The 57,671-nt window shown below is 54.6% G+C and carries 54 protein-coding genes (1 of these 54 running past the window's edge); 39 read left to right on the plus strand and 15 right to left on the minus strand.

The features are described from left to right. The 16 genes from rfbH to BMZ66_RS11775 form a co-directional block, all read left to right on the plus strand. A partial coding sequence (rfbH, locus tag BMZ66_RS11700) for a lipopolysaccharide biosynthesis protein RfbH (protein ID WP_143080168.1) occupies positions 1-1,256 on the plus strand: 1,256 nt, incomplete at its 5' end. 178 nt (positions 1,257-1,434) lie between these two features. Then, positions 1,435-2,400 carry a glycosyltransferase family 2 protein gene (locus BMZ66_RS11705; protein WP_177204700.1) on the plus strand — a complete coding sequence of 322 codons (966 nt, stop codon included), beginning with the start codon at positions 1,435-1,437 and terminating at the stop codon, positions 2,398-2,400. Positions 2,401-2,546: 146 nt separating this feature from the next. Then, positions 2,547-3,389 carry a DUF5672 family protein gene (locus BMZ66_RS11710; RefSeq protein ID WP_143080169.1) on the plus strand — a complete coding sequence of 281 codons (843 nt, stop codon included), beginning with the start codon at positions 2,547-2,549 and terminating at the stop codon, positions 3,387-3,389. A 197-nt stretch (positions 3,390-3,586) separates the two neighbouring features. Then, the gene (locus tag BMZ66_RS11715) at positions 3,587-4,393 is read left to right on the plus strand and encodes a glycosyltransferase family 2 protein (protein WP_092673113.1); all 807 of its coding nucleotides are present in this window, start codon (positions 3,587-3,589) and stop codon (positions 4,391-4,393) included. A gap of 20 nt (positions 4,394-4,413) precedes the next feature. Continuing rightward, positions 4,414-5,364, plus strand: coding sequence for a glycosyltransferase family 2 protein (locus tag BMZ66_RS11720; RefSeq protein ID WP_092673117.1), 951 nt, complete (start codon positions 4,414-4,416; stop codon positions 5,362-5,364). A gap of 112 nt (positions 5,365-5,476) precedes the next feature. Continuing rightward, positions 5,477-6,406 (plus strand): glycosyltransferase family 2 protein, encoded by a 930-nt coding sequence (locus BMZ66_RS11725; RefSeq protein WP_092673120.1) that lies wholly within the window; start codon positions 5,477-5,479, stop codon positions 6,404-6,406. A gap of 83 nt (positions 6,407-6,489) precedes the next feature. Beyond that, a complete protein-coding gene (locus BMZ66_RS11730; protein WP_177204701.1) occupies positions 6,490-7,578 on the plus strand; it encodes a glycosyltransferase family 10 domain-containing protein in 1,089 nt (362 codons plus the stop codon). 99 nt (positions 7,579-7,677) lie between these two features. After that, positions 7,678-8,790, plus strand: a complete 1,113-nt coding sequence (gmd, locus tag BMZ66_RS11735) for a GDP-mannose 4,6-dehydratase (protein ID WP_092673126.1) — start codon at positions 7,678-7,680, stop codon at positions 8,788-8,790. Positions 8,791-8,874: 84 nt separating this feature from the next. Continuing rightward, positions 8,875-10,185: a lipopolysaccharide biosynthesis protein gene (locus BMZ66_RS11740; protein ID WP_092673129.1), complete on the plus strand. Its 1,311-nt coding sequence runs from the start codon at positions 8,875-8,877 to the stop codon at positions 10,183-10,185. Positions 10,186-10,511: 326 nt separating this feature from the next. Then, positions 10,512-11,408, plus strand: a complete 897-nt coding sequence (locus tag BMZ66_RS11745; protein ID WP_177204702.1) for a glycosyltransferase family 2 protein — start codon at positions 10,512-10,514, stop codon at positions 11,406-11,408. 69 nt (positions 11,409-11,477) lie between these two features. After that, complete coding sequence (locus BMZ66_RS11750; protein WP_092673136.1) at positions 11,478-12,692, plus strand: glycosyltransferase; 1,215 nt, start codon at positions 11,478-11,480, stop codon at positions 12,690-12,692. Positions 12,693-13,006: 314 nt separating this feature from the next. After that, positions 13,007-14,128, plus strand: coding sequence for an NAD-dependent epimerase/dehydratase family protein (locus BMZ66_RS11755; RefSeq protein WP_092673139.1), 1,122 nt, complete (start codon positions 13,007-13,009; stop codon positions 14,126-14,128). Between the two features lie 2 nt (positions 14,129-14,130). Continuing rightward, positions 14,131-15,381 (plus strand): glycosyltransferase, encoded by a 1,251-nt coding sequence (locus BMZ66_RS11760; protein WP_092673142.1) that lies wholly within the window; start codon positions 14,131-14,133, stop codon positions 15,379-15,381. A gap of 591 nt (positions 15,382-15,972) precedes the next feature. Beyond that, the gene (locus tag BMZ66_RS11765) at positions 15,973-16,239 is read left to right on the plus strand and encodes a hypothetical protein (RefSeq protein ID WP_092673145.1); all 267 of its coding nucleotides are present in this window, start codon (positions 15,973-15,975) and stop codon (positions 16,237-16,239) included. 171 nt (positions 16,240-16,410) lie between these two features. Then, positions 16,411-17,430, plus strand: coding sequence for a polysaccharide deacetylase family protein (locus BMZ66_RS11770; RefSeq protein ID WP_092673148.1), 1,020 nt, complete (start codon positions 16,411-16,413; stop codon positions 17,428-17,430). 16 nt (positions 17,431-17,446) lie between these two features. Continuing rightward, positions 17,447-18,214: a formyl transferase gene (locus BMZ66_RS11775; protein WP_092673151.1), complete on the plus strand. Its 768-nt coding sequence runs from the start codon at positions 17,447-17,449 to the stop codon at positions 18,212-18,214. 21 nt (positions 18,215-18,235) lie between these two features. On the opposite strand, the gene BMZ66_RS11780 is transcribed toward BMZ66_RS11775, so the two are convergent. Further along, entirely contained in the window at positions 18,236-19,591 is a 1,356-nt protein-coding gene (locus tag BMZ66_RS11780; protein WP_092673155.1) for a hypothetical protein, read from the minus strand. A 1-nt stretch (position 19,592) separates the two neighbouring features. Beyond that, positions 19,593-20,846, minus strand: coding sequence for a tetratricopeptide repeat protein (locus BMZ66_RS11785; RefSeq protein WP_092673158.1), 1,254 nt, complete (start codon positions 20,844-20,846; stop codon positions 19,593-19,595). Positions 20,847-20,960: 114 nt separating this feature from the next. Here BMZ66_RS11785 and BMZ66_RS11790 point away from each other — a divergent pair, with 114 nt between their 5' ends. From BMZ66_RS11790 to dnaJ, 7 genes are all read left to right on the plus strand, one after another. After that, positions 20,961-21,875 carry a M20/M25/M40 family metallo-hydrolase gene (locus BMZ66_RS11790; RefSeq protein ID WP_092673161.1) on the plus strand — a complete coding sequence of 305 codons (915 nt, stop codon included), beginning with the start codon at positions 20,961-20,963 and terminating at the stop codon, positions 21,873-21,875. A gap of 70 nt (positions 21,876-21,945) precedes the next feature. Next, the gene (locus BMZ66_RS11795) at positions 21,946-24,210 is read left to right on the plus strand and encodes a sodium-translocating pyrophosphatase (protein WP_092673164.1); all 2,265 of its coding nucleotides are present in this window, start codon (positions 21,946-21,948) and stop codon (positions 24,208-24,210) included. Between the two features lie 238 nt (positions 24,211-24,448). Beyond that, positions 24,449-24,988 (plus strand): phosphoribosyltransferase, encoded by a 540-nt coding sequence (locus BMZ66_RS11800; protein ID WP_092673167.1) that lies wholly within the window; start codon positions 24,449-24,451, stop codon positions 24,986-24,988. A 73-nt stretch (positions 24,989-25,061) separates the two neighbouring features. Beyond that, positions 25,062-25,688, plus strand: coding sequence for an adenylate kinase (locus BMZ66_RS11805; RefSeq protein WP_092673170.1), 627 nt, complete (start codon positions 25,062-25,064; stop codon positions 25,686-25,688). 160 nt (positions 25,689-25,848) lie between these two features. Beyond that, complete coding sequence (obgE, locus tag BMZ66_RS11810) at positions 25,849-26,895, plus strand: GTPase ObgE (RefSeq protein ID WP_092673173.1); 1,047 nt, start codon at positions 25,849-25,851, stop codon at positions 26,893-26,895. Between the two features lie 235 nt (positions 26,896-27,130). After that, positions 27,131-27,709, plus strand: coding sequence for a nucleotide exchange factor GrpE (locus tag BMZ66_RS11815; RefSeq protein WP_092673176.1), 579 nt, complete (start codon positions 27,131-27,133; stop codon positions 27,707-27,709). A gap of 41 nt (positions 27,710-27,750) precedes the next feature. Beyond that, complete coding sequence (gene dnaJ, locus BMZ66_RS11820) at positions 27,751-28,890, plus strand: molecular chaperone DnaJ (RefSeq protein ID WP_092673179.1); 1,140 nt, start codon at positions 27,751-27,753, stop codon at positions 28,888-28,890. Between the two features lie 148 nt (positions 28,891-29,038). On the opposite strand, the gene BMZ66_RS11825 is transcribed toward dnaJ, so the two are convergent. Together BMZ66_RS11825 and BMZ66_RS11830 are read right to left on the minus strand one after the other, a co-directional pair. Further along, positions 29,039-29,938 (minus strand): TraB/GumN family protein, encoded by a 900-nt coding sequence (locus BMZ66_RS11825; protein ID WP_092673182.1) that lies wholly within the window; start codon positions 29,936-29,938, stop codon positions 29,039-29,041. Between the two features lie 43 nt (positions 29,939-29,981). Continuing rightward, the gene (locus tag BMZ66_RS11830; protein WP_092673186.1) at positions 29,982-30,278 is read right to left on the minus strand and encodes a hypothetical protein; all 297 of its coding nucleotides are present in this window, start codon (positions 30,276-30,278) and stop codon (positions 29,982-29,984) included. Positions 30,279-30,441: 163 nt separating this feature from the next. Here BMZ66_RS11830 and BMZ66_RS11835 point away from each other — a divergent pair, with 163 nt between their 5' ends. The 6 genes from BMZ66_RS11835 (at position 30,442) to BMZ66_RS11860 (ending at position 35,759) form a co-directional block, all read left to right on the plus strand. Then, the gene (locus BMZ66_RS11835) at positions 30,442-30,951 is read left to right on the plus strand and encodes an RNA polymerase sigma factor (RefSeq protein WP_092673189.1); all 510 of its coding nucleotides are present in this window, start codon (positions 30,442-30,444) and stop codon (positions 30,949-30,951) included. Between the two features lie 12 nt (positions 30,952-30,963). Next, entirely contained in the window at positions 30,964-31,584 is a 621-nt protein-coding gene (locus BMZ66_RS11840) for a hypothetical protein (RefSeq protein ID WP_092673192.1), read from the plus strand. A gap of 65 nt (positions 31,585-31,649) precedes the next feature. Continuing rightward, a complete protein-coding gene (locus BMZ66_RS11845) occupies positions 31,650-32,588 on the plus strand; it encodes an ABC transporter ATP-binding protein (protein ID WP_092673195.1) in 939 nt (312 codons plus the stop codon). Positions 32,589-32,739: 151 nt separating this feature from the next. Then, positions 32,740-34,134, plus strand: coding sequence for an ABC transporter permease (locus tag BMZ66_RS11850; RefSeq protein WP_092673199.1), 1,395 nt, complete (start codon positions 32,740-32,742; stop codon positions 34,132-34,134). Between the two features lie 87 nt (positions 34,135-34,221). Then, positions 34,222-35,100: a ChaN family lipoprotein gene (locus tag BMZ66_RS11855; RefSeq protein WP_092674702.1), complete on the plus strand. Its 879-nt coding sequence runs from the start codon at positions 34,222-34,224 to the stop codon at positions 35,098-35,100. Between the two features lie 23 nt (positions 35,101-35,123). Further along, complete coding sequence (locus BMZ66_RS11860; protein WP_092673202.1) at positions 35,124-35,759, plus strand: hypothetical protein; 636 nt, start codon at positions 35,124-35,126, stop codon at positions 35,757-35,759. 48 nt (positions 35,760-35,807) lie between these two features. Here BMZ66_RS11860 and BMZ66_RS11865 read toward each other — a convergent pair whose 3' ends face one another. After that, the gene (locus BMZ66_RS11865; RefSeq protein WP_092673205.1) at positions 35,808-36,689 is read right to left on the minus strand and encodes a hypothetical protein; all 882 of its coding nucleotides are present in this window, start codon (positions 36,687-36,689) and stop codon (positions 35,808-35,810) included. Positions 36,690-36,827: 138 nt separating this feature from the next. On the opposite strand from BMZ66_RS11865, the gene BMZ66_RS11870 reads away from it, so the two are divergent. Both BMZ66_RS11870 and BMZ66_RS11875 read left to right on the plus strand, forming a co-directional pair. Beyond that, positions 36,828-37,259, plus strand: coding sequence for a GNAT family N-acetyltransferase (locus BMZ66_RS11870; protein ID WP_092673208.1), 432 nt, complete (start codon positions 36,828-36,830; stop codon positions 37,257-37,259). An 8-nt stretch (positions 37,260-37,267) separates the two neighbouring features. Then, positions 37,268-37,942, plus strand: coding sequence for a DUF4844 domain-containing protein (locus BMZ66_RS11875; protein ID WP_143080171.1), 675 nt, complete (start codon positions 37,268-37,270; stop codon positions 37,940-37,942). A 44-nt stretch (positions 37,943-37,986) separates the two neighbouring features. Here BMZ66_RS11875 and BMZ66_RS11880 read toward each other — a convergent pair whose 3' ends face one another. Further along, entirely contained in the window at positions 37,987-39,345 is a 1,359-nt protein-coding gene (locus tag BMZ66_RS11880) for a DUF389 domain-containing protein (RefSeq protein WP_092673214.1), read from the minus strand. 54 nt (positions 39,346-39,399) lie between these two features. Then, positions 39,400-39,810, minus strand: coding sequence for a hypothetical protein (locus tag BMZ66_RS11885; protein ID WP_143080172.1), 411 nt, complete (start codon positions 39,808-39,810; stop codon positions 39,400-39,402). A 339-nt stretch (positions 39,811-40,149) separates the two neighbouring features. Here BMZ66_RS11885 and BMZ66_RS25120 point away from each other — a divergent pair, with 339 nt between their 5' ends. Beyond that, the gene (locus BMZ66_RS25120; protein ID WP_143080173.1) at positions 40,150-40,422 is read left to right on the plus strand and encodes a hypothetical protein; all 273 of its coding nucleotides are present in this window, start codon (positions 40,150-40,152) and stop codon (positions 40,420-40,422) included. Between the two features lie 65 nt (positions 40,423-40,487). Continuing rightward, entirely contained in the window at positions 40,488-40,772 is a 285-nt protein-coding gene (locus tag BMZ66_RS11890) for a hypothetical protein (protein WP_092673220.1), read from the plus strand. A 165-nt stretch (positions 40,773-40,937) separates the two neighbouring features. On the opposite strand, the gene BMZ66_RS11895 is transcribed toward BMZ66_RS11890, so the two are convergent. Together BMZ66_RS11895 and BMZ66_RS11900 are read right to left on the minus strand one after the other, a co-directional pair. Beyond that, positions 40,938-41,915: a mechanosensitive ion channel family protein gene (locus BMZ66_RS11895; RefSeq protein WP_092673223.1), complete on the minus strand. Its 978-nt coding sequence runs from the start codon at positions 41,913-41,915 to the stop codon at positions 40,938-40,940. Between the two features lie 223 nt (positions 41,916-42,138). Then, complete coding sequence (locus tag BMZ66_RS11900) at positions 42,139-42,468, minus strand: four-helix bundle copper-binding protein (protein ID WP_092673226.1); 330 nt, start codon at positions 42,466-42,468, stop codon at positions 42,139-42,141. 408 nt (positions 42,469-42,876) lie between these two features. Here BMZ66_RS11900 and BMZ66_RS11905 point away from each other — a divergent pair, with 408 nt between their 5' ends. Beyond that, on the plus strand, positions 42,877-43,383 hold the full coding sequence (locus BMZ66_RS11905) for a cupin domain-containing protein (RefSeq protein ID WP_092673229.1): 507 nt from the start codon (positions 42,877-42,879) through the stop codon (positions 43,381-43,383). A gap of 203 nt (positions 43,384-43,586) precedes the next feature. Here the strand turns inward: BMZ66_RS11905 and BMZ66_RS11910 are convergent, their stop codons facing one another. Together BMZ66_RS11910 and BMZ66_RS11915 are read right to left on the minus strand one after the other, a co-directional pair. Continuing rightward, positions 43,587-43,775 (minus strand): hypothetical protein, encoded by a 189-nt coding sequence (locus BMZ66_RS11910; RefSeq protein ID WP_092673232.1) that lies wholly within the window; start codon positions 43,773-43,775, stop codon positions 43,587-43,589. A gap of 55 nt (positions 43,776-43,830) precedes the next feature. Beyond that, a complete protein-coding gene (locus tag BMZ66_RS11915) occupies positions 43,831-46,029 on the minus strand; it encodes a penicillin acylase family protein (RefSeq protein WP_092673235.1) in 2,199 nt (732 codons plus the stop codon). 376 nt (positions 46,030-46,405) lie between these two features. On the opposite strand from BMZ66_RS11915, the gene BMZ66_RS11920 reads away from it, so the two are divergent. After that, positions 46,406-46,930, plus strand: coding sequence for a DUF421 domain-containing protein (locus BMZ66_RS11920; protein ID WP_092673238.1), 525 nt, complete (start codon positions 46,406-46,408; stop codon positions 46,928-46,930). A 140-nt stretch (positions 46,931-47,070) separates the two neighbouring features. After that, complete coding sequence (locus BMZ66_RS11925) at positions 47,071-48,435, plus strand: DUF2254 domain-containing protein (protein WP_092673241.1); 1,365 nt, start codon at positions 47,071-47,073, stop codon at positions 48,433-48,435. A 50-nt stretch (positions 48,436-48,485) separates the two neighbouring features. Here BMZ66_RS11925 and BMZ66_RS11930 read toward each other — a convergent pair whose 3' ends face one another. Continuing rightward, complete coding sequence (locus BMZ66_RS11930) at positions 48,486-48,833, minus strand: HesB/IscA family protein (protein WP_092673244.1); 348 nt, start codon at positions 48,831-48,833, stop codon at positions 48,486-48,488. Positions 48,834-49,063: 230 nt separating this feature from the next. On the opposite strand from BMZ66_RS11930, the gene BMZ66_RS11935 reads away from it, so the two are divergent. Continuing rightward, positions 49,064-49,600: a DUF7935 family protein gene (locus BMZ66_RS11935; protein ID WP_092673247.1), complete on the plus strand. Its 537-nt coding sequence runs from the start codon at positions 49,064-49,066 to the stop codon at positions 49,598-49,600. Between the two features lie 192 nt (positions 49,601-49,792). Here the strand turns inward: BMZ66_RS11935 and bshA are convergent, their stop codons facing one another. The 3 genes from bshA to BMZ66_RS11950 form a co-directional block, all read right to left on the minus strand. Then, positions 49,793-50,929 carry an N-acetyl-alpha-D-glucosaminyl L-malate synthase BshA gene (bshA, locus tag BMZ66_RS11940; RefSeq protein WP_092673250.1) on the minus strand — a complete coding sequence of 379 codons (1,137 nt, stop codon included), beginning with the start codon at positions 50,927-50,929 and terminating at the stop codon, positions 49,793-49,795. 162 nt (positions 50,930-51,091) lie between these two features. Next, positions 51,092-51,832 (minus strand): PorT family protein, encoded by a 741-nt coding sequence (locus BMZ66_RS11945; protein WP_143080174.1) that lies wholly within the window; start codon positions 51,830-51,832, stop codon positions 51,092-51,094. Between the two features lie 59 nt (positions 51,833-51,891). Next, on the minus strand, positions 51,892-54,888 hold the full coding sequence (locus tag BMZ66_RS11950; protein WP_234795073.1) for a serine hydrolase domain-containing protein: 2,997 nt from the start codon (positions 54,886-54,888) through the stop codon (positions 51,892-51,894). A gap of 291 nt (positions 54,889-55,179) precedes the next feature. Here BMZ66_RS11950 and mutL point away from each other — a divergent pair, with 291 nt between their 5' ends. Together mutL and BMZ66_RS11960 are read left to right on the plus strand one after the other, a co-directional pair. Then, positions 55,180-57,237: a DNA mismatch repair endonuclease MutL gene (gene mutL / locus BMZ66_RS11955; RefSeq protein ID WP_092673256.1), complete on the plus strand. Its 2,058-nt coding sequence runs from the start codon at positions 55,180-55,182 to the stop codon at positions 57,235-57,237. Positions 57,238-57,378: 141 nt separating this feature from the next. Further along, positions 57,379-57,671: the start of a rhomboid family intramembrane serine protease gene (locus tag BMZ66_RS11960; protein WP_092673261.1), read on the plus strand. 493 nt of this gene lie beyond the right edge of the window; 293 of the gene's 786 nt are visible here — the first part of the coding sequence; it begins with the start codon at positions 57,379-57,381; the stop codon falls past the right edge of the window.

The raw sequence follows: 57,671 nt of genomic DNA on the forward strand, positions 1-57,671 counted from the left end.
CAAACGTGACCAAGGTCATCGTGCCGGGGGTGGACTACATCCCGGTGACGGGCAAGGTGCTGGACGCGGAGGACCTGCTCTACGGGGTGGACGCGACGCTCGACGGCTGGCTGACGACGGGCCGCTTCGGCCCCAAGTTCGAGCAGAAGCTGGCCAAGTGGATGGGGTGCAAGTCGGCGCTGGTGGTCAATTCGGGCTCTTCGGCCAACCTGGTGGCCTTCTACACCCTGACCTCGCCCAAGCTGGGCGAGCGCGCCCTCAAGCCCGGCGACGAGGTCATCACGGTGGCGGCGGGCTTTCCGACCACCGTCAACCCGCTGATTCAGTTCGGCTGCGTGCCGGTGTTCGTCGACGTCGACATTCCCGGCTACAACATCAAGGCGGAGCTGCTCGAGCAGGCCGTCACGCCCAAGACCAAGGCCATCATGATGGCCCACACCCTGGGCAACCCGTTTAACCTGGCCGAGGTGATGCGCGTGGCCCAGAAGCACAACCTGTGGGTGATTGAGGACGACTGTGACTCGCTCGGGGCCACCTACAACGGGCAGAAGACGGGCACCTTCGGCGACCTGGCCACGCTCTCCTTCTACCCGGCCCACCACATCACCATGGGCGAGGGCGGGGCCGTGCTCATCAACAACATCCGGCTGAAAAAGATAGCCGAGAGCTTCCGCGACTGGGGGCGCGACTGCTACTGCGAGCCGGGCAAGGACAACACGTGCAACAAGCGCTTCTGCCAGCAGCTGGGCGAGCTGCCCCACGGCTACGACCACAAGTACACCTACTCGCACATCGGCTTCAACCTGAAGGTGACCGACATGCAGGCGGCCATCGGCCTGAGCCAGCTCACCAAAGCGGACTTTTTTGTGCAGCGCCGCCGCGAAAACCACGCCTTGTTGCTCAGCAAAATGAAGCAGTTTGAAGAGCACTTCGTCCTGCCCGAAGCGACGCCCAATTCCGAGCCCAGCTGGTTCGGCTTCCTGCTCACGCTGCGCGACGACAGCCCCATCAGCCGCCAGGCCCTGGTGCAGCACCTGGAGGACCACAAGATTGGCACCCGCCTGCTCTTCGCCGGCAACCTGCTGCGCCAGCCCGCCTACCGCCACATCGCGCACCGCGTGGTAGGCGACCTCTCGAACACCGACACGGTCATGAACCGCTCGTTCTGGCTGGGCGTGTGGCCCGGGCTCCACGAGGAGCACTACGACTACATGGTCGAAGTTATTCGCCAGTATTTGCGACAAGTGCAGTCCTAATAGATGAGCAGTTTAGCTAATTTCAATTAAGCTGAATTCTGAAGTATATTTTAAGTAGCTGCACCTTCATTGATGATAAATTTTTAGGTGCTCTTAAGATACTATTTGATTCAGTTGAATCAAAAATAATGTAACTTATTATCAAGTTATTAACGTATATTTTAAATAACATAGGATCTTGCTAACGATTGCCATACCCACTTACAACAGAAGTAAAAGTGTTAAAAAGCTTTTAGAAAAGTTGTTGCCTCAACTTATTCCGGAAGTTAAGGTGGTCGTGTTCGATAACTGCTCTAGTGTGCCAGTAAGTGACATAATGAATGATTTTAGCCACCCTGGAGTGAGTTTTGTGAGAAACAAAACTAACGTTGGCATGGCTGGCAACTTTATCAAATGCTTTGAAGCATGTGATACTAAATGGTTGTGGGTATTAGGAGACGATGATTATCCTTATGCTAACGCAGTAGAACTTGTTTTTGATAACATCAAGCAATGGTCGGATGCTTCTTTTATAAATTTCAAAAGTTTGATGGCAAGTGAAAGAAAAGCGACTTATGCTGTTGTAGGCGCAAAAGGAGTCATAGAAGGACTTGATGATTTCGGGAACCTTCTATGCATCTCTTTGGGCGTTTACAATATGCATAAATTGTACACGGGAATGCGCTTTGCTTATCAATATGCTTACACTATAGCGCCGCAAGTGGCATTTTTATTAACAGGTTTACGGGATGGCGAAGTTGTGTTCTCTATAGATGAACTTATTGATTTTGCTGCGAATGATACAGATGCAAAGGGATTTTGGTCATGGGTTTCCCTTAGTAGTGTGATAGGTTCTTTAGCTGAGTTACCATTAAATTTAGATGGCAATACTTTGAAAACGTTCCATACTCATCTATTGACACATATAAAAAAGCCTAATGAGCTCTATGAAATTATGGTGAGAGATGCTAAATATAATTCTGATGAAAAATTGAGAATTTTTAAACTGGTCTATGATAGATCTACTTTTGGTAAATTATTTAATAACAGGATGCCAAGTTTTATCTTTTATTATTCAAAGCTTTGGTTAAACAAAGCAAGTAGTAAGGAAAATGATGCGATTTTAGATTTAACTATTCAGTATGAACGTATTGAAAGGGTATAAACATACTTAATAGAATTCCATATGGCGGCCAGTTCCGCCGTACATGGATAAAAGTTTAGCTTGTAACTACGCTATGCTTGGCACGTAATTACAGTCACCTTTTAATCAGCCTATACAGCAAGAAGATTAAAACAAGCACCCTTGTAATGAAGCATAATCTTGCTATTATTATTCCAACATATAAGCAATACTTTGAGTTATCACCTTCTGAGAAGTTGTCGTTGCGTCGCACCTTCGAAGTTTTGGGTTCATATGATATTGTGTTTGTCACGCACAATGGCATAGATGCTGAGGCATATTATCAGTGTGGAAAATCAAAAAGTAGTATTCAAGTTTTGAATTTTTCGGACGAATATTTTACAGGTCTTGAAGGCTACAATAAGCTTCTGCTTGGCCTAGAGTTTTATAAAAATTTTGTACAGTATGATTACATATTGATTTGTCAACTTGATGTATTCGTTTTTGCAGACAAGTTAGACTATTTCATTGATAAGAAATACGACTACATTGGTGCTCCATGGTTTGAGGGTTTTGGCACTGCCACCCCAGAAAGCCCGATTAAAGGAGTTGGCAATGGAGGATTTTCATTAAGAAAGGTGAAGTCGTTTTTGAGAGTTCGGTATGCAATGGAAATCTTTAGTGGTCACCATATTTCCTATAATGTGCTTAAAGAGGCTGCCCGGCACTCAATAGAACTATTGCGGATAGTGAAGCATGAGTATCATCGCCGCACGCAAACTTATGATGAAGCACTGCCTTGGGACACGCCCCTATATGAAGACTGTTATTGGGCCACCATTGTGCCGACCTTTTTTCCGTGGTTCAAAATAGGTTCTGTTGACGATGCAACTCGTTTTGCATTTGAGGTCAACCCTAGAGTACTATATGCTCTAAATGAAGATGTATTGCCAATGGCCACACATGCGTGGGAGAAATACGACCCTGACTTTTGGCGGCCTTTTATCGAACCAATAAATGAAGGTAAATAAGACTGTAACTTCTTATACCTAAGAATAAAGAGAACAGTATGCATTTAGCACGGTCATCCAATTCATAAATTATTAAGAAGAGTTGATTGGCAAACTAATTTGCACAAATCCATCTTTTTATATTACTTGCATAAGTAGGCTCCGTATGTATGATTTTGGTAGCTTTCATTTGTTTAACGAGCTAACATTTTTGCAGAGTGAATATTTCTATAATAACTGTCAACCTAAACAATCTTGAGGGCTTAAAGAGAACGCTAGATAGCGTAATTAAGCAATCGTTTAGTACCGAGTATATCGTTGTCGATGGCGGCTCAACGGATGGCAGTGTTAAGTTGCTGGAGGAGAGTAGTGACAGAATTAGTTATTGGGTGAGCGAAAAGGATAGTGGCATTTATAACGCTATGAATAAAGGGATTAGGCATGCTAAGGGAAAGTATTGCATGTTTTTGAATAGTGGCGATGAGTTATACGATGAGGATACGATAAACCTTTGCATGGATGCGATTACGCGTTATCCAACAGCCGATATCATTTATGGAGATATTTATATGTTTAACTCTTCGATTGAAACGCAGAATAAAGCTGTAAAAAAAATGCCTTCTGAACTAAGTATTTTATTCTTTAAAAATAATACTTTAAATCACCAAGCGTCTTTAATAAAAACTAGCCTGTTTGGTGAGTTAGGCTTTTATCCTGAGCAGTATCGTTTAGCGTCGGATTATTGGTTATACTTAACGAGCTTAATCAGGAGCAAATCTTTTGTCTACTTAGATACACCTTTAGTTAAGTATGACCTAGGTGGAGTAAGCGCTACATCTTTTAGTAACTATCAAGATGAGATGAAGCAAATTTGGGAAAGCACAGTGCCCGACATTGTGCTGGATATCAGTAAACAGAATGACATGTTAATAGCTGAAAATAAAAAGCTTACCTCGGTAACGCAGTACGGGTTAGTTCGTTTGGCTATCAAGCTGAATGAATATTACCAGAGACTAAAATTTTGAATCGGCCTGAATCTGTTTACATGAGCGCTCTGGTTTCTATCATAATGCCCGCTTACAATGCTGCAAATTTTATTGCAGAGTCCATTGTAAGTGTACTAGCACAAACTTATTCTAATTGGGAGTTAATTGTGGTCGATGATGGGTCCACTGACAATACCTGCGATATTGTAAAAGGTTATAGCATACAAGACCCACGCATCAAGTATCTATATCAAGAGAATAGTCGCCAGGGCCGGGCTCGTAATAATGGCATCGCTAGTTCCACGGGCGAGTATATTGCCTTTCTGGACTCTGATGATGTATGGCTTCCTGGTAAACTGCTGTTGCAGGTTCAAGAAATAGAAAAGTGGCAAGTAGACTTGGTTTTCGCGGACTCATACATCTTCAGCGATGCTTTTGACCCCACTGCTATTCAAGATTACTTTCTGCCTCGGTTGAGAACCGTGCCTAGGACATTTCATGGTGAAGAGGGATTAGCACTATTTTTAAATACCAACCGCATTCCTATCCTAACTGTCTTGACCAAACGCAGTGCGGTACTATCAGTAGGAGGGTTTAGCGAAAACCAACTAGTCCAGAATGCAGAAGATTATCATTTATGGTTAAAAATGTTGTTAAGCGGGTTTACATTAGTCGGATTGGATTGTGTGGTGGCGGCATATCGGCAGCACAGCTCATCAGTATCCGAATCAGATGGCCAAAACCTTAAGCAAGCAGTAGAGGCAAAGGTTGACCTTATGGAGTTATATCCAGCACAAAAATCCATTATAGCATCGTCTATTCGGCGCACCATGCTATTGAGTTTAGAGCAGGTAGGTAAATATAAAGATGCCGACTACTATGATACCGTTGACCGATACTTATATCTTAGCCGGCAGAACGTGTGGCGTCTTCTTTTTGCAGGATTGAAGCAATTAGGAGCCCGTCGGTTATCCCTAAAGAGCGTGTACTTCATTTTTAATTACCTTTGAGGCTAATCAGAACGAGATAGGCTGTAAGCCTTTACAAAGGTGTGCATGATAAGTAGCATGGTAGCTTTCTATCAAATCACACACCTTAACGCTTGGCACTTAATAATTTGAAGTGGTAACTATAATTATTCCTTGTTATAACTATGGCTGGCTTCTGCCCCAAACCTTGGATTCGATGTTGGCGCAGACGTATAAAGATTGGGAATGCATAATCATCGATGATGGATCGACGGATAATTCTCGTTCAATCGGGGAGGCTTACGCTCAGCGCGATTCTCGATTTCGGTACCACTACCAGACTAACTGCGGCATGTCAGCTGCCCGCAACAAAGGCCTCACAATTGCAAACGGGTTGTATGTCCAGTTTTTAGATGCTGATGACTTATTGACCCCACGCAAACTGGAAATACAAGTGTCTTTTCTGGAGTCTCGCCCAGAAGTTGATTTGGTTTATAGCGATGTCCGCTATTTCCTTCATGAGCAGCCCGCACGGTTGAGCCAGTCAATGGATATGAAAGACCAGCGTTGGATGAGCTTTGCGGAAGGACAAGGGGAGTGTCTGATAAATGCTGTGGTCGAGAAGAACTTAATGGTAGTGAATGCACCGCTAACCCGAGCAGGTTTACTGCATAAAGCAGGCTTTTTTGCTGAAGATTTAAGGTCGGCAGAGGATTGGGAGTACTGGGTTCGTTGTGCCCTTTTTGGAGGACATTTTTGCTACGATAGAAACCCTGAATCACTTGCGTTAGTGCGTGTACATCCCACTAGTACAAGTCAAAACGTGAAACGTTTCCACGACTATGTGCTTATAGTTAGGGAGAGAATTGGTCTTGAACTGCACAGGCGCGGTTTGTGGAAAGCAACTCAAATTAATGAGTTAGCCAAGATTGAAAGTTTTGCAACATTGGGAGCACATTACTTGGAGAAAGGAAATATATTAGATGGAGTTAAAATATTCCTTGTCTTAGCTCGTACAACAGGCAACTACCGCTATTATCTTGGTAGCATTGGCTATTGGCTAAAAATTAGAATAAATAGTTGATTTATATAATTATATTTTGATTAAATAATGTTTAATCGACAGTTTGACTTTTAAAAAAGAATGTGAATTTTGAACAAATGCGAATGAAAGCTACATTAGTTGTTTTAAATGAATCAGATTTTTTACAAAATCGTATCTTTTCGGATTTACCTATTAAAGGCGTAAAGAATTACGGGTATATGTTTGCTGAGCTTCGCCGACAACTCGCTGAACATGGCGTCGAACTGGCTACCCAAGATATTCATCCACCTGAAGAATCAAGCTTAGTCATAGGGCTCGATGTGGTTGATTTTTTTCAAACGTATCGGCGAAGCCCCAGTCAGCGGCTTTATTTGTTGCTCAACGAACCTGAGACATATTACCCTGAGGTATGGAAAAAGGAAAATCATGCTGTCTTTGACCGGGTCTTCACCTACGATTATTCACTAGCTGATGGAAACAAATACATTCATCACTATTTTGCTATTGACCTTGATGGATACCCTCCGTTTCAGCACGTAACGGAAGAGGAATTTAATCAACGCAAGTTACTAGTCTTGATGGCTGGTATGTTTCAGTTTACGCGTCCTAAGTCACGCTCCGGTTCTTTATTGTACACTCGCTATCGCTCCTTACGTTGGTTTGGGAAGAATATGCCGCAACAATTTGCTTTTTATAGCAGAGGTGTTGCTTCTGATTCCTACGGTACTTTCAGAGGACTAGGTGTGTTGCAACGATTATTGCCGTCTGTAGTCACTGAGCGCTTAGTAGATGTGGTAGGGGCTCGTCGTCGTCGGATAGTGGAGTCGTTAAATCTGGGTCCAGTGCCACCGCTCGATAAACTGAAAGTTATACGGTCATTCCGTTTTGTGATTTGCTATGAGAATACAAGGGCAATGGGCTATATATCTGAAAAAATATTTGACTGTATTTTCGCGGGTTGCGTGCCAGTATACCTTGGCGAGCCTGATATACAGAGCTTTGTGCCAGCCGAATGCTTCATTGACCGTCGAAAATTTGCCACAGATGCTAGTCTAGCCGATTTTTTGACCCAGATGCCTTATTCTGAATATGCTAAGTACATACATGCCATGCACTCATTCACAGTTGGTTTAGAGCGGCAAAAGTTTGGCTCTTCAGCCAATGCTAACCGAATCGTAAAAGTCATTCTTGCCGATATGAGCATTGTTTGAGAAGAGTATTGAAAACCATTGGTAGGTTTGCCTTACTTTTGTGAATTGTAAGCTTAAATTAGAGGCTGATAACGAGGTCTTTTTGAAACATAATTATCTATGAAAGTTGCTCTTGTAACTGGGATTACTGGTCAGGATGGTGCATATCTGGCTGAATTGCTGTTAAGCAAAGGGTATGAGGTGCACGGCCTCAAACGCCGCTCGTCGCTGTTTAATACCGACCGTATTGACCATCTCTACCAAGACCCGCACGAAACCAACGTGCGCTTCAAACTGCATTACGGTGACCTAAATGATTCAACCAACCTAATTCGTATCATTCAGGAGGTACAGCCCGATGAGATTTATAACCTCGGCGCTATGTCCCATGTAAAGGTGTCGTTTGACACGCCTGAGTACACGGCCAATGCTGATGGTATTGGAACACTGCGCTTGCTGGAAGCTATTCGCATTCTGGGATTGGAAAAGAAAACGCGTATCTACCAAGCCAGCACTTCCGAACTCTATGGGCTAGTTCAGCAGGTGCCCCAGAGCGAAACAACCCCGTTTTATCCTCGCTCACCGTACGCTGTTGCTAAAATGTATGCCTACTGGATTACGGTGAACTACCGCGAGGCCTATGGCATGTTTGCTTGCAATGGTATTCTGTTTAATCACGAAAGCCCGTTGCGTGGTGAAACCTTCGTGACTCGAAAAATCACTCGAGGCGTGGCGCGCATTGCACTGGGGCTGCAGAACAAAGTGTTCCTAGGTAATATAGATGCCAAGCGTGACTGGGGCCATGCTCAAGACTATGTAGAGGCTATGTGGCGCATTTTGCAGCAAGATGAGCCAGAAGACTTCGTGATTGCCACTGGTGTGACAACCACCGTGCGTGACTTTGTGAAAATGGCTTTTGCCGAAGTGGGCATAGAGGTTGATTTTACGGGCGAAGGTGTTAATGAAAAAGGCCATGTGGTAAGCTGCGCTAACCCCGACGCCAAGGTACAGCCCGGTGACGTGGTTCTTGAAATAGACCCTCGTTACTTTCGGCCAACCGAAGTAGAACTGCTTATTGGTGACCCAACCAAGGCCAAAACCAAACTAGGCTGGGTTCCTAAGCATGACCTTGCCTCTTTAGTTAAGGATATGATGACCGCCGACGTAGAGCTTTTCCGGCGAGATGCGTATTTGCTTAAAGGCGGGCATAAAGTTTACAACTATCACGAATAGGTGCTAAAAAGTATTCAAGGCATAGTACGCCGTATTGCGCAAGCATTACGGCAACGGGGCTCATTTACCCAAAACTTTGCCTTGATGCTTTCCGCCACAACAGTTACTACGGTTGTTGGCCTGATGCTATCGCCCGTTATGTCGCGACTGTACGCGCCGGCTGCATATGGCTTGTTCGCCGTCTTCAATGGGTTAGTGTCGAATTTGACTATGATTTCGACACTGGCTTATCCATCTGCCTTTTTGCTTCCACGGAAAGAAGAGAAGTTCCGTGCCCTAGTGCAATTAAGTGTATTGTTGGCTACTGCCAATTTTGGAATTGTATCATTAGCCTTCATGCTGTTGCAAGACAGTCTGTTGCGCTGGCTTCAAGTGGAGGCGCTTGGCAACTGGATATATGCAGTTCCAGCTACCGCTTTTGTGTACAACTTGATGCTGATAATGAATGCATGTTATGTCCGGACTAAGGAGTTTCGCAAGCAGGCAGGCATAAACGTGATTACTTCCTTGGCTGGGCGGAGTCTCACCCTGGCGGCTGGCTTTCTGCTACATGGGAGCGCTACAGGGCTGCTGTTGGGGGAAGTATTTACCAAAGTTATGGGGACGGGTGTAGTTTATTTCAGTGGAATAAACCGACAAATACGCACGTTGACGAGCTCATTTTCATGGACCAGAATTTGGGCCGTGGGATACGAGTACCGAGAATACCCACTTTATGTAGCGACAGGGGGTTATCTCAACACCTTGGCTCTACAACTCCCCGTATTAGTAATGACTGGCGCCTTTGGCCCGACAAATGTGGGATTTTATGCCTTCTCCACCAGCTTGCTTGAATTACCCCTGGGCTTGGTGGGAGCAGCTATTTCGCCGGTGTTCTTACAAAAAGTTACAGAGACCTATGAGCACGAGCCTAATCGCCTTCCTAAATTGTGCATAAGCCTGTATAATAAATTATTTTATGTCGGGCTGGTTCCCTTTGGTATTATAACAGTATACGGAGATTGGATTTTCGGCTTTGTCTTTGGCTCACGATGGGAAGCTGCTGGCATTTTTACTACTTATCTAGGGTGTTATTATCTCTTTAGACTAGCTTCTTATGCGACTAGCCCAATTTATGCTGTTTTGCGAAAGCAGCGTTTGGCCCTATGGGGTGTTGTATTGCTGGTAGTCGTTAGGGCATTTAGTCTAGGGATAGGTGTCTATGCTGATGACATTAATTTAGGTATGATTCTTTTCGGCTTGGGCAGCTTAGCTGTTACTTTTTGTATTGACATGAATATCTTATATATGCTAAATATTTCTTGGTGGCTGGTGGCTGTACGCAGTGCAACCTTGGTATTGTTAACACTTATAGTATTATATACTACACGGGTGGTAATACAGTACTTAGCTTGACGTGTCTTGGTAGATTGAAATTGCGTGCTGAATCAGCTGGTTGCCTTAGAATAGGCTTTTCTGAGGCAGTAAAAGTTGTTTACCAGCACTCTGAGTAACTAAGCGGAACAACCGCCTAGCTTTACATGGATATTGTATTTGAAAATTAAATGTGGTTGAAGACAGGCAACGCCACGGCTCGCCGCCGTAGTTCCACTAATTTGAGTACTCATTATTCGGCTGGCTCTTTGAAGGCACAGGGGTAACGAATTTTCGTCGGGATTCTTGACACCGCGGATTATGATAGGGCCCAAAATTATTATGCGTTTTCAATTGAGCTTTGCACTGTGATATTTTTTAGCGTAATCATTCCTACTTACAACCGCGCTCATCTCATTGGTATGACGCTGCAATCAGTACTTACGCAGTCGTTTACTGAGTTTGAAATTCTGGTAGTAGACGATGGCAGCCAGGACAACACCGCTGCCGTGGTGAAGTCACATGCCGACCATCGCTTACGATACCTCCCCAAAGCCAACGGCGAGCGAGGCGCGGCTCGTAATTACGGCTTTGCCCGTGCGCAAGGGGAATACGTACTGTTTTTAGATTCCGATGACCGGTTTCATCACCAGCACCTCGCCACGCTGCACCGCAAAATCCAAGAACTGAACCAACCTAACTTTATTGCCTCCAAATACGATTTTGACCGCGACGGAGAAATATCTCCCAGCGATTCTGCCGGCCTGTCCGAAGGGTGGTATGGATTGGATACCTTCGTGCGAGGCAATGCTTTGGCCTGCAACATCTGTGTGCTGCGCCACAACCCATCGCTACACCTTTTCGAGGAGGACCGCCGCTACGCCGCTGTGGAAGACTGGATGTTTATGCTTGAAAACACCCAGCATGACCGAGTGTACCTCGTCGACGCTGTCACCCTCACCATGAATGACCACGACCAGCGTTCCATGCGCTCCGATAATATGGCTCTGGTGCAGCGCCTGCAATTGGCCCTGGAGTGGATGTTGCAGCGCGTGGTGCTCACGCCTGTCCAACGTGGCGTGCTTGTTGGCCGGGTGTACTACCTCTGCGCCATTCACGCATATACCGATGACAATCGAAGGGTGGCATTGCGCTTTGCCCGCCAAGCGGCTCCCTATTTGACTCCCACTCAGGCGGCCGTGCTGCTACTGCGCTGCGCTGTGGGCCAGCGGGCAGTCGGCTGGCTAAAAAAAGCACGTACCTGATACCAGGCTGCTCTCACGGGGCACGTTACGCACAATGAATCGTGCTTTTACTGCGTTTCTATTCTACCTATGCGCATTTTGTTTTTGAGTTATTGGGGTCTGAACGATGGCCTGACCACATCAACGGTATTTCCACACCTGCGCTTGCTGCAGGAGCGAACCGATGTGACGGCCATTCTTCTGGTCACCATTGAGCGCGGTGCCGATGCCCAGGCCGAGTTATTGTTTGAGCCGGGATTTGAGGTGTCAAAAATCACGTTTGAGCCCTTGCGCTCGCGACCCAGCCGCAACGTATTAGTAAACAAAATAGAGGATTTTACCCGCTTTCCGCGGACGCTAATTCGGCAGGTCGAGGAGTTCAAACCTGACTTCCTCCTGGCGCGGGGTGCTCCTGCAGGAGCACTGGCTTATCTGGTGTGGCAGAAAACCAAGCTGCCCTTCTACGTAGAGTCGTTTGAGCCGCACGCTGACTACATGCTGGAGTCGGGGGTGTGGCGCAGCTACGACCCGCGCTACCTGTTTCAACGGCACTGGGAAACTAAGCAGAAGCAGCTTGCCTTGGGGCTGATGCCGGTGGCCGAAAACTATCGGCAGCAATTAATAGCTGAAGGAGTACCGGCTCAGCGCATTGCCACCGTGCCTTGCTCGGTCGATGCTGGGCAGTTTGCTTACAACGGGGCCGCCCGACAGCGGGTGCGTGAGAGCCTGGGCTGGGCCGGTACCGACGTGGTGGGCGTGTACGTGGGTAAGTTCGGTAGCATCTACTACGACGAAGAGGCGTTTCAGGTGTTTCGGACAGCGGCCGATTTTTTCGGCGCTGATTTTCGCCTGGTTATTCTTACGCCGGACCCTTTGGACGAAGTACAGGCCAAGCTGGCAGCGGCTGGAGTGTCAGCCGGGCAGACATTTGTAACCAAAGCCGCTCACCAGGAAGTGCCCGATTACTTGTCGGCTGCCGACTTCGCGTTTGCTACCATCAAGCCCGCGCCCTGTCGGCTATTCTGCTCAGCCATTAAAATAGGAGAGTACTGGGCCAGTGGCCTGCCCGTGCTGCTTCCTGAAGGTATAGGCGACGACAGCGACATTATTAAGAGGGAAGGCGGTGGGGCAATCTTCAACCTAGACCGGCCCAGTACGGTGTCTGAGGCCTTGGCCAACGTGGCCCAGCAAATGGCGCAACCCGGCTACCGCCAGCAGGTGCGCCACCTAGCCGAGCGGCATCGCTCGATTGAGCTGTCGCGCCAAGCTTACACGCATTTTTTTGGCGTACCAGCCTTACAGTAGCTTAGCTGGGCCGCTTATTGCGGCAAGACGAGCATTTTTATTGAAGTATATTTGCGCCACGACTCTTGGCCCTGTCCGGTTGGCTCAACTAACGCGAGTCCAGAGTTTGTTGATTGCTAACTATGGGATGTTGGCTCTTTGATGCAAAAACGCCTTACAGAGAAGCACAATTGTTTTGGCAACCCATTAGCCTTATAATTGCTAAGCAATACGGCTACAGGTATTGAAATATGCTTGTAGCTAATAGATTAGCGTAGTATAGGTGCTACTTCCTATTCAAGCAAAAAATTCTCTCTTTCGAGAAATACTAATTCATGAAGAAAGTTCTTATAACAGGTGGTGCGGGCTTTATCGGCACCCATCTCTCTCAAAATCTGATCGAGCACGGCTACGGCGTTATTGTACTTGATAATTTATCGCCGCAGATTCATGGTTCAGATTATACTTTTCCTGAGCAGGAGGGCATCCGCTTTATCAAAGGCGATGTGCGCAACAAGGCCGATTGGGAAGAAGCGCTGCAGGACGCTAATATAGTGGTGCACTATGCGGCTGAGACGGGCACTGGTCAATCCATGTATGAGGTGCACCGGTATGCCGAGCATAATATTTCGGGCACGGCCCTCCTGCTTGATGCGCTAGTGAATACCCAGCACAAAGTAGAAAAGGTAATAATTGCCTCCTCACGGGCTATCTATGGAGAGGGTAAGTATACCTGCGACGAGCACCAGGTGCAGTACCCATCCAGCCGCAAGGAGCAGGATTTATCGCTTGGCAACTTTGAGCCACGGTGCCCTGAGTGCGACGAGCCCTTGCGGGTATTGCCTACCGATGAAGACTCGAAGCTGCACCCTTCCTCGGTATATGGCATTACGAAGCTGAGCCAGGAGCAACTTGTGCTCAATGTGTGCCAGTCTATTGGTATACCCGCGCTTGCCTTCCGCTATCAAAACGTATATGGGCCCGGGCAGTCGCTCAAAAACCCTTACACCGGCATTCTCTCCATTTTTTCCACCCTCATTCGCAGTGGCGGCAAGCGCATCAACATCTTTGAAGATGGCCAGGAAACGCGCGATTTTGTATATGTAGGCGATGTAGTGAAGGCCACTATGCTGGGTATTGAATCCCAGACAGTGTCCCAGGATGTGTACAATGTGGGCTCCGGCGTAGCCACCACCGTGCAGGAAGTAGCGGAGCAACTGCGCACGCTGTACGGAGCAGATACGGAGATAGAAATCACGGGCAATTATCGCATTGGCGATATTCGGCATAACGTGGCCTCGCTGGAAAAAATTAGCGCAGGTCTCGGCTTCCGCCCGGAAGTATCTTTCACTGAGGGCATCCGGAAGTTCGCGGCTTGGGTGGAACAACAAGAGGTGCAAGGTGGCAGCTACGAGGAGTCCATTCGGCAAATGAAGCAGAAAGGCTTGATGAAGTAATAATGATGAAATACTTTTTTTTCACGCTCCGCGATTTTAAGAAAGAAGTAGGAGAAAACGTGCGGATGTACGGTATGCTCAACTCACTGGCAGCGCAGGGCCACGAAGTAGTATTTCTTTCAAATGCTGAAGACTATAAGTCCTTTCATCCTGCTATTCAGCATGTTCATATTGGCTACGATTTTAAAGAGAAGCGCCGGATGCAAGGCCTATTGGCACTGCTTCCCGCAAGTGTAGTATACCAGCAGTTCCGTCCACTCTTTAGCAAAATTGAAGCTGCTATCGAGCGCGCGGGCGTGGGTAGTATGCCGGTTTGCTTTTTTGATTACCTGGATAATACAATTGGCCACCTACTGAAAGCTACGGGTATCATCCAGTCGTACATTAACGATATACACGGCATTGTTCCCATTGAGCAATTATACCTGCAAAGCATTGCCACCAACAGCTATCAGCGTTTGGTGCATCGCTGGAAACTTTTTCTGGTAAACAACCTTGACCAGAAAGTATTTGAAGGGGCAGCGGGCCTTATCTATGGCAGCAGCTCAATGCAAAAGTACTATGAGCAGCGGCATCGGCTAGAGGGCAAGCAAAGCTTTGTCATACCTTACTTAGTCGGGGAGGATGCATTGAAACGACAGCCCGACGCGGTACTGCAGCGTGAGTTGAAGCAGCGCCTCGGCCTAACCGAGCAGGATTTCGTGGTGCTTTTTATTGGGACCTACAAGCAAACCGGCGGCATGGACGACCTTATAAAGGCGTTTGGCCTGCTTCACCGTGATAAACCCGCCAGCAAGCTGATAATGATTGGCGAAGGGCCCTACAAGGATTACTGCGTCAAGCTGGCGCAACAGCTCCCAGCCGCCAACGCAATTCACTTCATAAAGAATATACCTTACGCCGAGATGGCTACCTACCAAAGCCTTGCGCAGGTAATAGTGTGCCCCGACAAGGAAAACGCCTTTTCTCAACATGTAGTGCACGTTAAGTATTTCGATGCACTGATTTCTGGCAGGCTGGTAATAAATGGAGCATTTGACAGCGTTAAGGAAATAAACAAAAACGAGGAACTCTCACTCACTTTTAAGCCCTCAGACGTAACCTCCCTGCACGCCAAGCTGGTCTACTGCCACGAACACTATGAGGAATTATGCAGAAAATATGCGGGCGTAAAGGAATATGTTGCACAGCACCTAACGTACAATGCCTACGTGAAGAACCTGCGCTTCAACACTACTCCTTCCTCTAACTGAGAACGGGAAGATTTTTAGCAGCGGCTGGTGGTGTTCACATAGAATCCGCTGGAAGAGATGCACCCGACGCTGGCGGCCGTCGGGCTGGGAGAGGGGCGTAGCTTCGTTACGACGGCCCTACACCACCGAGGTACCAGCTTACCTGACGGCGGCCGATTTTGCTTTTACGACTGTCCGGCCCACGCCCTGTCAGCTGTTCTGCTCGGCCATCAAGATTGGCGAATATTGAGCCATCGGGTTGCCAGTGCTGGTGACGCCCAGCGTGGGCGACGACTTAGCCATGGAGAAAGAGTTCATTAGGCAGCATGTCCAGGCACAAGGTAAACTGTAGCAATGCCTACCGGGCCGACTATGCCCTGTAGTTCAATTCCTGCACCTTCATTAACCTAACCTGACAACGCTCGACACCGAGTACGTGCATAACCAAGTGCGCGACTAAACCGCGCCCGGCACGCCGGTGATTGGCTGGACGGGCACTCACACTATGTTCCGGCACTTATACCTGATGTGGCCGGTGCTGGAGCGCCTAGAGCGGAAAGACATGGGTTTGTTATCTAAGTCATCGCTAACGAGCCCCCAGCCTAGCCCGACTTGCGGAACCTGCGTTACTCCGCCTGGCGCAAGGAAACCGAGATTGCTGACCTACTCCAGTTTCATCTAGGGCTGATGCCACTAATGGACGACCTAGTGGACGACCCCTGGGCCAGGGGCAAGTGCGCCTTTCAGGCCTTGCAGTACGTGGCGTTAGGAATGCTAGTGCTGGCATCGCCAGTGGGCATGAACACGGAAATGGTGCAGCGTGGCGTCAACAACTTCGTGTACCCTACTGACGAGGACTGGTACGGGGTATTGTGCTAGCCGCTTACCAGCCAGGAAGAGCGGACCCGCCAGGAAGTTGCAGCCCGGCCAACCATCGTGGGCCGCTGCTCTGTGATAGCCAACACGCCCAACTTGCTGCGATTATTCAGCTAACTTTGGGGATTAGTATTACTCTATGGTTCTATAATATTCACGCTATAAAGTTTTTATATGAAAAATTTAACCTCTAAATCGTCACCAAAGCAGCCGGGTACCTTTGTCATTTCCCTGGATTTTGAAATCAATTGGGGGGTTCGGGACCAGCAGACCATTGCGCAATACGGAGCGAATCTGCTAGGAGTACGGCAGGCCATTCCTGCCATGCTGGCCCTTTTTGCGGAGTTCAGCCTACATGCCACCTGGGCTACGGTAGGTTTATTATTCTTTGGGTCTAAGGAGGAAATGCTCAAGGGCCTGCCTGCAGTGAGGCCCACCTATGCCGACCTTTACCTGTCGCCCTACGAGGTGCTTGACGAAGTGGGGGAGGATGAGGCACAGGACCCATACCATTTTGGGCGGTCACTTCTGGAAAATATTCGCGCTACGGCTGGGCAGGAAATCGCCTCGCACACATTTTGCCACTACTATTGCCTGGAGCGGGGCCAGACGCTGAACCAGTTCCGGCACGACATGCGGGCAGCGGCTCAGGTAGCCGCCGCGGTGGGTGTAACGCTACAAAGCTTGGTTTTTCCGCGCAACCAGTACAACCCAGAGTACCTAGTGGTGTGCCGGGAACTGGGCATCACTAGCTACCGCGGCAACGAGCAGTCGTGGATTTATAAGGAGCGCAGCGAAGAGCAACAAAGCCTGTACAAGCGCGGTGCACGGCTGCTCGATGCCTATGTCAATCTATCGGGCCACCACTGCCATTCGCTGGCCGAAGTGGCAAGGTCGTTGCCATTCAACATTCCCGCCAGCCGGTTTCTGCGGCCTTGGTCAGGGCGCCTGCGCAGCCTTGAGAGCCTGCGCCTGCGCCGTATTCTGGCCGGCATGGAGCACGCAGCCCGCCACGGATTGCTGTTTCACTTGTGGTGGCATCCCCATAATTTTGGGGCAAATCTGTCTCAGAACATGGCCGTGCTGCGCCGTATTGCCGAACACTATCGCCAGCTGCAGCAGCGCTACAACATGCAAAGCCTGACCATGAGCGAAGTTGCCGAGAGCTTGCTGACTTCGGTGCCCCCTGCATAACCCTTCTTTTTACCGCATGTCTTCCCCCCGCATCGTTATCTTAGCTGGCCCCGGGCCTTCCACAGATATTTTGTTTCACGCCCTCGACCGTGCATTCGGCGTCCACAGCATCATCGTCGAAGAGCCCGTTAGCCAACAGCAGCTGCTCAAGCGCCGGGTCGAGAAGCTGGGCTGGGCCACAGTAGCCGGACAAATTATGTTTAAGCTGTTGGTGGCAAAGCCACTGGAAGCTGCTTCGCAGGCCCGGCAGCAAGCTATTAGAGCGGCGCACGGCTTAGTGGCCGACCCACTGCCTGAGTCTCACCTCACGCGGGTAGCCTCAGTCAATTCGCCCGAGTGCATTGCAGAGCTGCAACGCATGCAGCCCGATGTAGTAGTGGTGAATGGGACGCGCATTATCGCTAAAAAAGTGCTTCAGGCAGTTTCGTGCCCTTTCCTGAACACCCACGCCGGAATTACCCCCTTGTACCGAGGAGTGCACGGGGGCTACTGGGCTTTAGCAAATAACGATGAGGCCCACTGTGGGGTCAGTATTCACTTGGTTGACGCTGGAATTGACACCGGGGGCATTGTGCATCAAGCGCTCATTTATCCCACTAAGGAGGATAACTTCACCACCTACCCTCTGTTGCAGCTTGCTGCTGGTCTACCCCTGCTCATCCAGGCAGTGCGCGAAGCCCTGGATGGCACATTGCAACTGCAACCAGCCCCAGTCGGCACCTCGCGGCTCTGGTCTCATCCTACCTTGGCGGAGTATCTGCGTAATCGACACCGGGCCCGGTAATCTGAAAATACTAAGCTTTCCTTAGGCTGGTACAAGATGGCCTCTGGCAGGAGCCGTCGCTTTCCGACGCGCTACGCTCATGCTCTGTGTTATATAGAGACCCGCTACATAGAAAGGAATCATGGGAATCTTGTAGCGCACAAGTGTACCAAAATTAGCCGACACGACCCCCACCGTACCCGAAAAAGCCAGTGCGAAAATAAAGCACAGTGTTAGGGATGGGGTGCGCGCTATCAGTGACAAAGTTTTTACCAGGCCTGAACGCACGATAATGCGCAGCGTAAAAAAGATAAAAACCAGGGCTTCTATTGATGACAGAAGCATAACAGGGTTGCGAACTTCCCAGATAAAAGGACGATAGAGCGATACCACAATAGCTTGCGGTACCAGTTTCACCATGCCTAATAGGGTGCCATCTTGTTCGCCCAGATTATAGGCCGAACCGTTCTGCTTCACTCCAGTTTCATACAAGTATTCCGACACGATTTTGCTTCGCTCCCCAATCCTGTCGATATCGTAGTGCTCATCTCCCTTGGTCAGGTTTGTGGCAGCAAAGAAAGCCAGGAATGCACCTATGCTTAATAAGATAGGCTTGGCCAGAATCCGCACCGTCCCGTTTTTAATCCGGGCACTATTTTCATTAAAAATCCAAAGAAGAGCTGCTGGTAAAAAGCATAGCAGGATATAGATTTTTAAGAGAATCAATGCATAAGCCGCTCCTAATCCAAGAAAAGAGGAAGTAATGAGGCTGCGTTTCTGAATAGCACCTTTGTAGAAGGCGTAAAAAAGCCAACCCAAAGCGCCTAAGCAAATAGGGTCTTTCATAAGACCTGACCCCCAGAAAAATACTGAAGGAATAAAAAACGTTGCTATTGCAAGTTCTTTGTACAGTTGTGGACGTATTTTAACAAACGTTATATACATTGCCCACATGCCAGTAAAGCTGATTATTGCAAAAAACAGTGCAATAATCATATAGGTATTGAAACAAAGAAATCCGATAGCAGCTGCAAGACGCGAAAGAAGGTACTCGGCAGAGCCGGCCTGGTACCAATACATATAGGTGGTAAAACGAGCTGTTTCCGGGTCATAAGTGCCACCACTAGTCAGCATCAGCTTCATGCCTGCTTCGAATGAAAAAGCGAAAGCTTCGTGAATAAGCTTAACGTGATAGTAGTAGTTAAATGTATCACCGCCCTCATAATAATAGGCATAAACCAATCCTAATGCAATGGCGCCTACGAACTTAACTGTGAGTGCAGGAATGAAATAGCGGCGCGTATAGATATTAGTAAATCGTCCTCTAACTCCATAAGCAACCAGATAAAAAAAGCCTAGATAGAGTGGCGTTAATAACAGGTCTTTTAGTTCTAGCATGTCAGGCCTTTCGTTTTATTTTTAGCCAAGCTTTGGCCTCTTTGTATTGTTCTGACTTCCGCTCTGCTTTATCAGCAACTACCTCGTAATAGCGTTTCGCTGCCACGGCATCCTTGTCCTTTACTGCCAGGCGGGCAAGATTCATGTTAGCATACAAATAGAACCCGCCGGAAGTGTCCCCAGTGCTCTCAGAAAACACGATGCAGCGCTGGAAGTAGTCCTTGGCTTTGGCGAAGTCGCGGTAGCGGTTCTGCATTAGGTAACCCAAGAAGTAGCTGGCGTAGCGTCCGCTGACGCCTTCGTAGCCGGGCATGCCTTTGCTTATCTTATCGAGGATTTCGCGGCTCACTCGTTCGCAGTCGGCAAAGTCGCCCTGGTCGTAGGCGAGGTGGGCGTAGAAGCGTTGAAAGTAGCCGTTATCGGGGTAGGTGGTGGCTAGGTATTTGGCTACTGGTAGCGCTTCTTCGGCGTTGTTTTCCTCATTTTTTAGAATGCGCATGAGGTAGACACGGGCCTCGGTAGCGGTGTAGAAACCGTTGGTGGCCACGTTGCGGAGCTGTTGCAAACCCAGTTTCTTATCTCCTCTGGGGAAGAACAGCAGCACTGGTTTGAGCAGGGGATAGTTTTCGCTTATCCAGACGGCGTAGTAGTTGAGCAGGGCCTGGCCGAACTGAAATTCCGGGCTGAGGCTGTTGGCTTCCTGGCTTTTCTTTAAATAATTGAGCGAACGCCGGGAATTAACGGTGGCTTTGCGCCAGTCGTGGCGCTCGCCGTGCATGCGAGCACTAAAGCCGTAGGCGGCCGAAAGGAAAAAACTTGCTTCGTAATTGTTGTTATCGGCGTCGTAGAGCTTTTGGGCTTTCGTAACAGCCGTGTCCATGTAGGCGAAAAAGAGCTTGTCGTACTGCTGTGTCTGGATGTTGGTGGGTACAATTTTCCACCAAGTGCTCAGGCCCAGCAGGAAGTAGGGCATGGGGTGATTGGGGTAGCGGCGCCGCAAGGAGCGGAACTGCTTTTCGGCCTTCTCGTACTTGAAATTGTAGATGTTGTAAACGGCACCGTCTAGTTCCAACTGAATATCCTTGTCCAGCAGCAGCCATCCTTTGGTGTCGATGGCCGAGGGTAGCACCCCCACAGAGTCGAGCGCCACCGTCTTCATGGGGGGCGGAATGCGCATTGTATCGGGCTTCTGGGCCATGCTAAGTAGCGGCAAGAATAGCAGCCCCAAGCAGATACAAACCAGCGAACGCAGCATAGGTAGAAATTCGAAAGAGGACCCGAACCGTGTCCCGTCCAAAATCAGGGTAGGGTAAACGGGCCTGCTAAAGTACGGACTTTGGCCTAGCTTTGGGAGTAATCCCCTTTGTATATGCAACTGTTGCACTCCCTTTGCCGCGTGCCGGCTCCCGCCGGCAATGAAGTGGCCCTGACTCGTTTTGTGCTTGATTATGTGCAGCGTGAGCAGGCCAATTGGCAGCACCAACCCACTATCATCGCCGACGAGCGGTTTCAAGACTGTATACTGCTGGTGTTTGGACAGCCCCGCACCGCCATTTTTGCCCACTTGGACAGCATTGGATTCACGGTGCGCTATGGCCGGCAACTGGTGCGCATAGGTGGGCCCCAAGCCGAAGCCGGTTACCGCTTGGTAGGGCACGATTCGCAAGGGGATATAGACTGCACGTTGACCATAGACGAAGAAACCGGCGAACTGGGCTATGCGTTCCACCGCGACATTGACCGTGGCACGGAGCTCACGTTCTACTGCGACTTCCGCGAAACCGACACCACGGTTCAAAGTTGCTACCTCGACAACCGGCTGGGCGTTTGGAATGCCCTGCGTCTGTGCGAAACACTGGAGCACGGCATCGTGGCCTTTTCCTGCTGGGAAGAACACGGCGGCGGCTCGGTGGCTTACCTGGCAAAGTACATTCATGACACCTATGGCGTGCGCCAAGCGCTGATTTCCGACATCACCTGGGTAACCGAGGGGGTGCATGCGGGGCAGGGATGCGCCATTTCGCTGCGGGATTCCTTGATTCCCCGCCGGGTTTATGTAGACCGCATCCGGACCATTGCTGCTCAGTCGGGCATTCCGCATCAATTGGAAGTAGAAGGCAGTGGCGGCTCCGACGCCAAAGAGCTACAGCACGCCGCTGCGCCCTGGGATTGGTGCTTCATTGGAGCACCTGAAGACCATGTGCATTCGCCCGATGAACTGGTTGATAAACGCGACATTGCCAGTATGCTAGCGCTTTATCAGGTTTTGATGCAAGAATTGTAGTGTATCCGTATATCTTTGGCACCCTTGCTTGTCCATCACACTTTTCTTCACCTAATCTTCCTTGCATCTTATGACCCCATATCTTTACGCAGTGCCCGCGTTGGGACTCTTTGCGTTGCTGTATACTTGGCTGCGCGCCGGTTGGGTATCCAAGCAAAATGCTGGTGACGAACGCATGACCACCATTGCGGGCTACATCGCCGATGGCGCCATTGCATTTCTCAAAGCGGAGTATAAGGTGTTGGCCCTGTTTGGGTTGATTGCAGGGGCTTTTCTTTTTTACTTGGGTACTACCAGCGGCAACTCTAGCCCCGTCATTGTCATTGCCTTTTTGATTGGTGCAGTGTTCTCGGCGCTGGCAGGCTTTATTGGGATGAAAATTGCCACAAAGGCCAACGTCCGGACTGCGCAAGCGGCAAAGACCAGCCTGAGCACGGCCTTGAACGTGTCGTTTTCGGGCGGTTCCGTGATGGGCATGGGCGTGGCCGGGCTGGCGGTGTTGGGCCTGGGCTCTCTGTTTATTGTGTTCTATAAGATGTTTGTGCCCAGCGGCCTTGCCAATGGCGAGGAGATGGTGAAGGCTCTGGAGGTTCTCACCGGCTTTTCGCTCGGGGCCGAAAGCATTGCTCTCTTTGCCCGGGTAGGCGGCGGCATCTATACCAAAGCGGCCGACGTGGGAGCCGACCTCGTGGGCAAAGTAGAAGCCGGTATCCCGGAGGATGACCCCCGCAACCCCGCCACCATTGCCGACAACGTGGGCGACAACGTGGGCGACGTGGCCGGCATGGGCGCCGACTTGTTCGGCTCCTACGTGGCGACTATTCTGGCAACCATGGTGCTGGGCCGGGAGGTCACAGTCACCAACGACCAGTTTGGTGGGCTTTCGCCGATTTTTTTGCCTATGGCCATTGCGGGCATGGGCATCATCGCCTCGCTGATTGGGATTCTGTGCGTCCGGGTGAAAGAAGGCGGCAATGTGCAGACTGCCCTAAACACGGGGAATTATATCTCCGTGGTGGTATCAGCTATTGCTTCTTACTTTCTTATTATGTGGATTCTGCCCTCGGGGAGCTTCACCATCCGGGGCGTGTCGTTCACGGCGATGGGGGTTTTCTGGGCTGTGGTTGTGGGCTTGATAGTCGGTACGCTCATGAGCATTATCACGGAGTATTATACTGCCATGGGCAAGCGCCCGGTAAACAGCATTGTGCAGCAAAGCAGCACCGGCCACGCTACCACCGTTATTGGCGGTTTGGCAGTGGGCATGGAAAGCACGGTGCTTCCCATCATTGTGCTGGCCGCGGGCATTGTGCTGAGCTACGAAGCGGCGGGCCTCTACGGTGTAGCCATTGCAGCGGCGGGCATGATGGCCACCACCGCTATGCAATTGGCTATTGACGCATTTGGTCCTATTGCTGACAACGCGGGCGGTATCGCCGAAATGTGCGAACTGCCCAAAGAAGTGCGGGAGCGGACTGATATTCTGGATGCCGTGGGCAACACCACCGCTGCCACGGGCAAAGGCTTCGCCATTGCGTCGGCGGCTCTGACTTCGCTGGCCTTGTTCGCCGCGTTCATGGGCACGGCTAATATCACTTCCATTGACATCAGCAAGGCGCCTGTGCTGGCGGGTGTATTCATTGGAGCCATGATTCCCTTTATCTTCTCGTCGTTGGCGATTGCGGCGGTGGGCCGGGCGGCCATGGCCATGGTGCAGGAAGTGCGCCGGCAGTTCCGCGAGATTCCGGGTATTATGGAAGGCACGGGCCGGCCAGAGTACGAAAAGTGCGTTGCCATCAGCACGCAGGCGGCTATTAGGGAAATGATTTTGCCGGGGGCCATTGCTTTGCTCACGCCCATCATCGTGGGTTTTGGCTGCCGCGGGTTGTTCTCCAACGCTTCGTCGCCCGAGGTGCTGGGCGGTCTGCTGGCCGGGGTCACGGTGAGCGGTGTGCTCATGGCCATGTTCCAGAGCAATGCCGGCGGCGCCTGGGACAACGCTAAGAAATCATTTGAAAAAGGCGTTCTGGTGAACGGCGTGATGCAGTACAAAGGCTCGGATGCCCACAAAGCTTCCGTGACTGGCGACACGGTGGGCGACCCGTTCAAGGACACCTCCGGCCCCAGCATGAACATCCTCATCAAACTGATGAGCATTGTGTCGCTGGTTATCGCTCCGCACATTGCGGAGCGTGGCGGCGAGCGCGGTATGGCCCCAGTGAAGGTGGAAAACGAGCGCACCGAAGTAGTTGCCCGGCCACACGTGCGCTACGCCGATACGTTTGCTCCCTCAGCAGCCCGTGTGATTTACACGGTATTGCGCGAGGTGAAGTAGTTTTCTGAACCACGGATTCATGCGGATTTTGCGGATTTCACGGATTTTGTATTCGGCTCAATAGAATAAGAACAATAAGCAACAAAGGCCACTCTTCTAAAGAGTGGCCTTTGTTGCTTATCATAGTTAGAATCATAGTTTGTGTGGACACAGCGTCTACAAAATCCGTGAAATCCGCATAATCCGCATGAATCCGTGGTTCAGACAGTAGCTTTGTGCCTCATTCTTCCCGCGCCGCATGGGTCACTCCCACATCACCATCCACAAAAAAGCTTTCCGACCATATTTATCGGTCGCTCAACTGGATGAGGCCGTAACGGCCCTGGCTGCCCGCCTCAATGCCGACTACGCCGGCCGCGAGCCCCTGTTTGTAGTAGTCCTGACGGGGGCATTTATGTTCGCCTCCGACCTGCTTAAGCACATTACCGAGCCTTGCGAGATAGTCTTTATCCGGGTGGCCTCGTATGAGGGCACGGGCAGCAGCGGCGTGGTGCAGGAAATCATGGGGCTGCGCGAAGAAGTGCAGGGCCGCCACCTCATCATCGTCGAAGACATTGTTGATACTGGCACCACCATGCACCACCTGGTGCCCAAATTGCAGGCCAATGGTCCGGCCTCGGTCGAGATAGCGACGCTGTTTTTCAAGCCGGAGAGCTTGCGTCACAAAATTGACTTGCGCTACGTGGCCCTGGAAATCCCCAACGACTTCGTAGTAGGCTACGGCCTCGACTACGACGGCCTGGGCCGCAACCTGCCCGACGTATACGTGGCCGTGTAGTGAGCCTTTGTTACCGATTGATTAACTTGCCCAAACCCACCTTACTCTTTCCCCTCGCGCAACTTCTCTATTCATGTTGAATATCGTGCTGTTCGGCCCGCCCGGTGCCGGTAAAGGAACCCAAAGCCAGAAACTCATCACCAAGTACAACCTCGTGCACCTGAGCACCGGCGACCTGCTTCGCGCTCAGATAGCCCAAGGCACGGAGCTAGGCCTGACCGCCAAAAAGCTCATGGACGAAGGCTTGCTGGTGCCCGATGCCGTAGTAATTGGCATGATAGACAGTGCGCTGCAAGCCAACAAGGCCACCGCTGGTGGTTTTATTTTTGATGGCTTCCCGCGCACGGTGCCCCAGGCTGCTAGCCTCGACCAGCTGCTGGAACAGCACGACAGCGGCATCAATTGCATGATTGCGCTGGAAGTAGACGAGGAGGAACTGGTGACTCGCCTGCTGGAGCGCGGCAAAACCAGCGGCCGCCCCGACGACCAGGACGAAAGCAAAATTCGCCGCCGCGTAACGGTATATAACACCGAAACGGCGCAGGTGGCCGGCTACTACGCCGCTCAGAACAAGTTTCACGCCCTCAACGGCATTGGGCAGATTGAAACTATTTTTGACCAAATCTGCACTATAATAGACCAGAATAAGCCTGCCACGCCCGAAAGCCCCACTGAGGCTGCCCGCGAGGTTCAAGCATAGTTCACGTTTTTAACACGACTGTCATCCTGAGCACAGCGCAGGACCTTTTCACGTTAGAACAACCGGCTCCGGAACGCACGTTCTGTAGCTAGCCCTAACGCCGAGAGGTCCTGCGCTGTGCTCAGGATGACAGTTCTTTTACCCCTAATTCTCCATTCCTGTGGCTTCTAATAACTTTATCGACTACGTTAAGCTCATCTGCCGTTCGGGCAAAGGCGGGGCGGGCTCGCACCACTTTTTCCGGGCCAAGGGCCTGCCCAACGGCGGCCCCGACGGCGGCGATGGCGGCCGCGGCGGTCACATCATCCTAGAGGGCAACTCCCAACTCTGGACCCTGCTGCACTTGCAGTACCAAAAGCACGTCTTCGCCAAAGATGGCGAGGGTGGGGGCGAAAACCTACGCAGCGGCGCCCAGGGCGAGGACATTGTGCTACAAGTGCCCCTAGGCACTGTGGCCCGCGACCCGGACGGTACCCATTTGCTCGAAATTACGGAGCACGGCCAGCGGCTCATCTTGGTGCCCGGCGGACGCGGCGGCTGGGGCAACGACCATTTCAAGAACTCCATCAACCAAGCTCCAACCTACGCTCAGCCCGGCGAGCCGGCCATTGAGGCCATCATTATTCTGGAGCTGAAGCTCCTGGCCGACGTGGGCCTAGTGGGCTTCCCGAACGCGGGCAAGAGCACGCTGCTGTCGGTAGTATCGGCGGCCAAGCCTAAGATTGCCGACTATGCCTTCACGACCTTGGTGCCCAACTTGGGCGTGGTGGCCTACCGCGACTACAAGTCCTTCGTGATGGCCGACATTCCGGGTATTATTGAGGGCGCGGCCGAAGGTAAAGGGCTCGGCACGCGCTTCCTGCGCCACATCGAGCGCAATTCTACGCTGCTCTTTATGATAAGCTGCGACAGCCCCGACATTGCGGCGGAGTACCAGGTGCTGCTGGGAGAGCTAGAGCAGTTCAACCCCGAGCTGCTGGAAAAGAAGCGCCTGCTGGCCATCACCAAGTCCGATATGATTGATGAGGAGCTGGAAGCTGAAATTCGGGAGACCTTGCCGTCCGATATTCCGTCCATCTTCATCTCCAGCTTAACGAACAAGAACATTGTGCCGCTGAAGGACATGATTTGGAAGGCGCTGGAGGAAAATCGGCGTAATGCCGCGCCGGTGCGCCAGGGCTTCGGTGAGGAAGACGGCGAAGAATAGGCCGAGGAACTCCAATTGCTTGATTTGATGTCCCCAATTCAAAGCCGAATTGGGGACATTTTTTATGGCGTTCTAACTGTGTTGCACGCTGCCGCGCTGATTTAGAGCTATACTGAACCTAATAAAAGTCTGTGCCACTATGGCAGCCCGCACCCCTTTGGCAAGTGAATTGCGCCCAAAGGGTGACTAACCGGCTAACCCCGTGAAAAACCCATTCCGACGAATCTTTCCCAAAATGGCTGACGATAATAACCTGCCCCAGGACGACAACTTGACCGCTGACCAAGCGCACGCAGCTGGCGAAATGGCCGACGTTGAAGGTGGCACCACCGATACTGCCGCTGAGCCCACGGCTGCTCCTGCTGCCGAAGGCACCCGCACCGACGCGGAGCTGGCGGAGTTGAAGGATAAGTACCTGCGCTTGGCCGCGGAATTTGAGAATTACAAGCGCCGCACCACCAAGGAGCGGATTGAACTGTTCAAAACCGCCAACCAGGAACTGATGACGGCCTTGCTGCCCGTGCTCGACGACTTTGAGCGCGCCCGCAATGCTACCCGCGAAACCACCGATGCCAACGCCGTGCGTGAGAGCATCGAAATTATTCAGAACAAGCTGAACAAAACGCTGCAGCAGAAGGGTTTGACAGCCATGGACGCGCAGGGCGGCGACTTCGACGCCGAACTGCACGAGGCCATTACGCAAATTCCGGCGCCCAGCGAGGACTTGGTAGGAAAAATAGTGGACGAGGTAGAGAAAGGTTACTATTTAGGTGACAAGGTTATTCGCCACGCTAAAGTGGTGCTTGGGCAGTAGTAACTTTGCAGACTCTGCCCTGGATAATTTTTTAGAAAACGATGGCAACTAAGCGCGATTATTACGAGATATTAGGTATCGCCAAAAATGCGGCGGCTGACGAAATCAAGTCGGCCTACCGCAAAATGGCCATCAAGTACCACCCCGACAAAAACCCCGACGACCCCACGGCTGAGGACAAGTTTAAGGAAGCGGCCGAGGCGTACGAGGTGCTGAGCAACGCCGATAAGCGCGCGCGCTACGACCGCTACGGCCACCAGGGCATGGGCGGCAATGGCGGCGGACCGCAGAACATGGAAGACATCTTCTCGCAGTTCGGCGACATCTTCGGTGGTGGCGGCGGCTTCGAGGGCTTCTTTGGCGGGCGCCAGGGCGGCGGGCGGCGCCAGCGCAAGGGCTCGAACCTGCGCATCAAGCTGAAGCTCGACTTGGAGGAAATTGCCAACGGCGTTGAGAAGAAAATCAAGGTGAAGCGCTACGTGGCCTGCCAGCCTTGCAGCGGCACCGGCGCCAAAAACGGCACCGAGCTCAAAACCTGCCAGACTTGCCAGGGCCAGGGCCAGACCAAGCGCGTGGTGAATACCATGCTCGGCCAGATGGTGAGCAGCAGCACTTGCCCCACCTGCAACGGCGAGGGCAAAACCGTGACCGCTACCTGCGACGTGTGCAAAGGCGACGGCCGCCAGCTGCACGAGGAAGTGATTCCCATCAATATCCCTGCGGGCGTGGCCAACGACATGCAGCTGAGTATGAGCGGCAAAGGCAACTTCCCGGAGCGCGGCGGCGTGCCCGGCGACCTGCTCATTCAGATTGAAGAAGAGCCGCACGAATTCCTGAAGCGCGACGGCAACAACATCATGTTCGAGCAGTACATCTCCTTCGTAGACGCCGCTCTGGGTGCCAACCTGGAGGTGCCGACCATTGAAGGCAAGGTGAAAATCAAGGTGGACCCGGGCACCCAGCCCGGCAAAATCCTGCGCCTGCGCGGCAAGGGCATCAAGGACATCAATGGTTACGGCCGTGGCGACCAACTCATTCATCTGAATGTGTGGACGCCCAAGCATGTGAGCAGCCAGGAGCGCGAGCTACTGGAGAAGCTGCGCGACTCGGATAACTTCACGCCGCACCCCGGCAAAAACGAGAAAGGCTTCTTCGAAAAAGTGAAGGAGTATTTCGCGTAAGGCGAAATGTAGCATGGACTCTGAGAGTCCGCGCGTTGAACAAACCCAGCGCTCAATCACTAAAAAGCCCGCCTTCCAGTTATGAAGGCGGGCTTTTTGCTGTCTTGAAGGGTCTGAGCCTTCGAGCTTCTTTAGAAGTTTTGTGGGTCTAGAACACCGGCTTCACCTGGTATCCTTGCTGCCGGAGCAATGCCAATACGCCACTCGGTCCGCCCAGGTGGGCCGCACCAACCGCAAAAAAGGTCGGTTTGCTGGCCGCTTGCTGTGCAATCAGTGGTATCCAGCGCTTGTTGCGGCTGGTAAGGAGCATGTCTTCATACTCCTCCATGCCGAATTTACTGTTCATCGACATTTTTAAAAGGCCTTCTACGTCCTGGGCCTGATACAACTGGAGCAGGGCCCGGAATTCCTGCTGGGCTTCGCCACGCTTCGCAACCATATCAGATAATAGACGAGCTTGTTTTTCGCACGGAATCTTGTCGAATATGCCGAGTTGCTCGGCTACTGTTTCGAGGCCGATTACCTCCATTTGCTTGGCCTTGGCCATTTCCACCAGCGTCATCTCGTAGCTGCCCATTGGGCAACCCAGCATCTTGGGGTAGAGCAGCGTGGACAGAATGAAGGGCTTCATCCCACCCATTTGGGCAAAGGGCATCTTCAACTCGTTGGTGTAATAGTCGCTCACGGCCGCGTACTCCTCCTTGGTCATGCAGCCCTGCACGGTTTGGCCGGTGGGCAGCATCATCATGCTTTGCATTTCCTGGGCCATGGTGGGGCTGTCCATGTCCAGTTCCAGCGCTACTTGTTGGGAGTTGGCAACGGCCGTCTTTACCGCCTCGCTCACCTTTAGGTCGTCGGCGCAGAGCAGGTGAATGGTGCCAAACACGTAGGACGGCTTGGCGAGCTTGTTGCCCGAAATTTCCCAAAGCAGTGCTTTAGTTGCCGTAGGGGCAGCTGTCGTTTTGGGAGCTTTCGCTGCCTTTTGGGCCTGGGCCAATGGGCTAGCTAATAGCAGAGCAGCAGCTAGGGAGAGTTTAAGAAGGCGCATTTTTTACAGAAAAAAGGTGAGATGGATGATGGGTTTGAATTGATTATTTGAGTGAGGCTTTAGCGGTCGACTTGTGGGTGGCTTGGTGTAAAGCACGGCCAATGTCATAGCTAAAAAGTGCAATGGAGGCACCTAGCAGCAAGAAGCAGGTAAAGCGGCGCCAGGTGGAAAGAGGCACTACGGTAACACGGGCAGCAGGCGAGCCATAGAATGTGTCTGACAGAAGCATGGCGCCGGCAAACAGGCCCGTTGCTAGCGCTGCGAAATAGTTGCCGAGCACGATTTGAGAAAGACTCCCCAGGCCGAAAGCAATACCGACAATAGTATTTGGGTTTTTCATGATGCAGATGCAGGTGAGAAGAATAGCTTTGGGTCATCTATCGTCCATCTTTGGTGGGCATTACACCCACACCTGAAAAAAATATTTTCGCAATATTTTTTTGACCAACGCTGTAATGCCTGGGTTCGGCTTGGCGATTAACTGCCCGAAATCACAGCCTCGTATGTCTGCCGCCCCATCTGCTGAATTTGTTGCTGCGCTAAACGAGTACCAGCCGCTGCTGCGCCGCGTGGCCCGGCTCTATTGCCAGGACTCCGACGACCGGCAGGACCTGTTTCAGGAAATGGTGCTGCAGCTGTGGCGGGCGTGGCCGCGCTACGTACCGCAGCCGGGCGCCAAGCTCAGCACCTGGCTCTACCGCATTGCCCTGAACGTGGCCATCTCGAACCTGCGCCAGCGCACCCGCCGCCCCGTGTCGGGGGAGCTGTGTGCTGAGGCGCTGGCCGTGGCTCAGGCTCCAGAGGCTGGCCCCGATGCTGAGGACCGGGCGGCGCTCTACCAGGCCATCGACCAGCTGTCGGAGGTTGATAAGGCCTTTGTGCTGCTTTACCTCGAAGACCGGCCTTATGAAGAAATGGCCGAGATTCTGGGCATTACCCAAAACAACGTGCGGGTGAAAATGCACCGGGTGCAGGAAAAGCTGCGCCAGCTGTTGCCCGTTACCACCCGCTAAATCCTACTTGTTATGCAACTCGAAGACTTGCGCCAAAGCTGGCTAAACCCGCCGGAGCCCGTAGCGCCTATAAATTCTGTTCAGCTGGAAACGCTCTTAGCCAATCGGCCCGGCCTAGTGGATAAGATGCGCCGCAGCGCCCTTTGGGAAACGGGGTTTACGGCCATGTTGGTGGTGGTTTCGCCCTTCGCATTTTTCATGGTCGAAACGCTCATTTACCGCGTCTACGCCGTGATAATGCTGGCATTGGGCTTGGGCCTGCTGTACTACTATTACCGGATGCTGGTGATGCTGAACCGCATGCGGCTGGTAGAGGGCAACGTGCGCGGGCACTTGAAGCAGTTGGCCGCAGGGCTGCGGGCAATGCTGCGCTTCTACTACCGCCTCACGCTGGCTGCGGGTCCAGCAGTAATGCTACTGAATTTTGGCTATTTTGTGGGGAGGGAGCTGGCACGGCCCACCCCGTTTCGATGGAAGCTGCTGTTCATTGTGGGCGGGGTGTTTCTTGTGTTTGGGGTGCTGCTGCAGCTGCTGGCCGTGTACGGCACGCGCTGGTACGTGCAGCGCCTCTACGGCCAGCACCTCGACCGCCTGGAAGCCAATCTGGCCGAATTGGACGAGCCAACTAATTGAACCTGCTGGTATTCCATACCGCTCGGATATTTCTACATTTACCATTAAACCAACTCCTCTTTTCTGTGAAACCAATTCTCGAAGCCATTGATGTGCGCAAGGCCTACGCCGCGCACGTTGCCCTGAGCGGCGTCAGCCTCTCCATTCCAGAGGGCAGCATATTTGGGTTGCTCGGCCCCAATGGGGCGGGCAAAACCTCGCTCATCCGCATCATTACCCAGATTACGGCGGCGGATGAGGGCGAAATCCGTTTCCGCGGCGAGCGGCTGAATCCCAGTCACATTGCCCAGATTGGCTACCTGCCCGAGGAACGGGGGCTCTATAAGAAGATGAAAGTGGGCGAGCAGCTGCTCTACCTCGCCCAGCTGCGCGGCCTGACTCGTTCCGATGCCACCCAGCGCATTAAGCAGTGGCTCAATCGGTTTGAGATAAAGGAGTGGGCCAATAAGAACGTAGAAGACCTCAGCAAGGGCATGCAGCAGAAGGTGCAGTTCATTGCCACGGTGATGCACCAGCCCAGCCTGATTATCCTCGATGAGCCGTTCTCGGGCTTCGACCCAATTAATGCCAACCTGATTAAAGACGAAATTCTGGAGCTGCGCAAGCAGGGCGCTACCATCATTTTCTCGACGCACCGCATGGAGTCGGTGGAAGAGCTCTGCGACAGCATTGCCCTGATAAACCGCTCGCGCAAGGTGCTGGACGGCCCCGTTGGCCTTATCCGCGACCAGTTCAAGACCAACACCTACGCCGTAGAGGGCAAGGGCAAGCTGATAGTGGTGCACCCCGACTTTGAAGTGGTGGAGCAGACCGAGCGCGAAAACGGCCATTTCTATGCCCGCGTGCAGCTGCACGCCGGTGTGCGCCCCAACGACCTGCTGCGCTACCTCATCAACAACGTGGAGGTGGATTCTTTCCGGGAGTTGATTCCGAGCATCAACGAGATTTTCATTCGGCGCGTGCGCGAAACCATGCCGGAAACGCTGGTGGAGGAGACCGTTTAAAGTCTAGCACGTCATGCTGAGCGCAGTCGAAGCATCTCGCGTGCACTAGTAATTCAATCGTACGAAAAAGGAATAGCAACCCAGGCGAGATGCTTCGGCTCCGTTCAGCATGACGTACTGATTGCTAATTCCTACTTAACCTCCAACCATTATGGCCTCAAAATTCTTACTCGTAGCCCAACGCGAATACCTGACCCGTGTTCGCAAAAAAGCCTTCATTGTGCTTACCCTGGCGGTGCCGCTGCTTATTGCGGCCTTCGGCGCCTTCATGTTTCAAATAGCCAAGTCGGACGACAGCACCGATGTGGTGGAAGTGCGCGATGAAAGCGGCCTCAACATAGCGAGCCGCCTGGTGAGCACGCCGCAGCTAACCTTCGTGCCGGCCGCTGGCGCCCTCGCCGAAGCCAAGAAAGGCTTCCAAAAAGCCAAGCACGACGGCCTGCTGTACCTGCCCGCCGGCCTCGACGTGGAAAAGCCCGACAACGTGCAGTTCTACGGCAAGGGCAACATCAGCCTGAAAAAGCAGCTGGCCGTGGAGAGCGCCCTGAACAAGGCCTTCTCGGATTTGAAGATGCAGAAGTCGGGCCTCTCGCAGGACCAGCTCGACCGGCTGCGCTCGAAAGTGAGCCTGAAAACCATTAGCCTCGACGACACGGGTAAGGAAGCCGATAGCAATGCCCTGGCTACTTCGGGCACGGCCTACGTGCTGGCATTGGCCATTTACCTCTTCATTTTCATCTACGGCGTGCAGATTATGCGCGGGGTAGGCGAGGAGAAGTCGAGCCGGATTATGGAGGTGATGCTGTCGTCGGTGAAGCCGTTTGACCTGATGATGGGCAAAATTGTGGGCATTGCCGCCGTGGGCCTCACGCAGTTTCTGATGTGGGGCCTGCTGTCGTTTGGTGCGTCGTCGGTGTTGCTGCCGCTGCTGGCAAGTGCGGGTAAGGATAAGCCTAAAACTGAAGTTGCGGCTACCACTAACACCAACGCAACGCCCATGGACCAGCAAAGTGGAGAGGCCAGCAGCGCAGGCGAGAAGTTTGACCAGAACGTTAGCCAGCAGGCAAACCCGGCGAATGCCGCCGGGCGCTTCAACGTTTTCGCTACGTTGGGCAACCTGCCCATTGGCACCATTCTGTTCGGCTTCATCATCTACTTCCTGGGCGGCTACCTGCTCTACGGGGCGCTATTCGGGGCCGTGGGCGCGGCGGTGGACGACCAGACCGATACCCAGCAGTTTATGTTTCCGATTACCATGCCGCTCATTTTGAGCTACATCGTGGGCCTGTCGGTGATTTTGCGCAACCCCGACGGCCCGGTGGCTTTCTGGATGTCGATGATACCCTTCACTTCGCCCATTGCCATGGTCATTCGCCTGCCGTTTGGCGTGCCGATGTGGCAGCTGGCGCTGTCTATTTTCCTGCTCATTCTGGGCTTCATCGGCACGGTGTGGGTAGCGGCCCGGATTTACCGAGTGGGCGTGCTCATGTACGGCAAGAAGGTGACGTATAAAGAGCTGGGCAAGTGGATGTTTTATAAAGGATAAGCAGCCACGGCGAACTTTGAACGTCATGCGGAGCTTGTCTATTTTGATAAGTTTCGCATGACGTTCTGTTTTAAAAAGACCCATTCCATGCCCCGTATTCTCTGCCTCGCTCTTATTGCGTGCCTACTAACTGGCTTCACCGGCGACCGGCCTGCTTACCGCCTCTTCACCGCCACCGGTCAGCCCGCCGATTACGACCAGATGCTAGCTGAGTTGGCCCAAGCTGATGTGGTGCTCTTTGGCGAGCAGCACAACGACGTGATGGCACACTGGCTGGAGCTGCAAGTGGCCAAAGACCTGCAGAAGCTGAAGAAACCCGGCCAGCTGGTGCTGGGCATGGAGATGTTTGAGCGCGACGTGCAGACGCTGCTGACACAGTACGTGACCGGCGCCTTGGTCGATTCGGCTTTTGAGCGCCAGGCGCGCCCGTGGCCTAACTATGCCACCGACTACCGCCCGCTGCTGCTTTTTGCGAACGAGAACAAACTCTCGGTGATTGCCACCAACGCCCCGCGGCCGTTTGTGAGCGCCGTGGCGCGGGGCAGTCTCAAGGCGCTCGATAAGCTGCCGAAGGCAGACCGGCCCTTGTTGGCGCCGCTGCCGCTGAAGGTCGACTACGAGCTGCCGGGCTACAAGAACATGGCCGCTATGTTCGGGGGCGACAGCAAGGCCCACGGTGGGGGCGCTCAAAACATCATTCAGGCCCAGGCCCTGCGCGATGCCACCATGGCCCATTCCATTCGCACGAGCCGGCAGGAGGGGCAAACCCTGCTGCACTTCAACGGCAGCTACCACTCCGACCACCACGACGGCATTGTGGCCTACCTGCGCCAGTATGCGCCCAAGCTGCGCGTGCGCACCCTGAGCGTGGTAAGCCAGGAGCAGCTGCAGCAGCTGGACAAGGAACAGGTGAACATCGCCGATTTTGTGGTGGTGGTGCCGGCCGACATGATAAAGTCGTATTAGGCGAAACACCTTATTCTCTTGCCATGATTTCGACCCAAGAATACAGTGCCCTGCCCGACGCCGCATCTTTACAACGCCTCAGCAAGGCTCTGGCCGTGCTCGATGCCATTAACTCCCAGGATGTAGAGTACCGCTACTACACCTACAACGCCGCTTGGGGCGAAGGCGAAGAGGTGCTGGAAATGAGCGACGGCGAAGGCGACCAGATGCTCATCCTGTTTCGCCCGGAGGGCTGCGTGATAAACGGCTACCTCGATGGCTACGACCAGCCCGACAAAGCCAAAGTCACTCGCGGTCTGCCTGAGGTTTTCGATGATTTTATCTTCGGTGAGCCGGTCAATTCCATCGGCACCACGTTTTGCTTGTGGTACACGCCTGAGCACGGCTGGCAAACCGGCGTGGTGGAAAACGAGGACGACGGCTCCGAAGAGCTGCTGTATATGCTCGATGGCAACCCCGAAACCTACGCCGAGTGGGCCGACGAATACTACGGCGACGAAACCGAACGCTCGCCCAGTGAGGTAGAGGCCGTGGCCAAAATTTACCGGGGTGAGACGTTGACCAAGGCCACTGTGCTGGGTATTGTGGACGAGCTGGAGGACTGGGCCCAGCTGGAGGAAGACCTGCAAGGCATTGGGTACCCGTATGATTTCAGCTAGCGGCCCGCCGCCCTGCGCCTGCTTTTATAACTGAAGCGGCACGGCTGCTTAGGCCAGCGTGCGACTGCCGAGGCAGGCTGCGTCGTGCAGTGCCAGCAGGTCTTTGGCGGCCGGGCATACCTGGCCACTGCCGTAGTCGCCGATGAACTCGCACACCGAAAAATCAGCACTTTGAGCAGTGTAAGTCGATTCCCAGTCTGCTTGCGCCGTCAGCTGTTCGGCGTCCTGGTACGGGAACAGGTATGTTGGGCGCGCCAGGCCTATGCGCCAGGGCTTGGGTGTGAGACGGGCCCGGTAGCAAGCTTGCAGCCGGCACATGCGCGCATAAATCTCATCGGCTCCGAGGGCGGTAAACACTTGGTTGGCCACAGCATCAGTGGGAAGTATTTCGGCGTGCGTGGCCAGCAGACGGTAGCCCGCCCGGGTGCGGTAGAGCCGGAAGTGCCACGCCGGGTGCTGCTGTAGCCAGCGCTGCACCTTAGCTTCCAGCAGCGGCAAGGGCTCTATGGGAGGAACTGGAGGCGGCGTGGGAATGATGCGGAGCCAGCGCAAAAGCTCCGTGAAAAGCCCGGCACTTAGCTCGGGCCGGGGACGCAAATCGACTAGGTCTACGTCGACGAACATCAGGCGGCTGGTGTTCAGGACTAGTGCCCCGTAGGCGTTACGCGTAATGGCGCCCATCTCCTTGCCTTCGGGGGTGTAGAGGCGTTGTTCCAGCTTTTCGCGCAGGGGCTTGGCGCCGGCAGGGTACTCGTTTAGCCGTTCGCCGCTTTCGAGGCGGTCTTGGCGACTTAGCAGCTTCTGGCGAGCCTGCGCTGTTGCATCGGCCTGGTTGAGGTTGCTGCCAGCGTAGGCCACGAGGTCGTAATGCTCGCCAGTTGCCGGGGCATAAGCAGCCGTTTCTCGAGCCCAGAAATTGTAAATCTGCATGCGGGTAGAGCGGAAATATAGGCGCTGAAGGTAGCGGTTTCTGCAGTAGGGCTTACTTTGCTCCGCTGCTGGTTCATTTGACTTGGCTTACCTACTAGCGAAACTTCCTCGCCGCTCACATTCTGGATAGTTGCAACTATGTTAATCAGAGAAGCTGAAGTAGCTGATATTTCGAAGATGTCAGACGTGCGTTTGTCGGTGAAGGAGAACGTGCTGAACACGCCCGGCGCCGTGACCTACGGGGATTATGTGGATTACCTGACGCGCCGCGGCAAAGGCTGGGTGGCGGAGGTTGAAGGCCACATCGTGGGCTTTGCCGTTGTCGATTTGCGGGGGCGTAATATCTGGGCGCTGTTTGTGCACCCGGATTTTGACCGGCAGGGAATAGGCCGCGCCCTGCACAACATCATGCTAGCCTGGTATTTCAGCCAAACCGATGAGCCCGTGTGGCTGGGCACGGAGCCGGGCACGCGGGCGGAGGCATTCTACCGCAAGGCGGGGTGGCGAGAGGTGGGAGTAAGGGCGAACGGGGAGGTGAAATTTGTGATGGCAGCCGGAAAGAATAAATAGGCCAGTTTTTGAACAGCGAACGCAATATGGGTGAGCAATTGATTAGCCAACTACGAACATTTCAAGCCAGGCGGAAATTTGCAAATAGTGAGTTTGAATTACGTGGCTTGATGCCTTCTGATAGTGATTTGTGTACGCGGTTAGACGAGTTGTTCTTTAATTGTTCCCAAGCTTTGATAGAGTTAATAGAACAAAATTATTCCCTGTCTCAACGCAAAAAATATTTAAAAGCATATTTGAAAAGCGTCGAAAGAAAGAGTCTTGATACTGAAGAAGCAGAATTTGTAGCTGAAGTATTTTTTGAGCTGGCGCAGATTGTAGATGTTGATATAAAATATCTGCTTAACAGTTGGTTGTATGGAAATTTAATGGGCTCGCTTATTAAGTTTTCGTCTTATTTCCGGAAGCCAGAACTTGTTATCGACACGCTCAGGCAGCCTTGTTCCAGCTGTTTGGCAGCTTTGGAAACAGTTGTTTTAGCCCGTAATACCGATGTTCCAGACGCCGTATTCCTTATTGTGAGGTGCAACGCCTGCGGAGGGTTCAATTTGGTAGACCACGGCCCAGGTATCGCCGAGATGCGCTTTATTAATTACACTTCAGTTGAGCAATTGGAAAAAAGTGAATATGATGCTGAGCGAGCCATGCGGAGGTTAGAGCAACTGAAGTACTTTCGGAAATAGAGTCGAAATTATTTATCAAAAACTGCCGATTTAAAGCAGGATAATTATTTAACTAACAGCTGTACCGGGTGCTTTTCGCCGGCCCGGATGCGCAGCCACTCCGCGAGGCGCTGTTGCTCGGCGGGCGGCAGGGGGCGGCGGGTGCTTACCGAAACCACCACGGTGGTATCGGCGCGTAGGGAGTCGGTGGCGGGCTGCAGGAGGCGGCTCAGGCCGAGTTGGCGCACGTTGGGGTGCTCAATCTGGACTTCGCGCAGGAGTACAGGCGCTGGGGGCAGGCCGGTGCTCAGGGGGCTATCGGCCGCGGCCAGCATTTGTTGGAGCTGCGCCAGCCGGGAATCGTAGCCGGCCATGGTTTGCTCGTTGCGGTTGTTCACGTCGTCGAGCAGGCTGTTGCGCAGGCTTCGGGCATCGGCCGAGTCGATGCCGGCGATGCCTTGGCGAATGGTCAGTTGCGTGTTGGTGGGCAGGCGGTATTCACTCAGGCGGCTGCGGGCGGCTTGTAGCTGCGTGGGCGTTAGGTTCTGGCCGGCCATCAGCACGTTGATGGTGCGGGTGTCGGGGTCGATACGGCGCGTGACCACGAAAGAAGCCGGTAAGTTCAACTGCTCTTCTACAAACTGCCGGGCGTTGTGGTTGAAGGTGGTGCGGCGCACAATGCTAGAGGCCAGGTACACGCTGGGCACCGCCGTGAACAGCGCCACGGCCCAAATGCTGAGCTGCACCCGGCGGGCCTGCGACTTGCTGATGAAGGCATGCGCTGGAAAAGGCAGAATGCGCGTAACCAGAAACGTGGCCAGGGTAATGAACACACAATTGATGAAGAACAAATACAGCGCCCCAAACAAGTAGGCCCAGTGCGCCGTGGCCAGCCCGTAGCCGGCCGTGCACAGCGGCGGCATCAGGGCCGTGGCGATGGCCACTCCCGGCACCACATTGCCCCGGGCGCGGCGGGTGAGGCCCACGGCCCCCGCTGCCCCGCCGAACAGCGCAATGAGCACATCCCAGGTAGTGGGCGAGGTGCGGGCCAGCAGCTCAGAGCCGGCATCGGTGAGTGGCGTGAGCCGGAAGTAGAGTGCCGACACCGCCAGGCTAATGCCAGCCGCGATGACCAGGTTTTTCAGGCCCCGCCGAATGATGGCGACCTCCATGGTGGCCGCGCCAAACCCGATGCCCACAATGGGGCCCATGAGCGGCGAAATCAGCATGGCGCCAATGATAACGGCCGTGGAATTGACATTCAGCCCAACCGAGGCCACCAGAATGGCGAAGATGAGCACCCACAGATTGGTGCCGCGGAAGGCAATACCTTCTTCCACACCGGCCAGAATAGCTTCGGGCTCGGCCATGTCGTGCGAGAGGTCGAAGCGCCAGCGCAGCCAGCGTAACAGGGGGAACTTCATTGGAGCAGGGCGGAAGTTGGCTCCGCAAGTTGCACCGTTCAGGTTTTACCGCGGCTACTGCGCGGTGCTTATCCAAGCGGCGGCCTGGTCGAGGTCGTCGAATACCGACACGTTAACGTGCCGGGCAAGGTCGCGCACTACGCCGCTGGTATGCAGGCGGTGTTGAGGGGCGTCTGTTGGCAGCACCGCGTAGCGCGTGAAACCCGTTTCGGCCACCGTTTGGGGCAGCCACTCGGTCAGGAGCCACTCCCGGTCGGCATCGGCGGGCGCATCGGGCATGTCGCGGTGGTCGGCCAGAATGGCCGTCAACCGGTACCGTTTCAGGAGGTTGCGGGCGTGCATGTACAACCCGCGAAATTCTGCGCTGCTCAGTGGAGCGCCCGACCAATGCAAGTACACGTAGGCGTCGGGGACAAAATCGACGGACCCCACGGCATTGGAAAAATAATGGCGAGTGGGTTGCACAGGGATTTTGAAGTGAATACCTGCTATACGCCGTGGCTACCGGATTCGGTTAATAAATACGCGCTGGAAAACTATTCGCTCGGGTTGGCGCACAGCTAAGCCGCTCAGCGAGAACAATGAATAATAGCACCGACTCAAGGCTAAGGTGATGTCCGGTAGCGCAGCTTAGCTTCTAGCTATAACGCAAACTACTGGCCAGGAAAAGGGGCCGAAGTCAACCCTTGTCTGCCGTCCAAATAGGCTTCAATTGGCTTCTAACCTAATATTAATTGAACAACCTGCTCCCACCTCCGTACTTTAATGTAGTCTCGTTTTATAGTGCGATTAATTATTAAAGCCATGAAAATCAAAAATATAGTTGTTGCCTCGTTGTTGCTTACTGGTTCGGTACTCAGTAGTTGTTCGATTGGTAATTCCCTGACATCAGACTTAAATTCCAACAATCCTGCAATAGCTGAGCAGGCCCAGCGTGTGCAGGCCCTGGAGCAGCAAATGCGCCAACAAAAAGCCATTTCCGACGCGGAAAAACAGAAACTTGAAGGCCTCAAGCAGCAGCTGGACGGGGCCAAACAAAACTTAAGGGGTATTAAAACCCAGGCCAAAGCCGGCTAGGGACTACCTTGCTCCCAACTAACCCCTCACAGGGCATTGCCGCACTTCACTTAGTTTCACCCCTCATGAAAACCCTCCCAAGCGCCTCGGCCTTGCTACTCCTCTTAGGCTTGGCTTGCACCGGCTGCCAGTCTACTGGCGACACTTCGTCGGTTGCCGCCGACCTCAACTCGACCAATCCCGCCGTGGCGGTTCAAGCCCAACGGGTGCAGGAGTTAGAGGGCCAGGTGAAGCAGCAGGAAGCTGTGATTGACGCTGAAAAATCGAAGCTCGAAGCCATGCGCCAGCAGCTGGAAGGCGCCAAGCAAACGCTGGAAGGCGTGAAGAAAGAAGTGAGGGCGACGCCTTAGTCTGCCCGGCAGTTTATAATAAAATGAGCCCACCGAGGGCCGCAACGTTATTTACAACGTTGCGGCCCTCGGTGGGCTCAACTGCTTTAACTGCTTTAGAGGTAGCAAGCGCTGGGGCTCTTTTCCTCTTGAAATAAGCTTCCGAAATGCTATTGGCCACGCGCTTTAGGTATGGGGTTCTCGGTCGTTGGCGTTTTGTGCTTCGGCCTCGGCCTCGGCTTGAGCGTCGGCGCGCGAGGGAGGCACGTTGCTTTTGCCGGCGGGCCAGCCTTCGCGCTGGCGGCTGCGGTTGCCGTCGACGACTTCGGTTTGGTCGTGCAACAGGATTTGCTGCGTAGGAAACGGCAGGTCGATGCCATTGGACGAAAGCTTGTTCTTGATGGCTTCCAGCACCCGGTCTTGCGCATCGAGCACATCGGCCTGGCGGGGCGGGTTTACCCACCAGCGCGCCCGGATGTTGACGGAGCTCTCGGCCAGGTCCATCACTAGGGCTTCGGGGGCGGGGTCTTGGAGCACGCCTTCGGTTTCGCGCATGGCTTCGAGCATCAGCGCGCGGGCCTGGGCAATGTCGTCGCCGTAGCCAATGCCGACGTCGTATTGCAGGCGGCGCTGGTCGTAGGCGGTATTCACCGTCACGGCATTGGTAAATAGTTCGGCGTTGGGAATCACCACGCGCCGGCCGTCATAGGTTTTGATGGTAGTGGCGCGGGTCTGGATGAACTCGACCGTGCCTTCAAAGTCCTTGTATTTAATCTGGTCGCCAATCTTGAACGGCTCGGTCAGCAACAGCAGAATGCCAGCCAAGAAGTTTTGAAAAATGTCTTTGAAGGCAAAGCCAATGGCAATGCCGCCCACGCCCAGCGCACTTACCAAGCTGGCCGGGGTGAAGCCAGGCAGAATAATCGTAACCGTGACCAGCAACCCCAGAATGAGCATGGCCACGTAGGCCAGCCGGCCCAGCAGCAGCGACAAGCTATGGTTTTTGCCTTTGCTGCGCGTTATCCGCCGTACCACCGCCCGCACCCCGCGGGCCAGCAGCGCAAACACCACGAATATGACTACCCCAATGGCAATATTGGGCAACGCCCGCATTAGGTCGCGGCCAATTTCGTTTAGTTTCTGCCAGGCGATTGAGAAGTCCATAAGCTGGTTTTATTGGTAAGCGCTAGTGCCAGCTGCTACGAATGCTGCCGCGGCTGCGAGCAAAAGCTCAGGGCTCTTACCGTGCTAAAAGCAGGCTGAGTGCGGTGATTATTGGCGAGCTTTTATGGAGCAAGCGGCACGCAGCCCGTCGAGAAAGCGGGCAAAGAGATGCCCGATAAGCTTGCCTGCAGAAGCAAGAGAACTTCTGAAGTACAAGCTTGATTTAGGCAGCCATGGCCTGACGGCAGGCCTGCTCGCAGCGGCGGCAAGCTTCGGCGCACTCTTGGCAGTGCTGGTGCTGGTGGCTGGCGCATTCGTCGCCGCAGGCCTTGCAGAGCTCGGCGCATTCGCGCATGAGGTGGGAGGCGTGTTCCGAGCCACGGGCCACGAAGCGGGCAGTCAGGGCACAGAGGTCGGAGCAGTCGCGGTCGAGGGCAACGCAGCGGGCCATCATTTTCACGTGGTCTTCCTGTAGGCAGGCGGTGGCACAATGCTCGCAGGCGGCTATGCAGGCGTTTAAGGCGTCGAGTAGTTGCTGATGTTGCTGATGCATACCGAAATAATTAAGTGAAATAATAGCCCCTTATTTTATACTACCCGCTTTGTCAAAAGGTTAACTAAAGCTAATTGCGTTGTAGGGCATTCGAACCCCATGTGACAATTGCACGCCGTGTTTAAAATCAATTGCAGAGCTACGTCGCTGCAGGCCAGATACCAGCTGGTGAGTGCGGAAGCAAATGTGGCATCTTGCGGCTCGGTAATGCCACCTCTGCATCTCAGACCCTGGCTTGTTGGCAAAATGAAGCCAATGAATCGAGCCTGCTTAATAGTTTGCAGCTATTCTCAAGTGGCTACCATGATGCTTGCTTCATTGTGTGCCGGCTGCTCAAGCGAAGCAGTTTTTCCTGTCGGACTTATTTGCATTCCTTACTTTTGACTTTTCCCGCTTTATAAAGGTTTTATGCCCACCACCGACACCCAAAAGGAAGCACTGTTTCAAATAGTGGCAGCCCAGCTCAAAGAACAAGGTTTCACCGTTGCCAAAGAAGACGCCACGCGTCCTTGGGGCGGTTTTTTCGTCATCGACGAAGACCAGGCCCAACAGTTCGCTGATACTTATTTCAACGGTTTATCCGTCGACCAGCTGCGGATATCCGGCAAGCTGAGCCCTAAGATGCTGCTAGTTGCCCCGCACCAGCGCCTTTCCTGGCAGTACCACCACCGCCGGGCCGAAATCTGGCAGGTAGTGCAGGGCCCCGTGGGCGTGGCCACCAGCACCACCGACGAGCAAGGCGAAGTGAAAAACTATCAGGTCGGCGAGCGCATCGTGCTGCAACAGGGCGAACGCCACCGCCTGGTGGGCCTAAAAGAGTGGGGCGTGCTAGCCGAAATCTGGCAGCATACGGATGCCAATCAGCCCTCGGACGAAGACGATATCGTGCGCGTGCAGGACGACTTTGGGCGGTAGGCGTTGCCTGTGCACCGGGCACCTCACCCCCTGACCCCCTCTCCAAAAAAGAGGTGGCACCGGTCATGCCTTGATAATAGTATTAAATAAAAAGCCTGCTGTTCAGCAGGCTTTTTACATCTTACGCCAGGGCAAAGCTGGTGCCCCTCTTTTTGGAGAGGGGGTCAGGGGGTGAGGTGCCCCCGCGTGCAGCTACAGAAATATCACCCTTCGTCTTCCTCCGGCTTCACCTTTTTCATAGCTTCAGTCAGCGACTGCTGCAGCTTAGCCCTGGAATCAGCCGCGGCCTTTACATCGATTTTGTATTCCTTTTGAAGCCGTTCCCAGTCTTCAATCGAAATGAAAACCCCGGTGATTTTACCCTTCTCATCCGACAGATATTTAATGTCCATGGTGTGCTGCTAGGTTAAAAGTTAGTGTGAATCAGCCTGCATACGCAGCGCTGATTTACTCGCCTGGGTGATACGTCTTTTCGGCGTTGGCCTTTACGTCTTCCGGGTAAAAGCGCACTTCTTTGAAGCGGCCATTGGTGTAAAGCTCGGCCTGGTCGGTGAAATGCGGCAAGCCAGGGCGGCTATCCTGGCCGCCCGTCACTACTGACCGTGCTTTGATGCGCGGCCCAAATTCCACCACAGCTACGAAGCTGTTGCCTACGGCGCCGTAGCGCTTCTTGGTGCCGGGGTAGGCGCGAGCACCAAAAGCGGCCAACGAGCCCCAAGACGAGGAGGTAAAGGCCACAGGCAAGCTGGGCTTCTGGTCATCAAAGCTTTCCTGAATGTTGCCGGTGAGGCGTTGGAAGCGGTTTATGTCGCCCCAGGCGGTTTTCCAGGTGCCGAAGCTGCGGGTGAGGTCATCCAGGGCTTCGGTCAGGGCGGCTACCTTTTCCTGCGGGCTGGTTTCGGCCAAAGCAAACTTGGTGAAGCTGATGTAGTCCAGCTGCGGCTGGGCCGCCGGCACGCGAGCCCGGGCTTTGGCCAGTAGCCGCTCGGCCCAGTAAATGGCCACGGTCTGGGCCACAGAAGTCTGGCTGTAGTTGTGGTTCCAGGCCTTTAGAAGTCCAATGGCCTCGGCCAGAGCCGGCGCGTTGGCTTTCTCAACGGAGGTGGGCTGGTAGGCCGTGAGCAGCGCGGGCAGCATGTCGTCGAAGGCGGTGAGGTGCGGGTCATTGGCCGCCGCAATCAGGGTGTCGAGCGTGAAAATGGCTTTTTTGTTCAGCACCCGCACGGCGTTCAGGCCCCGGTAGTTTTCGGCATCGGGCGCCATGTATTTGGGGAATTTGGCCGGTTCGGGACTGGCGGCCCCGGCCACCGTAAACGGCGTAGAGTTGCAGTTCTGAATGAAGCCGCTGGCGGGGTTGTGCACCTGCACCAACTCGTTCACGCCGTGGAAGCCTTTCCATTCGGTGGCGGGGTTGCTGCCGTCCACGGGCTGGCTCCAGTCAAACTTGGCGTCGCGCCGGGGCATGAAATTGCCGTGCCAGTAGGCTATGCTGCCCTTGCTGTCAGCAAACACGGTGTTGTTGGAAGCGTTGCCGTTAAGCTTCATCACTTCCTGAAAACTGGCGTAGCCCGTGGCTTTGGTGCGCAGGTAGGACTGCTGCAGCGCCGCCAGTGGCTCGTTCATCATGCGCACGGCCACCCACTGGTTGTCGGCTTTCTGGCCCACAATGGGGCCGTGGTGGGTGCGGTACATGGTGTACTCCCGGCGCAACATCTTGTCGCCGTCGCGGTAGGGCAGAGATACTTTCTCCACCTTCACTGGCGGCAACTTGTCGCCGTACTTATAGAAAAATTTGCCGTCCTTTTTCTCAATGGTTTCGAGGTATTCGTCCATGGAATCGGCCTGGCTGGAAGTGTGCATCCACCCGCAGTTTTCATTAAAGCCCTGGTACACGAAGAACTGCCCCCAGGTCACGGCGCCGTAGGCGTTCAGGCCCTGCTGGCTCACCATCTGCACTTCGGAGCGGAAGTAGAACGAGGTGTGCGGGTTGATGAGCAGCAGGGCGTTGCCGCTGGCGCTTTTGCCCGGCGCTATGGCAAATCCATTGGAGCCCACGGGCTCCCGCTCGCGCTTTTCAAAGTCGGTGTTTATCCAAGAGCTGGACTTTTTCTGGCTGTAAAAGGCCTTCAGCCGCTCGGTGCTCACCACGCTGATGTTGCCGCCAATGCTGCCTTCGCTGAACATGAGCGGCATCCAGGGCTGGAAGCGGCGCAGCAGCTTGGGCTTCACGGTGGGGTGGGTGGCGAGGTAGTAGTTGGTGCCGGCCGCGAAGGCGTCCAGCAGTTTTTTCATCTCGGCCGGCGTTTTCTTGTAAATGGCGATGGCCTGGGTGGAGTCCATGAACAGGCGGGCGCGCAAGTCGTGGTACAGCGCGGCTTCGCCCTCTACTTCGGCCAGGCGGCCAATGGCGTCGAGGTAGTTCATCTCGACGCGGTCAAAGTCGTCCTCGCACTGGGTGTAGAGCAGGCCAAACACGGCATCGGCGTCGGTTTTACCATAGATGTGCGGCACGCCATACGTGTCGCGGGTGATGGAAACCTGCTTGGCTTGCTGCTTCCAGGCAGCTATTTCGGCCGGCTTAAAGGCCTGCCCGTGGGCCCCGGCGCAAGCAAAAACAAAAAGCAGTGAGAGGGAGATTCTGGGCATAAAGGGCAAGGGTGGGAGTGGAGGGTGCTTCGCTTCGGTTACCAAAGTAAGGCGTAGGGTGGGCACAACAGGCCAAGTGCGAGCATAAGGCCATTGCGAGCCGCTGTGTAAATGCCCGTGACTATTGAGTTTGGGTGAGGATTAACGACCCCACTGCTTCTACTCGCAAAGCAGGTTTCAAACCGAAGTGTTTTACCAGGCCAGAAGAAACCGGCGCTGAACCGGGTGACCGGGCAGGCGTAAACAGAAGGCCATCGGCGCATTGCCGTGGCATCGTCATGCCAGGTTTGGGCTGAGCCCTACTGGCATTGCCTTCTTAATGACTTAGGGCTTCTTCAGAGGCTTGCCCTGCGGTGGTCGCTTTGCTGATGTAATTATGGAACAATTCTTCTTCTCCAACTGGACCAGCTTGGTTCGCACCATCGTCATTGGCACGCTGGCCTACGCCAGCCTCATTTTGCTGCTTCGCATTTCGGGCAAGCGCACCTTGTCAAAAATGAATGCTTTCGACTTTGTGGTGACGGTGGCCATGGGCTCTGTTCTGGCAACGGTGCTGCTCAACAAAAGCGTGCCGCTGCTCGACGGCATCCTGGCTTTTGGGCTACTCATCGGGCTGCAGTTTGCCATTACGTGGCTGGCCGTGCGCTACAAAGCCGTGAGCCAGCTCGTGAAAGCCGAGCCGACCTTGCTGGTGTACCAGGGCCAGTACCAGCACAAAGCCATGCGCACCGAGCGGGTAACGGAAGGAGAAATTCTGGCCGGATTGCGGGAGCGGGGCATCAGTTCGCTCACGGAAGCGGCGGCGGTGGTTCTGGAAACCGACGGCACGCTGAACGTGCTCAGGCAGGCACCAAATGGCTCGCAGTCGGCGCTAGCTCCGGTATCAGGCATGCCCAAATAGTTTGCAAAAGGCCTACTGTCAGTTACAAATGGGCCAGCCGTTGGGTTTTAGCGTACACTTTAGCCTGGTATACCGGCCAAACTAGCGACGCGGCGAGTCACGACAGTTGCCCGATTAGCCAGCGCCACAGCTCTTATTCCATGAACAGACTCCGGCTTGCTTGGTCCAACGTCAACTCCAGCCTGTGGTTTGTGCCCACGCTGATGGTGACGGCCGCGTCGGGCTTGGCCTACGGCTTGGTGATGCTGGACGACAGCATCGAACACGAGTGGCTACAGGACTACCCCATGCTGTTCGGGGCCGGGGCCGACGGTGCCCGGGGCATGCTCACGGCCATTGCCAGTTCCATGATTACGGTGGCGGGCCTCATTTTTTCGCTCACGCTGGCCACCTTGGCCCAGGTGTCGAGCCAGTACACGCCGCGGGTGCTACGCAACTTCATGGGCGACCGTGCCAACCAGCTGGTGCTGGGGTTTTTCGTGAGCATTTTCGTGTACTGCCTAATTGTGCTGCGCACCATTCGGGGCGGCGACGAAGGAAAGTTCATTCCCTCGCTGGCCGTGGCGGGCGGGCTGGTGTTGGCCCTGGTGAGCATCGGGGTGCTCATCTTCTTCATTCACCACATTGCGTCGTCCATCCAGGCGTCCACCATCATTGCCCGGGCCGCGGCCGAAACCCAAGGCGCCCTGGAAAACCTGTTTCCGGAGCAGTTGGGCCAAGAAGCCACCGCCTCCGAGGCCACCGACTGGCGCGAAACCGACCACCAGTGGCACGCCATTCTGGCCCTGCGTAGCGGCTACGTGCAGGACGTCGACAACGAAGGCCTGCTGGACTTCGCCCGCGAAATAAACGGCGTGGTGCGCATGGAACGCAGCATTGGCAGCTTTGTGGCTCAGGAAGCCCCGCTGGTTTCGGTGGCCCGCTACGATGGCCAACCCTTCGGCACCCCCGATGAAAAAACGCGCCAGCGCCTCTGCGGGACCTATGGCATCGGCGACCTGCGCACCATCGACCAGGACCTCGGCTTCGGTTTCCGCCAGCTGGTCGACATTGCCCTGAAAGCCCTTTCGCCGGGCGTCAACGATACAACCACGGCCATCCTCTGCGTCGACCAGTTGGGCGCCCTGCTCAGCCTCCTGGCCGACCGCAAGCTTAATGAGCCGCTGCGTTCTGAAGGCGGGCGGGTGCGCGTGGTGGCCCGAAGCCCCACGTTTGCCACGTACACAGGTTTGGCGTTCGACCAGGTTCGCAGCAGCGCAGAGGGCAACGTGGCGGTGCTGCTGCGCTTGCTCACGGCCATCGAAACCGTGGCGCGCCGCACCAGCAGCGAAGACCGGTTGGCCACACTTCAGCAACAAGCCGACCGCGTGCGCAAGCAAGCCGATGCGATGCTGCAGTTTGAGCACGATAAACAAGACGTCTTCGCCCGTTACCTGGCGGTCGGCAACACGATAAAGGCAGCCGCTCAAAGCAAAAAGCCCTCGCCGGAGGGCAAGGGCTTTTAATTAATAGCAAGGTCGCGGATTCAGATAAATCCGCGATAAGTCGATACGGATTAAGCCGAAAACGACGAGCCGCAGCCGCAGGTGCTCTTGGCCTGGGGATTGTTGAACACAAAGCCGCGGGCGTTGAGACCGTCCTGGAAGTCGACTTCCATGCCGAGAACGTACATAGCATGCTTTTTATCCATGATGAGCTTCAGGCCGTCGAGGTCGTAGATTTCGTCGGCGTCTTTGGCTTTGTCGAAGCCGAGCAGGTAGCTCATGCCCGAGCAGCCACCGCCCTGCACGCCAATGCGCAGGCCGTAGTCGGCGGGCACGTTCTTTTCCTGGATAATATTCTTCACCTCGACCACAGCGCGGTCGGTGAGGCTAATGGGAGCGAGGGTGGCAACGGAAGCCATAATTGAAAGACGTTTTAGAACTAGGTGGACGACAAAGATACAGCGGCTGCCGGAGTAGCTCGCGGCACAGCGTCAGGAGTAGAAACAGCAGTTGGGGGGCAGTGGTTCACGGCGTAAGTTTGCGGCCGGTGCCAGCGAGGCGGGTTTTGCTCCTGCACGCGCCAACCGGCAACCATTTCGTTTCAAGGTTCGAATTACCTTATCGCCTTCCACCGCTTTTCCTCGACTTTATGGATTCTACCGCTTATTTCTTCGACCTGCTCAAAATCGTACTGCCTGCCCTCATTGTTGCTGGGTCGATTTACTTGCTTTTTAGACAGTTTCTGCAAAAAGAGCAGCAGCGGCGCCTGATTGAGATGCGGTTGGAAAGCAACAAAACCACGCTGCCCCTGCGCTTGCAGGCCTACGAGCGGGTGGTGCTATTTCTGGAGCGCATTTCGCCTAACAATATCCTCGTGCGTCTAAGCAGCGCCGGCCAATCTGCTCCCGACTTTCATCGCCTCCTGCAGCAGGAAATCCGGGCCGAATACGAACACAACCTCTCGCAGCAGCTCTACATCTCCGGCGATGCCTGGACCACGGTAAAGGAAGCCAAAGAAAACGTGCTGACGATGGTAAACCGCGCCTTTCACGGCATCCAAAACCCCAGCCAGGCCCGCGGCACGGAGCTAGCTAAACGCATCCTCGAAGGCCTGATGATGGACGGCGCCGAGCCTACAGCCCAAGCGCTGGCCGTGGTAAAGAACGAAGCCGCCGGCCTGTTTTAATTCTAAAGTAAAACGACAAACTCCCCTCCTCAGTTGAGGAGGGGACGCTGGCGCAAAGCGCCAGCTGGGGTGGTTGAAGTCGTTGAACGACTCGCATCTGCGATGTTCGCCCATCGTTCAACGAGTTCAACCACCCCCGTTCGAGCCCTTGGCTCGAACATCCCCTCCTCGGCTGAGGAGGGGAGTTTTTATTTATACCGCTACGGCAACCGCCTCAGCCGCTTGCCGGTAGCACTCTTCATACAGCGGCACAATCTTCTCCACCGCAAACTCTTCAGCCCGGGCGCGAGCGGCAGCTTTAAAGCGGGGTAGGTTCTCATCGTCGAGCACGTAGAGGGCATTTTTAACCATGTCCTCTACGTCGCCGATTTCGCTAATCATGCCGGTTACGCCGTGCACGTTTAGCTCGGGAATGCCGCCGGCATTGGTGCTCACCACGGGCACTTCGCAGGCCATGGCTTCGAGGGCGGCGAGGCCGAAACTCTCGTTTTCGGAAGGCATCAGGAACAGGTCGCCCACGCTTAGCACTTCTTCTACGGCTTCGAGCTTGCCCAGGAAACGCAGGTCGCGGTGCACGTCGAGGTCGCGGGCCAGCTTTTCCATTCGGTTGCGGTCGGGGCCGTCGCCCACGAGGAGGAGCTTGGCGGGAATCTGCTCGCGCACACCTACAAAAATTCGCAGCACGTCTTCCACGCGCTTCACAGTGCGGAAGTTGCTGGTATGAATCAGTAACTTCTCGCCTTCGGGCGCGATAGCGGCGCGGAAATGGCTTTTTTCCTGCTTTTTGAAACGCTGCAGGTCGATGAAGTTGGGGATGACGGCGATTTCTTTCTCAATGGCGAAGTATTCGTAGGTTTCGCGCCGCAAATCGGCCGAAACGGACGTAACGCCGTCGCTCTGGTTGATGCTGAAGGTGACCACCGGCTCAAAGCTGGCGTCTTTGCCTACCAGTGTAATATCGGTGCCGTGCAGCGTGGTCACCACCGGAATCTGAATGCCGCGGGCCCGCAGAATCTGTTTGGCCATGAAGGCTGCCGAGGCGTGCGGAATGGCGTAGTGCACGTGCAGCACGTCGAGCTTCTCATTCTGCACAATGTCAACCATCTTGCTGGTCAGCGCCAGTTCGTAGGGTGGAAACTGGAAGAGCGGATACGCCGGCACATACACCTCGTGATAAAAGAGGTTCTCGTTGAAAAAGTCGAGCCGCACCGGCTGGCTGTAGGTAATAAAGTGCACCCGGTGACCGCGCTGGGCCAGGGCTTTGCCCAATTCCGTGGCCACCACGCCGGAGCCGCCAAACGTGGGGTAACAAACAATGCCGATGTTCATAAAGCAAGTAACGCGGAAATGGGCCGTGCGTTCTGCTTAACCGCAATTTGGCCGAGATGTTGGGGCCTATTGGTTGCGCAACCGCCTAAGTATGTGACGTGCTTAGCGCCACATTATTTTATAGTCGTCACAATCAGCGAGGAGTTGCTTTGTAAACAGCTATTACAAATCGAAGAAATAGGTGCCCGTTAGCTGCACCACGCGGTTGTGAGCCGCGTCGCGGGCGAAATCGTGGCCATAGTCATAGAGAAGGTACGGCTCGGAAGGATGGAGATTGACCAGCCCCAACTGATAGGCTACTTGTACTTGCATGGGTCCCCGCCGATAACCAATACCCAAATTTAGGCCTGCGTCCAAGCGTGAGTTATAGGTGTCGGACCCGTAGCGAATCTTGTCGTTGAAATGGTAAGGAGCATACTTTATGGCTGGGTGATAACTAAGCGTGGTTCCGCGCCGTTGGCCGCCGACTCCCAAAGCCGCATAAGGTCCCCCAAAAAGTTGAAAGTTGCTAACTTGATAAACTACGTTAACAGGGAGTTCCAGCCAATTGTACCGGTTGCTGCTACGTGTATTATTTCCGCTGTTGATAATGCCAAAGGTTGCATTTGTGTACTCCACATTGCTCGAGGTGTTTAAGCTCTCACCTTTTTGCGAGAACAACATGGCAGATTGCAGGGAAAAATTACGAAAGGCTATTTCGAGTACGGCTCCAGCCTGCCAGGCAAGGATACTGGATTTCTCTGTTGAATAGCTGAAGGGACCACTTGCTCCCGAGCTAGCGGCATCGAGCGTCGTGGTTGCGCGGTTGCCCCCACCACGTAAGCCCAGGCGGTAGGTAGTTTGGGCCGAAGCCGCGGTCACACTCAGAAGGGCAAACGTCAGAAGTAAAAGTGCGAATCTCATGAGGTAATGAATGGGTGATACCGCCATGAGGGACGCGGACCTTAAAAGGTTGCGTGGGCCTACTTCCTTGGAGTGCCCGCCGCCAACGACTTATAAATCACCTCGTGAATCCGCGTGCGGATGTTGTACTGGCGCAGCTTGTTGTTGCCAGCATCGGGGTATACCCGGTTCGACAGGAAGACGTAGAGAATCTCATTCTCAGGGTCCATCCACACACAGGTGCCCGTGAAGCCGGTGTGGCCAAAGGTGCTGGCCGGCGACAGGTTGCTGGTGGGGCCCGTGGGCTTGCGGGGGTCGCCGTGGTCCCAGCCCAGGCCGCGCCGCCCGCCCGTCATGGGCCGCGCAAATTCCGTTACGACCGGCGTCTGGAAGTAGCGGGACCCGCCGTAGCGGCCGTTCTGCAAGTTCATCTGCATGAGCACGGCCAAGTCGTTGGCCGTGGCGAACAGGCCGGCGTGGCCACCCACGCCGCCAACCAGGGCGGCAGTTTGGTCGTGCACGCTGCCTTGCAGCTGCTCGCGGCGGTAGTACGTGTCGTTCTCAGTGGGCGCGATGCAGCTTTTGGGGAAGCGCTGCAGCGGGTTATACGTCATGCTGCCCAGGCCCAGCGGCCGGTAAAAATTCTCCTGCAGGAAGCTCTCGATGGGCTGCTTCAGAATCTTTTCGCACAAGCGCTTCATTACAATAAAGCTCAGGTCCGAATACTCGGTGGGGTACTTGCCCTTCACTTTGGGCAGCAGGCTCGAGCGCATGGTCCAGGCCCATACCGAGTCGTCGGCGGCTTTGGTGCTGTATTCGCCGGGCACTACTTCGTTGGGGAAGTCGTCGGAGCGAATGCTGGCGTAGAAAGTCGGCTTCAGCCCGTTGCTGGTGATAGTGCGCTCCCAGGTCGGAATGCCCACCTTGAGGCCCGCTTGATGCATGAGCACGTCGCGCACGGTCATTTCGCGCTTGTTGGTGCGGTTTAGCTCGGGCAGGTAGGTGGCCACTCGCTCGTCCAGGTTCAGCTTGCCCTGGTCTTTGAGGTACATCACGGCCTGCAGCGTGCCCGCAACTTTAGTGATGGAAGCCAAGTCGTAGAGCGTGCTGTTCGTTACGGGCTGCGACTGGTCGTAGGTGCAGTAGCCGTAGCTCTGGTCAAACACTACGGTTCCGTTTTTGGCGACCAGCACCTGGCAGCCCGGCGCGGCCGCGTAGGTCTGGCTTTCGAGGGCAATGTTATCAATCTGGGCCAGCACGCGCGAGCTCAGGCCCTGGCTTTCGGGCGTGGCGTAGCGCAGACGCTTAAGGTCGGGCGTGGCAATGCCGGTGGTGACTTTCAGCGTGGGCGACACCGTGACGGGCAGCTTGCCCAGGGCCGGCAGCGCCCCAAACAGCACCTGCGGCACCACCAGCTGGGCGGCGTAGTGGTCCTCGTAGCCACACACTAGGGTGCGGGCGTTTTCCAGAAACTTCAACCCGTAGGCGTTGCCCATGGCTACCACCACCGTTTTCAGGCGTGGGTTGGCCTGCAGCTGTTTGATGAACCGCAGGGCACCGTCGCCCATGCCGTAGCTGTGGCTGGGCGTGTTGTTCATATTATGCAGGCTCACCACTACCACATTGTAGCCGCCTAGGCGGGAAAGAATGCGGGTAAAGGTGGAGTCGTCGGCGTAGCGGTTGGCCACGGCGTACACGGGGCCCGGCTGGTACTTATTGAAGATGGTGGCGTAGGGCCCTTCGGCCTGCGTGCCAATGGTGATGGCTGCAATGCGCAGCGTGTCGAGCCGCTGGAAGGGGAGGAGCTTGTCGTCATTCTTCACCACCGTTACGGCGTGCTCAAAAATCGACTGGGCCACCACTTTCGAGAAAGGCTGGTTGAGGCTGTCACGTAAAGCGGCCGTCCGCACCGGCTTGTACTTCGAAAGACCAGCCCAGTGCTTCACCCGCAAAATCTTCTTGATGCGGAAGTCTAAATCTTCCTGGTTGAGCTTGCCCGCCGTCACGGCTTCGCGGATGCGCAGCAGCGCGGCCGGCACGTCCTCCGAAAACAGCAGCACGTCGTTGCCGGCAGCCAAGGCCATGGCGTCGAGCTCGCCGTCTTTGTAGAGCTTGCTCACGCTCTTCATGTTGAGCGCGTCGGTAAACGTCAGACCCTTAAAGCCCATCTTGGTCTTGAGTAGGTCCGTCACCAGCGCGCGCGACAGGGTCGTGGTCTTGGCGTTGGTCGTGTCAAAGAGCGGCATGTAGAGGTGGGCCACCATCACGCCCATCACCCCGGCTTCGAAAGACTGCTGAAATGGCACCAGGTCAACTTTGCTCAGGCGGGCCAGGTCGGTGTTGATGACTGGCAGGGCCACGTGGGAGTCGGTATCGGTGTCGCCGTGGCCGGGGAAGTGCTTGGCTACGGCCATTACGCCGTTTTCCTGCAAGCCTTTGATATACTGAACACCCAGCTTAGCCACTCGCTCCTGGTCTTCTCCAAACGAGCGGTTGCCAATGACCGGGTTGCCGGGGTTTGAGTTCACGTCAATGACCGGCGCGAAACTGATGTGCACGCCCAGGGCCCGCATTTTGCGGGCAATTTCACGGCCCATCAGGTACACGTATTTGGGGTCGTCCATGGCGCCCAGCGTCATCTGCTTGGCGAAGTGGGCCGAGGAGTCAAGACGCATATCGAGTCCCCACTCGGCGTCCATGGCAATAAGCAGGGGCACCTTGGCGGAGGCCTGCAGGCGGTTGGTCATGTTGGCTTGGCGCTTGGGACCACCCTGCAAGAACATCACCCCGCCAATGCTTTGGTTACGCACCAGCTGCTCGATGCGGTTGAAGTGGGCGCGGTCCTTATTCGAATACGCGGCCACCATAAACAGCTGGCCCAGGCGCTGCTCAGGCGTGAGCGAGTTGAACACGCTGTCGACCCAGGCCGTTTCGGCGGCGGAGGAAGGCAGCGGGTCGGCGGGCAGCTTTGGCACTTCGGAAAACGACAGCAGCAGGCCCGTCACGAGCAGCAGGACAAACAAGCCAAGCTGGAGAGGGATGCGCATCAGCCCCGCGGGGGTGGTGGGTTTATTCAAGGGGCAAACGGGCCGCGAAGGCCGTACTTTTGTCGTGGGTAGCAGCGGAACCCGCCGGCTACGTTTGGAGGTTCCAAACGTAGCCAGCTGCGGCGTGAAATGCTTGTGGCAGTTGCCATAAAATTTCATGCTACAATTCCGCTATTTAGCCGCAAAGGTACGCAGAAAACCGCGGCGTGGGTTTAAAACGCTGCCATTTTATGCTTATTGACGGGCACGTTTTCGCTTGTTTGCGTGCCCGTTAGCTCATTCGATTTTCCCTGGCGCAAGCTCCAGCGTGCGCTTCTTCCTATGCCCGATATTATTCACCTGCTTCCCGAATACCTCGCCAACCAGATTGCGGCTGGCGAGGTAGTGCAGCGCCCTGCCTCCGTGGTGAAGGAGCTGCTGGAGAACGCTGTCGATGCCGGGGCTACCCAGGTTCAACTTATTGTGAAAGAGGCAGGCAAACAGCTCGTGCAGGTCGTCGACAACGGCGCCGGCATGTCGCCCACCGATGCCCGCATGAGCCTGGAGCGCCACGCTACCAGCAAGATTCGCTCGACCGAAGATTTATTTCGCATCCGCACCCTTGGGTTTCGGGGCGAAGCCCTTGCCAGCATCGCGGCCGTGGCCCAGGTCGAAATTCGCACCAAGCAGCGCGAGCACGACACCGGCACCCTGCTGCTGGTCGAAGGCTCGCAAGTGACAAGCCAGCAGCCCACCGCCTGCCCCGACGGCACCAGCATTGCCGTGAAAAACCTGTTTTTCAACGTGCCCGCGCGCCGCAATTTTCTTAAGAGCAACGCCGTGGAAATGCGGCACATTCTCGACGAGTTTCAGCACGTGGCGTTGGCCAACCCTAACATTGCCTTCTCGCTTTATCAGAACGACCTGGAGGTATTTGGCCTACCCGCCGGCAAGCTCAGCCAGCGCATCGTGGCCCTGCTCGGCAACGGCTACAAGGAGCAGCTGGCGGCTTGCGAAGAAGTCACGCATTCCATCTCGGTGAAGGGCTTCGTGGGCAAGCCCGAGTCGTCGAAGAAAAGCCGGGGCGACCAGTTTTTCTTTGTCAACAACCGCTTCATTCGCTCGGCCTATCTCAACCACGCCGTGCTGGCGGCTTATGAGGGACTGCTGGCCCGCGACACGCACCCGTTCTACGTGCTGTTTCTGGAGCTCGACCCCAAGGCCATCGACATCAACGTGCATCCCACCAAAACGGAAATCAAGTTCGAGGACGAGAAAACTGTGTACGCCGTAGTGCGCGCTGCCGTGAAGCAGAGCCTTGGCCTGCACAATATTGCGCCCTCGCTCGACTTCGACGGCGACGTAAACTTTGCACCCATCCGCCCGCTGCGCACCGGGAAAGGCACCGGCCAGGTACCTACCGAAGCCGACGACCACCTGCCCGCCGCTAGCTCAGCCGCCCGCGCCGCGAGCAGCGACGGCTACCGCCCCGATGCCCTGGCGGCTTCGACATCGGCGGCCCGCACCCCGCCCGGCCCCTCAGGCTTTTCCAACTTCAACGCCGATACCCGACGCGACGGCTACGAGCGGCAGATTCCGCCGCGCCCCACCGAGCAGGCCCGCCGCGAGCTCGAAGCCTTTTACCGTGAGCTGGGCCAACCTGTGAAGGATGAGCCCACCCTCGACAGCGCCACCATGCGCAGCTTCGAGACCGCAGCTTCGGCCGAGCCAGCCCCCGCGAGCGGCGACGACCTGACCCTAAGCCTGGGCCTGACCCTGCCCGATGCTCAGCCGGCCCGCGCTGCGCCCGCCCGGGAGCGGGAGAGCAGCACGGGCAGCCGGGCCCTGCAAGTACAGCAGCGCTACGTGCTGGTGCCGGTGAAATCGGGCGTGCTGCTCATCGACCAGGAGGCCGCCCGCGAGCGGATTCTGTACGAGCAGTACCGCCAGGAGCTGAGCCGGGCCGTGGGCACTTCCCAAACGCTGCTCTTCCCGCGCACCGTCACCTTCAACCCCGCCGATTTTGCGGTGCTGCGCGAGCTCACCGAGCCCCTTCATGCTTTGGGCTTCATCTTCGTAGAGTTCGGCCCCAACACCATTGCCGTGGAAGCCATTCCGGCCAGCATGCCCGCCCAGGACGAGAAGGAGCTGCTCGAAAGCCTGATTGAGCAGTACCGCACTGCCTCTGGCCCCCTCAAGCTCGACCAGAGCGAGAGCCTTGCCCGCGCCCTGGCCCGCCGCGTGGCAGCTGGCACGGCCGCTACCAGGTTGCCGGAGTCGGAGCTCAGCGCCCTAGCCGACCGGCTTTTTGCCTGCCAGGTGCCCGGCTACACCCCCGACGGTCGCAAAACCCTGGTGTTGTTGGATGGGCAGCAGTTGGCCGATTTTTTCCGTAAGTAACCTTCTTTGGGGCCTCCTTCTTATAGATAAAGGCGCCAGCTGCCTGCCGTTAGTTTTTGTCGGCTCCGCTGACTCTTCGTTCACCGATTCTCCAACCATACGCCGGCCCTGCCGCTGCCGGTTGGGGCTTTAAATTTCTTCATGTTCAACCTGACCCCCACCGTTCGTATTCTGCTATTTGCGAACATCTTCTTCTTTGCGGCGCAAACCTATTTTCTGCCTTTGCTCACCCAGATAGGCAGCCTGTACCCCATCGGCTCGCCGATGTTCTTTCCGTGGCAATTCGTTACGGCCATTTTCCTGCACGGCGGCTGGATGCACCTTATTTTCAATATGTTCGGCCTGATTTCCTTCGGTCCGCTGCTGGAGCAGCGTTGGGGGCCGCAGCGCTTTTTGGTTTTTTGGCTGATTTGCGGCATTGGCGCCAGCATATT

It is taken from the genome of Hymenobacter arizonensis, assembly GCF_900115775.1.
Classification (GTDB): domain Bacteria; phylum Bacteroidota; class Bacteroidia; order Cytophagales; family Hymenobacteraceae; genus Hymenobacter; species Hymenobacter arizonensis.

Excerpts from the sequence above, each read along its gene's own strand:
- BMZ66_RS11710 (WP_143080169.1), top strand. The coding sequence starts at position 2,547 with ATGAAGCATAATCTTGCTATTATTATTCCAACATATAAGCAATACTTT.
- BMZ66_RS11720 (WP_092673117.1), top strand. The coding sequence starts at position 4,414 with ATGAGCGCTCTGGTTTCTATCATAATGCCCGCTTACAATGCTGCAAAT.
- BMZ66_RS11730 (WP_177204701.1), top strand. The coding sequence starts at position 6,490 with ATGAAAGCTACATTAGTTGTTTTAAATGAATCAGATTTTTTACAAAAT.
- gmd (WP_092673126.1), top strand. The coding sequence starts at position 7,678 with ATGAAAGTTGCTCTTGTAACTGGGATTACTGGTCAGGATGGTGCATAT.
- BMZ66_RS11740 (WP_092673129.1), top strand. The coding sequence starts at position 8,875 with ATGCTTTCCGCCACAACAGTTACTACGGTTGTTGGCCTGATGCTATCG.
- BMZ66_RS11750 (WP_092673136.1), top strand. The coding sequence starts at position 11,478 with ATGCGCATTTTGTTTTTGAGTTATTGGGGTCTGAACGATGGCCTGACC.
- BMZ66_RS11755 (WP_092673139.1), top strand. The coding sequence starts at position 13,007 with ATGAAGAAAGTTCTTATAACAGGTGGTGCGGGCTTTATCGGCACCCAT.
- BMZ66_RS11760 (WP_092673142.1), top strand. The coding sequence starts at position 14,131 with ATGATGAAATACTTTTTTTTCACGCTCCGCGATTTTAAGAAAGAAGTA.
- BMZ66_RS11770 (WP_092673148.1), top strand. The coding sequence starts at position 16,411 with ATGAAAAATTTAACCTCTAAATCGTCACCAAAGCAGCCGGGTACCTTT.
- BMZ66_RS11775 (WP_092673151.1), top strand. The coding sequence starts at position 17,447 with ATGTCTTCCCCCCGCATCGTTATCTTAGCTGGCCCCGGGCCTTCCACA.
- BMZ66_RS11780 (WP_092673155.1), bottom strand. The coding sequence starts at position 19,591 with ATGCTAGAACTAAAAGACCTGTTATTAACGCCACTCTATCTAGGCTTT.
- BMZ66_RS11785 (WP_092673158.1), bottom strand. The coding sequence starts at position 20,846 with ATGCTGCGTTCGCTGGTTTGTATCTGCTTGGGGCTGCTATTCTTGCCG.
- BMZ66_RS11790 (WP_092673161.1), top strand. The coding sequence starts at position 20,961 with ATGCAACTGTTGCACTCCCTTTGCCGCGTGCCGGCTCCCGCCGGCAAT.
- BMZ66_RS11795 (WP_092673164.1), top strand. The coding sequence starts at position 21,946 with ATGACCCCATATCTTTACGCAGTGCCCGCGTTGGGACTCTTTGCGTTG.
- BMZ66_RS11800 (WP_092673167.1), top strand. The coding sequence starts at position 24,449 with ATGGGTCACTCCCACATCACCATCCACAAAAAAGCTTTCCGACCATAT.
- BMZ66_RS11805 (WP_092673170.1), top strand. The coding sequence starts at position 25,062 with ATGTTGAATATCGTGCTGTTCGGCCCGCCCGGTGCCGGTAAAGGAACC.
- BMZ66_RS11815 (WP_092673176.1), top strand. The coding sequence starts at position 27,131 with ATGGCTGACGATAATAACCTGCCCCAGGACGACAACTTGACCGCTGAC.
- dnaJ (WP_092673179.1), top strand. The coding sequence starts at position 27,751 with ATGGCAACTAAGCGCGATTATTACGAGATATTAGGTATCGCCAAAAAT.
- BMZ66_RS11825 (WP_092673182.1), bottom strand. The coding sequence starts at position 29,938 with ATGCGCCTTCTTAAACTCTCCCTAGCTGCTGCTCTGCTATTAGCTAGC.
- BMZ66_RS11830 (WP_092673186.1), bottom strand. The coding sequence starts at position 30,278 with ATGAAAAACCCAAATACTATTGTCGGTATTGCTTTCGGCCTGGGGAGT.
- BMZ66_RS11835 (WP_092673189.1), top strand. The coding sequence starts at position 30,442 with ATGTCTGCCGCCCCATCTGCTGAATTTGTTGCTGCGCTAAACGAGTAC.
- BMZ66_RS11840 (WP_092673192.1), top strand. The coding sequence starts at position 30,964 with ATGCAACTCGAAGACTTGCGCCAAAGCTGGCTAAACCCGCCGGAGCCC.
- BMZ66_RS11850 (WP_092673199.1), top strand. The coding sequence starts at position 32,740 with ATGGCCTCAAAATTCTTACTCGTAGCCCAACGCGAATACCTGACCCGT.
- BMZ66_RS11855 (WP_092674702.1), top strand. The coding sequence starts at position 34,222 with ATGCCCCGTATTCTCTGCCTCGCTCTTATTGCGTGCCTACTAACTGGC.
- BMZ66_RS11860 (WP_092673202.1), top strand. The coding sequence starts at position 35,124 with ATGATTTCGACCCAAGAATACAGTGCCCTGCCCGACGCCGCATCTTTA.
- BMZ66_RS11865 (WP_092673205.1), bottom strand. The coding sequence starts at position 36,689 with ATGCAGATTTACAATTTCTGGGCTCGAGAAACGGCTGCTTATGCCCCG.
- BMZ66_RS11870 (WP_092673208.1), top strand. The coding sequence starts at position 36,828 with ATGTTAATCAGAGAAGCTGAAGTAGCTGATATTTCGAAGATGTCAGAC.
- BMZ66_RS11880 (WP_092673214.1), bottom strand. The coding sequence starts at position 39,345 with ATGAAGTTCCCCCTGTTACGCTGGCTGCGCTGGCGCTTCGACCTCTCG.
- BMZ66_RS25120 (WP_143080173.1), top strand. The coding sequence starts at position 40,150 with ATGAAAATCAAAAATATAGTTGTTGCCTCGTTGTTGCTTACTGGTTCG.
- BMZ66_RS11890 (WP_092673220.1), top strand. The coding sequence starts at position 40,488 with ATGAAAACCCTCCCAAGCGCCTCGGCCTTGCTACTCCTCTTAGGCTTG.
- BMZ66_RS11895 (WP_092673223.1), bottom strand. The coding sequence starts at position 41,915 with ATGGACTTCTCAATCGCCTGGCAGAAACTAAACGAAATTGGCCGCGAC.
- BMZ66_RS11900 (WP_092673226.1), bottom strand. The coding sequence starts at position 42,468 with ATGCATCAGCAACATCAGCAACTACTCGACGCCTTAAACGCCTGCATA.
- BMZ66_RS11905 (WP_092673229.1), top strand. The coding sequence starts at position 42,877 with ATGCCCACCACCGACACCCAAAAGGAAGCACTGTTTCAAATAGTGGCA.
- BMZ66_RS11910 (WP_092673232.1), bottom strand. The coding sequence starts at position 43,775 with ATGGACATTAAATATCTGTCGGATGAGAAGGGTAAAATCACCGGGGTT.
- BMZ66_RS11915 (WP_092673235.1), bottom strand. The coding sequence starts at position 46,029 with ATGCCCAGAATCTCCCTCTCACTGCTTTTTGTTTTTGCTTGCGCCGGG.
- BMZ66_RS11920 (WP_092673238.1), top strand. The coding sequence starts at position 46,406 with ATGGAACAATTCTTCTTCTCCAACTGGACCAGCTTGGTTCGCACCATC.
- BMZ66_RS11925 (WP_092673241.1), top strand. The coding sequence starts at position 47,071 with ATGAACAGACTCCGGCTTGCTTGGTCCAACGTCAACTCCAGCCTGTGG.
- BMZ66_RS11930 (WP_092673244.1), bottom strand. The coding sequence starts at position 48,833 with ATGGCTTCCGTTGCCACCCTCGCTCCCATTAGCCTCACCGACCGCGCT.
- BMZ66_RS11935 (WP_092673247.1), top strand. The coding sequence starts at position 49,064 with ATGGATTCTACCGCTTATTTCTTCGACCTGCTCAAAATCGTACTGCCT.
- bshA (WP_092673250.1), bottom strand. The coding sequence starts at position 50,929 with ATGAACATCGGCATTGTTTGTTACCCCACGTTTGGCGGCTCCGGCGTG.
- BMZ66_RS11945 (WP_143080174.1), bottom strand. The coding sequence starts at position 51,832 with ATGAGATTCGCACTTTTACTTCTGACGTTTGCCCTTCTGAGTGTGACC.
- mutL (WP_092673256.1), top strand. The coding sequence starts at position 55,180 with ATGCCCGATATTATTCACCTGCTTCCCGAATACCTCGCCAACCAGATT.